This is a genomic window from Elizabethkingia sp. YR214, assembly GCF_003058195.1.
Classification (GTDB): Bacteria; Bacteroidota; Bacteroidia; order Flavobacteriales; family Weeksellaceae; genus Elizabethkingia.
Genome location: NZ_QBUH01000001.1, coordinates 1 through 57,671 on the forward strand (window position 1 = coordinate 1; position 57,671 = coordinate 57,671).

The 57,671-nt window shown below is 36.9% G+C and carries 46 protein-coding genes, 1 pseudogene and 1 riboswitch (1 of these 48 running past the window's edge); of the genes and pseudogenes, 16 read left to right on the plus strand and 31 right to left on the minus strand.

Annotation, left to right across the window (positions count from 1 at the left end):
- Positions 1–425: 425 nt before the first annotated feature.
- From C8J95_RS00005 to C8J95_RS00015, 3 genes are read right to left on the minus strand one after another with little or no spacing between them, the layout of a single operon-like run.
- Positions 426–1,343 (minus strand): metallophosphoesterase, encoded by a 918-nt coding sequence (locus C8J95_RS00005; RefSeq protein WP_107807104.1) that lies wholly within the window; start codon positions 1,341–1,343, stop codon positions 426–428.
- Positions 1,344–1,395: 52 nt separating this feature from the next.
- On the minus strand, positions 1,396–3,189 hold the full coding sequence (locus C8J95_RS00010) for a RagB/SusD family nutrient uptake outer membrane protein (protein ID WP_107807105.1): 1,794 nt from the start codon (positions 3,187–3,189) through the stop codon (positions 1,396–1,398).
- 27 nt (positions 3,190–3,216) lie between these two features.
- Positions 3,217–6,210: a TonB-dependent receptor gene (locus tag C8J95_RS00015; RefSeq protein ID WP_107807106.1), complete on the minus strand. Its 2,994-nt coding sequence runs from the start codon at positions 6,208–6,210 to the stop codon at positions 3,217–3,219.
- Between the two features lie 282 nt (positions 6,211–6,492).
- Here C8J95_RS00015 and C8J95_RS00020 point away from each other — a divergent pair, with 282 nt between their 5' ends.
- Positions 6,493–7,068, plus strand: a complete 576-nt coding sequence (locus tag C8J95_RS00020; RefSeq protein ID WP_107807107.1) for an XRE family transcriptional regulator — start codon at positions 6,493–6,495, stop codon at positions 7,066–7,068.
- Here C8J95_RS00020 and C8J95_RS00025 read toward each other — a convergent pair.
- The 3 genes from C8J95_RS00025 to C8J95_RS00035 are packed head-to-tail and all read right to left on the minus strand — an operon-like array spanning position 7,055 to position 10,197.
- The gene (locus tag C8J95_RS00025; protein WP_107807108.1) at positions 7,055–7,741 is read right to left on the minus strand and encodes a phosphonatase-like hydrolase; all 687 of its coding nucleotides are present in this window, start codon (positions 7,739–7,741) and stop codon (positions 7,055–7,057) included. The genes C8J95_RS00020 and C8J95_RS00025 overlap by 14 nt on opposite strands.
- Positions 7,742–7,756: 15 nt before the next feature.
- The gene (locus C8J95_RS00030) at positions 7,757–8,914 is read right to left on the minus strand and encodes a TIGR03364 family FAD-dependent oxidoreductase (protein ID WP_107807109.1); all 1,158 of its coding nucleotides are present in this window, start codon (positions 8,912–8,914) and stop codon (positions 7,757–7,759) included.
- Positions 8,890–10,197, minus strand: a complete 1,308-nt coding sequence (locus tag C8J95_RS00035; RefSeq protein ID WP_107807110.1) for a DUF5690 family protein — start codon at positions 10,195–10,197, stop codon at positions 8,890–8,892. Before C8J95_RS00035 ends, C8J95_RS00030 begins: the two co-directional genes overlap by 25 nt.
- Before the next feature lie 337 nt (positions 10,198–10,534).
- Here C8J95_RS00035 and C8J95_RS00040 point away from each other — a divergent pair, with 337 nt between their 5' ends.
- The 10 genes from C8J95_RS00040 to C8J95_RS00085 all read left to right on the plus strand — a co-directional run bounded on the left by C8J95_RS00040 (position 10,535) and on the right by C8J95_RS00085 (position 22,075).
- On the plus strand, positions 10,535–12,223 hold the full coding sequence (locus C8J95_RS00040) for a tetratricopeptide repeat-containing sensor histidine kinase (RefSeq protein WP_107807111.1): 1,689 nt from the start codon (positions 10,535–10,537) through the stop codon (positions 12,221–12,223).
- Between the two features lie 12 nt (positions 12,224–12,235).
- Complete coding sequence (locus C8J95_RS00045; protein WP_107807112.1) at positions 12,236–12,901, plus strand: response regulator transcription factor; 666 nt, start codon at positions 12,236–12,238, stop codon at positions 12,899–12,901.
- Between the two features lie 473 nt (positions 12,902–13,374).
- Positions 13,375–14,502 (plus strand): alpha/beta hydrolase-fold protein, encoded by a 1,128-nt coding sequence (locus C8J95_RS00050; RefSeq protein ID WP_107807113.1) that lies wholly within the window; start codon positions 13,375–13,377, stop codon positions 14,500–14,502.
- Entirely contained in the window at positions 14,495–15,871 is a 1,377-nt protein-coding gene (locus tag C8J95_RS00055) for a M17 family metallopeptidase (protein ID WP_107807114.1), read from the plus strand. Before C8J95_RS00050 ends, C8J95_RS00055 begins: the two co-directional genes overlap by 8 nt.
- Positions 15,872–15,887: 16 nt before the next feature.
- Complete coding sequence (locus C8J95_RS00060; protein ID WP_107807115.1) at positions 15,888–17,093, plus strand: acetyl-CoA carboxylase biotin carboxylase subunit family protein; 1,206 nt, start codon at positions 15,888–15,890, stop codon at positions 17,091–17,093.
- 17 nt (positions 17,094–17,110) lie between these two features.
- Entirely contained in the window at positions 17,111–17,824 is a 714-nt protein-coding gene (locus tag C8J95_RS00065; protein ID WP_107807116.1) for an alpha/beta fold hydrolase, read from the plus strand.
- A 45-nt stretch (positions 17,825–17,869) separates the two neighbouring features.
- A complete protein-coding gene (locus C8J95_RS00070) occupies positions 17,870–18,823 on the plus strand; it encodes a RimK family alpha-L-glutamate ligase (RefSeq protein WP_107807117.1) in 954 nt (317 codons plus the stop codon).
- A 47-nt stretch (positions 18,824–18,870) separates the two neighbouring features.
- Positions 18,871–19,971, plus strand: coding sequence for a carboxylate-amine ligase (locus C8J95_RS00075; RefSeq protein WP_107807118.1), 1,101 nt, complete (start codon positions 18,871–18,873; stop codon positions 19,969–19,971).
- Positions 19,972–20,032: 61 nt separating this feature from the next.
- The gene (locus C8J95_RS00080; RefSeq protein ID WP_107807119.1) at positions 20,033–20,866 is read left to right on the plus strand and encodes a type 1 glutamine amidotransferase; all 834 of its coding nucleotides are present in this window, start codon (positions 20,033–20,035) and stop codon (positions 20,864–20,866) included.
- 15 nt (positions 20,867–20,881) lie between these two features.
- Positions 20,882–22,075, plus strand: coding sequence for a hypothetical protein (locus tag C8J95_RS00085; RefSeq protein WP_107807120.1), 1,194 nt, complete (start codon positions 20,882–20,884; stop codon positions 22,073–22,075).
- Between the two features lie 149 nt (positions 22,076–22,224).
- Here the strand turns inward: C8J95_RS00085 and C8J95_RS00090 are convergent, their stop codons facing one another.
- The 10 genes from C8J95_RS00090 to C8J95_RS00135 form a co-directional block, all read right to left on the minus strand.
- A complete protein-coding gene (locus C8J95_RS00090; protein ID WP_107807121.1) occupies positions 22,225–23,004 on the minus strand; it encodes an SDR family oxidoreductase in 780 nt (259 codons plus the stop codon).
- A gap of 3 nt (positions 23,005–23,007) precedes the next feature.
- Positions 23,008–23,829, minus strand: coding sequence for an amidohydrolase (locus C8J95_RS00095; RefSeq protein WP_107807122.1), 822 nt, complete (start codon positions 23,827–23,829; stop codon positions 23,008–23,010).
- A gap of 3 nt (positions 23,830–23,832) precedes the next feature.
- Positions 23,833–24,162, minus strand: a complete 330-nt coding sequence (locus tag C8J95_RS00100; RefSeq protein WP_107807123.1) for an L-rhamnose mutarotase — start codon at positions 24,160–24,162, stop codon at positions 23,833–23,835.
- On the minus strand, positions 24,162–25,010 hold the full coding sequence (locus tag C8J95_RS00105; protein WP_107807124.1) for a fumarylacetoacetate hydrolase family protein: 849 nt from the start codon (positions 25,008–25,010) through the stop codon (positions 24,162–24,164). The genes C8J95_RS00100 and C8J95_RS00105 overlap by 1 nt, the downstream gene beginning before the upstream one ends.
- Before the next feature lie 15 nt (positions 25,011–25,025).
- Positions 25,026–25,790 carry an SDR family NAD(P)-dependent oxidoreductase gene (locus C8J95_RS00110; protein WP_107807125.1) on the minus strand — a complete coding sequence of 255 codons (765 nt, stop codon included), beginning with the start codon at positions 25,788–25,790 and terminating at the stop codon, positions 25,026–25,028.
- Positions 25,791–25,859: 69 nt separating this feature from the next.
- Positions 25,860–27,497: a UxaA family hydrolase gene (locus C8J95_RS00115; RefSeq protein ID WP_107807126.1), complete on the minus strand. Its 1,638-nt coding sequence runs from the start codon at positions 27,495–27,497 to the stop codon at positions 25,860–25,862.
- A 53-nt stretch (positions 27,498–27,550) separates the two neighbouring features.
- Complete coding sequence (gene fucP, locus C8J95_RS00120) at positions 27,551–28,831, minus strand: L-fucose:H+ symporter permease (RefSeq protein WP_107807127.1); 1,281 nt, start codon at positions 28,829–28,831, stop codon at positions 27,551–27,553.
- A gap of 101 nt (positions 28,832–28,932) precedes the next feature.
- Complete coding sequence (locus C8J95_RS00125; protein ID WP_107807128.1) at positions 28,933–29,520, minus strand: LUD domain-containing protein; 588 nt, start codon at positions 29,518–29,520, stop codon at positions 28,933–28,935.
- Complete coding sequence (locus C8J95_RS00130; protein WP_107807129.1) at positions 29,510–30,880, minus strand: lactate utilization protein B; 1,371 nt, start codon at positions 30,878–30,880, stop codon at positions 29,510–29,512. The genes C8J95_RS00125 and C8J95_RS00130 overlap by 11 nt, the downstream gene beginning before the upstream one ends.
- Before the next feature lie 9 nt (positions 30,881–30,889).
- Entirely contained in the window at positions 30,890–31,627 is a 738-nt protein-coding gene (locus C8J95_RS00135; protein ID WP_107807130.1) for a (Fe-S)-binding protein, read from the minus strand.
- Positions 31,628–31,782: 155 nt separating this feature from the next.
- On the opposite strand from C8J95_RS00135, the gene C8J95_RS00140 reads away from it, so the two are divergent.
- Genes C8J95_RS00140 through C8J95_RS00150 form a run of 3 tightly spaced genes read left to right on the plus strand, consistent with a single transcriptional unit; the run spans position 31,783 to position 34,347 of the window.
- Entirely contained in the window at positions 31,783–32,649 is an 867-nt protein-coding gene (locus C8J95_RS00140) for an AraC family transcriptional regulator (protein ID WP_034868994.1), read from the plus strand.
- A 36-nt stretch (positions 32,650–32,685) separates the two neighbouring features.
- The gene (locus C8J95_RS00145; protein WP_370446818.1) at positions 32,686–33,840 is read left to right on the plus strand and encodes a hypothetical protein; all 1,155 of its coding nucleotides are present in this window, start codon (positions 32,686–32,688) and stop codon (positions 33,838–33,840) included.
- Between the two features lie 15 nt (positions 33,841–33,855).
- Positions 33,856–34,347, plus strand: a complete 492-nt coding sequence (locus C8J95_RS00150; protein WP_107807131.1) for a hypothetical protein — start codon at positions 33,856–33,858, stop codon at positions 34,345–34,347.
- A gap of 89 nt (positions 34,348–34,436) precedes the next feature.
- Here the strand turns inward: C8J95_RS00150 and metF are convergent, their stop codons facing one another.
- The 7 genes from metF to C8J95_RS00185 all read right to left on the minus strand — a co-directional run bounded on the left by metF (position 34,437) and on the right by C8J95_RS00185 (position 44,783).
- Positions 34,437–35,396 (minus strand): methylenetetrahydrofolate reductase [NAD(P)H], encoded by a 960-nt coding sequence (gene metF, locus C8J95_RS00155; RefSeq protein WP_045183263.1) that lies wholly within the window; start codon positions 35,394–35,396, stop codon positions 34,437–34,439.
- A 62-nt stretch (positions 35,397–35,458) separates the two neighbouring features.
- On the minus strand, positions 35,459–38,116 hold the full coding sequence (gene metH, locus C8J95_RS00160) for a methionine synthase (RefSeq protein ID WP_107807132.1): 2,658 nt from the start codon (positions 38,114–38,116) through the stop codon (positions 35,459–35,461).
- Between the two features lie 66 nt (positions 38,117–38,182).
- On the minus strand, positions 38,183–39,208 hold the full coding sequence (locus C8J95_RS00165) for a homocysteine S-methyltransferase family protein (protein ID WP_107807133.1): 1,026 nt from the start codon (positions 39,206–39,208) through the stop codon (positions 38,183–38,185).
- A 124-nt stretch (positions 39,209–39,332) separates the two neighbouring features.
- On the minus strand, positions 39,333–40,496 hold the full coding sequence (locus C8J95_RS00170; protein WP_107807134.1) for a PLP-dependent aspartate aminotransferase family protein: 1,164 nt from the start codon (positions 40,494–40,496) through the stop codon (positions 39,333–39,335).
- Between the two features lie 135 nt (positions 40,497–40,631).
- The gene (gene thrA, locus C8J95_RS00175; RefSeq protein ID WP_107807135.1) at positions 40,632–43,058 is read right to left on the minus strand and encodes a bifunctional aspartate kinase/homoserine dehydrogenase I; all 2,427 of its coding nucleotides are present in this window, start codon (positions 43,056–43,058) and stop codon (positions 40,632–40,634) included.
- A 1-nt stretch (position 43,059) separates the two neighbouring features.
- Positions 43,060–44,025, minus strand: a complete 966-nt coding sequence (locus C8J95_RS19135) for an alpha/beta fold hydrolase (RefSeq protein WP_107807136.1) — start codon at positions 44,023–44,025, stop codon at positions 43,060–43,062.
- Between the two features lie 62 nt (positions 44,026–44,087).
- A riboswitch (SAM riboswitch) is annotated at positions 44,088–44,188 on the minus strand.
- A 172-nt stretch (positions 44,189–44,360) separates the two neighbouring features.
- Complete coding sequence (locus tag C8J95_RS00185; RefSeq protein WP_107807137.1) at positions 44,361–44,783, minus strand: OsmC family protein; 423 nt, start codon at positions 44,781–44,783, stop codon at positions 44,361–44,363.
- A 131-nt stretch (positions 44,784–44,914) separates the two neighbouring features.
- Between C8J95_RS00185 and C8J95_RS00190 the strand changes: the two genes are divergently transcribed.
- Positions 44,915–45,724, plus strand: a complete 810-nt coding sequence (locus C8J95_RS00190; protein WP_107807578.1) for a glucose 1-dehydrogenase — start codon at positions 44,915–44,917, stop codon at positions 45,722–45,724.
- Positions 45,725–45,822: 98 nt separating this feature from the next.
- A complete protein-coding gene (locus C8J95_RS00195) occupies positions 45,823–48,423 on the plus strand; it encodes a glucosidase (protein WP_107807138.1) in 2,601 nt (866 codons plus the stop codon).
- Between the two features lie 12 nt (positions 48,424–48,435).
- Here C8J95_RS00195 and C8J95_RS00200 read toward each other — a convergent pair whose 3' ends face one another.
- The 8 genes and pseudogenes from C8J95_RS00200 to C8J95_RS00235 form a co-directional block, all read right to left on the minus strand.
- Entirely contained in the window at positions 48,436–50,205 is a 1,770-nt protein-coding gene (locus C8J95_RS00200; protein WP_255412683.1) for a tetratricopeptide repeat protein, read from the minus strand.
- Positions 50,206–50,469: 264 nt separating this feature from the next.
- Positions 50,470–52,242: a DNA mismatch repair protein MutS gene (locus C8J95_RS00205; RefSeq protein ID WP_107807139.1), complete on the minus strand. Its 1,773-nt coding sequence runs from the start codon at positions 52,240–52,242 to the stop codon at positions 50,470–50,472.
- A gap of 78 nt (positions 52,243–52,320) precedes the next feature.
- Positions 52,321–53,646 (minus strand): DUF58 domain-containing protein, encoded by a 1,326-nt coding sequence (locus C8J95_RS00210; protein WP_107807140.1) that lies wholly within the window; start codon positions 53,644–53,646, stop codon positions 52,321–52,323.
- Positions 53,647–53,679: 33 nt separating this feature from the next.
- Positions 53,680–54,044, minus strand: a pseudogene (locus tag C8J95_RS19140) (four helix bundle protein).
- Between the two features lie 39 nt (positions 54,045–54,083).
- The gene (locus C8J95_RS00220) at positions 54,084–55,109 is read right to left on the minus strand and encodes a MoxR family ATPase (RefSeq protein ID WP_078402938.1); all 1,026 of its coding nucleotides are present in this window, start codon (positions 55,107–55,109) and stop codon (positions 54,084–54,086) included.
- A 4-nt stretch (positions 55,110–55,113) separates the two neighbouring features.
- A complete protein-coding gene (locus C8J95_RS00225) occupies positions 55,114–56,280 on the minus strand; it encodes a DUF4350 domain-containing protein (protein WP_107807141.1) in 1,167 nt (388 codons plus the stop codon).
- Complete coding sequence (locus C8J95_RS00230) at positions 56,277–56,966, minus strand: DUF4129 domain-containing protein (RefSeq protein ID WP_255412685.1); 690 nt, start codon at positions 56,964–56,966, stop codon at positions 56,277–56,279. The genes C8J95_RS00225 and C8J95_RS00230 overlap by 4 nt, the downstream gene beginning before the upstream one ends.
- Before the next feature lie 91 nt (positions 56,967–57,057).
- A protein-coding gene (locus C8J95_RS00235) for a hypothetical protein (RefSeq protein WP_255412686.1) crosses the window boundary here: on the minus strand, positions 57,058–57,671 show its 3' portion. 331 nt of this gene lie beyond the right edge of the window; the window shows 614 of its 945 coding nt (coding positions 332–945); its start codon lies beyond the right edge, outside the window — the gene reads right to left on this strand; its stop codon occupies positions 57,058–57,060.

Genomic DNA, 57,671 nt, shown 5'->3' on the forward strand with positions numbered 1-57,671 from the left:
GCGTGGGCAAAACTAATAAATTTTATTAACATGACCAAATCTTTTTTCTAAAAAATTTTAATCGATTTTATAGTCTCAATTATCTCCTGCTCCCCCAAACAACTCTCATTGTTTAGGACTGCAAAAGTAGAAAAACTTCTATAATACACCAAACTTCTAAACATATTTTTTAACATAATATACGTAACTACCTGAATACAGGTGAGAAAAATTTAACATAATATTCATATTGGAAGCAATAGCCTTCTTTACATACACTATATATATCGTAGCAGATGCTTTGAAAACGGGATTTTTGTTTTATGTACCTACAGAAAACGGCTCTTTCTGGCAGCTCAAATGCTATTTTTTAGCTTTGATCTCCTCTTTATATATGATAGAAAGCAAAAATCCGGCTTAACGCCGGATCTTATATTCTATATATATTAGTAGTGGTGAACGATATATTCATTCTCGAATGTACCATCATCATAAAACTTTAATATTGCATACCCAGGAGGTGTCTCCTGATAATAAAAAGGTTTAGCAGATCGTTTATCTCCTTCTCCCCACCAGAATCCGGACATTGCACCATTACAGAAATAGTACACATCATTGTACCAGGCTCTATCTAAAAGATGCTGATGACCACTAAGACATCCTTTTACTTTATCTTTATGTTTATAGAAAAGGTCTTTTAGTGCTACATGATCTTTATGCTGCCCTCCTTCAAAGGTTCCGGTAACAGTAAGTATTGGATAGTGGGACATAATAAGTGCATATTCTCCCTGAGGGATATTCTCCAATTCTTGTTTCAACCAGTTCATTTGTTCAGGGTCCAATGTTACTCCAGAATTATTACCATCTAACATAATAAAATGCCATTTCCCTTTTTTAGCGCTATAATAACGATTAGGCATTTTAAGTCTTTTAGCTGCATAAGGCACGCCATACATTTCATCTGATTTTCCGCCAGCCCACCAGATATCATGATTTCCTACACAACTGTACATATCATAATCTGCAACTTCTTTAATACAAGTATCCCAGGCATTCCACTGATCATAGACCTCCTGACGAGTAGAATTGTCTCTGTCAACAGCCATAATAGAATCTCCGGTATTAAGGAAGAAATCTACTTTTTTTGTTTTTACTTCTTTCAGGCATTTCACAAAGCGTTCCATAACCTTAGGATCTGCCGGCAAGTGTACATCTGTTATATGTGCTACCGTCAGCACAAGTTTCTTTTTCAGATTTACATCTTTGTCTTTCTGAGTCGCCGCTAAAAGATTGGTAGCTGTTCCACCTAACATAAGCGCAGAAGCTGCAAGCGGAACTTTTGCCAAAAACTTTCTTCTTTTCATGATATCTTATTCTGTTTCTTTAATATTAGTCTTCAAAACTCCGGAAGGTATTTTACCACCCCGGTGATTGTTTAAGTTTAGGGTTAAGAATTAATTGACTTGCCGGTATTGGAAGATAGTAATATTTAGGATCAATAAATGTTCTTGGCAGTCGTCTGTCTTTTTCGAACATAATATTACCTGAAGTACCTCCTGAAAGATAGAAAACACCATCGGAAATATAAAATTTGGTTAGTTTCGCTCTGATATCCGCAGGAACATTACTCAATGGATCTTCTTTTCCAGGAGCTTCAAGAATTGCAATATCTGGTTTCCCATCACCTGTCACATCCATTGCTCCAAGCGCCGGGGTATAAATACCTTTGGAAGCTTGTCCCAATAATGCTCCGGACTTCCAACGGAATAAATCATCCAATCGTTTGTCTTCACAAGCCAATTCAACACGACGTTCACGTCTGATCTCTAAAAGAACGCCTCTATTTCCACCGTTAATATTGGGATACTGCTTTGCAAGATAGTTATCTGGTGTTGCATTGGCTGTTAGCATAGAAAGATCTGGCATTTTCACTCTTCTACGCAAAAGATTTACGGTATTATCGAGATCACCCTGCGTTAAAGTTCCTAATTCTGCTTTCGCTTCTGCATTAACCAATAATACCTCAGCATACCTGTATATAGGAAGGTCTGTATAATTTAAATCCCATCCTCCTCTTAATGACGGATCTCTCGGATAGAATTTAATCTGAAGATATCCACCAAAAGCAGGCTGAAGCATATAAGGATCTCCATTCGGAATTGTTGCATACCCCGGAGGCATAATCGTTTCTGCCATACGCGGATCACGGTTGGTAAATACTTCAGTAAATGTTTTCTTATCATAATCTGTAACTGAAGTAAAAGGCGTTCCGTCGTTCATCAGGAATTCATCTGCAAGACTTCCATTCAGCGCCCACTGCCATCCCAGTACTGTGTGGGTATTATTACTTACTCCCTGGTCTTTATTATTTTTTTGTAAGAAAATAACTTCCTTATTACCAGCAAGGCTATTACTGGCAAACAAAGCCCGAAAATCTTCGGCTCCTTTTCCTGTATTATAGATACTGAATCCGCCATTGCTGATAATATCCTGAGAAGCAGTTACAGCACGGTTCAGGAATTTTGCAGACGTATTCTGCAGCCCTAATTCATCATGATATTTTCTAAATGTACCTTCATACAATGCAACTCTGGACAATAATGTAAGCGCGGCCCATTTCGTAATCATGGTATTATTCGTTTTTGCCGGCAACACATTAGCAGAAGCATATTCCAGGTCGCCCATCACGGAATCCATTACCAATGCTCTCGGATCTTTAGCTTTGTAAAGCATTGCCTCGTCATTACTACCAATAGTAGTGGAATACCATGGAACGTCTCCATACTTTTTCACCATATTGAAATAGAAGTTGGCTCTGAAAAATTTGGCTACTCCTTTGTAATGCCTGATTAATGATTGATCGCCTTTCGCTTTTCCTGAATTTTCAATCATATAGTTAATAGACCGAAGCTGTTTCCAGTCCCATCCGTCTATATTTGCTGGTGTAAGGGAACCCCTCAGAAGGTTGTCTGTGTTACTGGCACCGGTATAAACTGATATATTGTCTGAAAACACATCGGTATATGGTGCCGAAATATAACTGTAAAAACCATTGGTATAGGTTTCTAAATCCTGAGGATTATTAAAAAAATTATCTTTCGTAACTTCTGTTATCGGGTCTTTTTGCAGAAAATCGCTTTCACATGATATTAATGACAGCCCTGTAAATAACGTCAAAACTCCTGTGGATATATAGGTATTTAGTTTCATTTTTATATGCTTAAGATATTATAGATGTTAAAAGTTTAAGTTCATTCCAAAAGAATAGGTACGTTGGAAAGGGTAAGCTGCCTGCCCCAAGGTTTCAGGATCCAGTTTTACTTTCAGATGTGATATCTCGAATATATTCTCAGCACTGAAATAGAAACGAATCTTATTAAAATGAATTTTAGAAGTTTCTTTCAGTGGCAGAGAGTAACCTATAGTCACATTCTTTACACGAACATAAGAAGCATCCTGCATATAGCGTTTATTTGGAATACCTAGCTGCTGCATGTTATCTTCTGCCGTATAAGCTCTTACTGCAGGGAAGTATCCATTAGGATTATCCGGTGTCCAATGATCTAGGTTTTGTTGTGTTACGTTAGTCCACGGCTGTGCATAAACACCCCAGAAATAAATTGTTCCTGCGCCAGGATACCAGTCTCTTTTCCCAACCCCTTGTAAGAAGATACGTAAGTCTATTCCTTTCCATTCTCCGGATAAGTCTAAACTAAATGGAAAACGGGCAGTTGTATTTCCGACTACGTATAGATCCCCAGGATTATTTACCGTCTTATCGCCCATGTCTACTTTACCATCACCGTTACGATCTCTGAATTTTGGATCTCCCGGGTAGAATCTGTAAGATTGATCATCGGTACCCATTGCGGTCTGATTAGGGTGATTTTTAATATCTGCCTCATCTTTAAAGAAGCCTTCTATTTCAGCTCCCCAAATCTCTCCAATTTCCTGGCCTACATAATATCCAGAAAGTAATTTTGCTGGATTATCAAATCTGGTAATATATGATCGGCTATCTGCAAGTGTAAATGCCACATTATAACGGAAAGGAGAACCTGCTAATTTAAACTGGTCATTCCAACCTAATCTAAACTCCCAACCTTTTGTTTTAAGGTCTCCTGCATTCACTTTAGGTTCAGATGCACCAAAAACATTAGGAAGGATTTTCCCCGGAATCAACATGTCTTTAGTATAACGGGTATACTTATCAAAGTTTAATTGTAGTCGATTATTAAAGAAGGCTAAATCTGCTCCGAAGTTTACTGTTGAAACTTTTTCCCATGTAAAATTATCAGATACAGCGTTAGGTGCATAAACTGCAATAGGACGGCCATCCCCCAGAATTTGCCCTACAGTGCCTGTAGTCATCGTTGGGATATATGGATAGGCTATTGTATTCTTATCTTTATCTATCAGATCCTGATTACCAAGAGCCCCATAAGATCCTCTGAATTTTAGCAAGTTAAGACCGATTGTGTTTTTCACTCCTGCAAAGAAGTTCTCGTCCGACAATACCCAGCCTGCAGATGCCGATGGGAAGAAGCCCCAACGGTGACCTTTCGGGAATCTGGAAGAACCATCATAACGGCCATTTAATTCCAACAGGTATTTATTCTTAAAATTATAAGCTGCTCTATAATATATCCCCTGCAATGCCCATTCTATAATCCTTTCGGTTTCTTCCATTGTCCCTGTACTCAACCCAATAGAAGGCAATGAAGTGGAAATGATATTATTTCTTTTTGCTGAAGAGTAGCCATATCTGTTATATTCCTGGTTAAAACCTCCTAATAACTGGATATAGTGGCTTCCAAAGTTTTTATGAAAATCGGTATATACATTATATACATAATACCTTCCGGTCATATTCTCGTTTCTGGCCCATGATGTTGTAGAACCTGTATAAGAGATAGGCTGCATTGGTCCTGTTTTGTAAGACACGGGAATATCATAGGAACGGGTAATTGATGATGTATTTCTGAAAGTTGCTTCAGCTTTTAAATCCCATACCTTTTTAATAATAGAAGCATTCGCTGCAAATGAGATCTGGGTTTGTCTATATTCATTTTTAGAGCGTCCGCCATCCTGCAATCTTCCCAAAATACTAGCTCCATCCTTTGTCCAGGTTCCATCAGGGTTTTTAGGTACACTTAGAGATGGCGTACGGTTTACATTCCAAAAGAAAAGATCATCTATAAATACCGGAGAATCATAATCCGAGAATGTAAAGGCTGTATTGGTAGATAAATCTAACCATGGATTGATATTAAGATCTACTTTACCTCTCATGTTATATCTGTTATAGATATCGTTACCATATCGAAGCATTCCGTCCTGGCGATAATATTCTCCTGAAAGTAAATAACCAACTTTGTCCAACTTTCTGGAAATACTTATGTTATTGGTAAAAGTAGGTGCTGTATCGTTATATGCTTCTTTCAACCAGTTAGTAGATCCGTAATATGCCCAGGAATTAGGGTCTGAAGGACTCAGAATTACACGGGGAAGATTTGGATTATTGGCAATCTGTCTGGCATATTCTCTTTCATTTTCCGGAAAGAGGTTATATAAAGGGGTTGCTGCATCATGCTTATACTGCATAACAGTCAAAGGATCTATTACCAATTCCGGCAGCTTTCCTACAGTTCTGTATGCTGTATTGGTATTTACAGATACATTCAGCTGACCTCCTTTTGCACTTTTAGTTGTAATCAATACTACCCCAAATGCTGCTCTTGCTCCATATATTGCAGCTGATGCCGCATCTTTTAGTACAGAAACGCTTTCTATGTCCGCAGGATTTAGCCTTGATAGATCCTCACCACTATAAGGTACATTATCTACCAAAATTAAAGGATTACCTCCATTTACACTGGTGAACCCTCTTACATTAAAGTTTGCTGCCGAAGTAGCCCTACCATTATCTATGGTAATATTAAGGTTAGGAATAAGGCCTTGCAAACCTGCCCCGATATTGGTGATAGGTCTGTTTTCCAGCTTCTTTGCTGAAACCATATCTACGGCGCCGGTAAGATTAACTTTTTTCTGTTTTCCAAAACCGACAACAACTACCTCATCTATATCTTTAGATCTGGATAATGTATCCGCTTTTTTGGAGTTTTCTTTCTTTAAAGGTACTTGCTGGGCGATAGCAGTGTAGGAAGTACACAGGAAAAACGCAATAGCGACCTTCAAAGAGCCTTGGGCAATAATTGAGCTTCTTCTCATGGTTTAAGTTTAATTATTAGAATTATTGTTTATTAAATTTTTATATAAATAAGCACTACTAACAGCAATTACCTCCGGCAAATGAAGACGCAATTAAGTCACTTTCTAAGCAATTTTGTAATACAATATTGACATACTTTAGTATTAAATTATCATCCTCGCAGCTCTCTGAAAAAACCTTTTTTTCCGTTTATTTTTTCTGGTTTTATTTGCACAGTGATTCACAGAAAACAATCAAAATTTATATCTTTAAAGCCCCAATATTTTTTGGAGAGCTGAAATATGGAAGATTACATTATTACTATTGGAAAGAGAATCAAACAAATACGAAAGGATAAAAAGCTTACAATTAATGACATTGCACAAAGAGCTGACGTAAGCAACGGTCTTATTTCCCGCGTGGAAAATGGACGCACTATTCCCTCCCTACCCGTATTATTTTCTCTGATTTCTGCTCTGGAAACAGATATTGCTTTATTCTTCAAAGATCTTCCTGTGCAATCCAAAAACCCTTTCCTTGTCTTTAGGAAAGAAGAAATGACGCTGATTGAAAAGGAAGAAAATGCTGAAGGTTTTATATATCAGCATATATTCAGTAAGCAATTTCCTTTTGTAGGCTTCGAATGTGTACTATTAGAAGTACATCCAAATTCAAAAAGGGAAAAGGTGGTTACCGATGCATTTGAATTTAAGTTTATAATCTCGGGAGAGTGTACTTATATCATTGGTGAAGAAGAAGTTCTGCTGAAGCAGGGAGATTCTATATTTTTTGATGGAAGAATTCCACATGTCCCTGTAAACAGAGGAAACCTCTCCTCCACTATGCTCGTTGTTTATTTCTATATTAACCCAGAATAATATGACCCAGCTCCGCCAGCGAATCCAGAATATAATCCGGATTGGCAGCTTGTAACTGCTCTCGGGTCTGTGCTCCGCTTAATACACCTATTGTAATTCCACAACCGGCATTCTTTCCTTCTTCTATATCGATTTCGGAATCTCCGGCCTTCAATACAAACTGACTATCATCTATCGCTAAATCTTTCATTGCTTTATAAATCATATCCGGGTGCGGGCGCCCATTTAGTACATCGTCTGCAGTAATCACAGCATCTATATCACGGCCATTTTCCCAACCTACCTGCTGAAGAAGTTTATTAGCGGTTTTTGAGTCATAGCCGGTATTAAGCGCTATTTTTATTCCTTTGGATCTTAAACTGTCAAACAATTCAAGTACACCGTTTACAGGTTTTACCTGCACTTCATCATATGCCAGCTCCAGAGCCTTCTGGAAATGTGTAAATATTATTTCTGCCTGCTGTTCTGTATTTTGCTCCTCTGTACAGTTTTCTAGTACATCTTTTATGGCTTGTTGTTTTTCTTTTCCTGCTCCATATTGTAATACCTCTTCCAGGCTTACATTATATCCATATTCATTTATTGCCTTCTGTACTGTTTTATACACCAGATTATCTTCATCTATTGTTGTTCCTGCCATATCGAAAACAACCAGTTTTATTTTCTTCTCCATTCTCTATCGCTTATATTACATTAAAAGTTTATTGATATTTCCTTTAGAATAACCTGCACTTCCGGTCATTCCTTTACCACCGATACCTGTGATAATATGAATTTGTCCGTCAATTGAATGCTCAAACACATCGTGGGTTTTACATTGTGAATAAACTCCGAACCATTGTCTCTGAATTTCATAAGTAGGAAGATCTACTATTTTTCGGGCTTCTGCCAGCATAAAAGCATTGATGTCTTCTTTAATATCATATCCAAGATCATCCATGTCCTTTACATCTGCATACTCATGAGAATCTCCTATTATAACTGATCCGTCTGCAGCTTGCTTGAAAAGGATGTGCACACCCCATTTCTTCTCGGGTGTATCTTTCTCTTCTCTTGATTTTATCTCATTAAAAGATGGACACTCGTGGAAGCTTTCATATCTGCGGATACTAAGTCCCGTTAGTACTGATCCGGGCAAAGTATAATCAGATGGCTGTGGCGCCGTCTGCAACATTTGCAGCTTGGTAACCTCCAGATCACTTTGTGCAAATAACTCCGGATACAGTGTTTTGAACTCGCTACCATTGCAAATGATAACATTCTGTGCTAAAAGCTTATTCCCTAAAGAAGTCAGAACTTCAGCTTCTCCACTTTGCACTGAGCAATGAATTACCTGTTGATATGTTAACAACTTTAATCCTTTCTCCTGTACCAGATAAGCCTGTAGCCTATGGATCATTGTGCGAGGCTCTACCGTAACTTCCTCCGGAAAGAACAACCCGGCTTTTATATAATCCGTACGAAGTCCCGGATATTTGGCCAAACATTCTTCTTTTGTAAGAAGCACCGACGTATAGTCATTGTTTTTATTGATCTGATACAACTCTTCTATCAAGGCTACTTCTTCATCATTGGAGGCAAAGTAGGCCGAACCATTCTGACGAACTGTAATGTCAAATTTACTTTGCAGCTCTTTGTAAATCTGCAAACTTTCTCTTCCATAGTTTTGCCATTTAGTATCCATTCCGGAAGGAACTACCTGTCCAAAATTACGGGTTGTAGCGCTTTGAGGAGCTTTATCTTTCTCCAGTACTGCTACTTTAAGTCCTTTTTCCAAAGCATGATATGCATGGAAGGTTCCCAGAACTCCGCCCCCGATTACTATAAGGTCAAATTCGTTTTCCATTTTTTTTCTTTATGTATATTTTCAGAGTTATTAAATTTACGATTGAGGTAGAAATATGAATACAATACAGCTAATAAGGCTATTGCTGACAATATATAGGTGCCTGAGCAGAAGAAATCTAACCAGGAGACTCCTCCGACGCTAAAGTTTTTGTACAACAGAACCAGCATACTTCCTAAATAACCGAAGGAATCGGCCAGGTAGATAAGGAATCCTGCATTTCCTTTAATTTTAAAAGCAGCTATAAACCGATCAAAAAACAATGCATTGAAAGGTACATAGCATATATATAATCCAAAACCTGTTGCCACCATCCAGATAAAAGCTCCGATATGATGGTACTGAAACAACAAAGTGGAAGCTGCTAATGTTACGATGCCCAGTAACAGCAAATAATGATAGATATATAATGCTTTAATATTATTCTTGATAAAATAGAGTGCTCCGAAAATAAGAAGTACAATAAGCGAGACAACGATTTCGGATTTACTATATACACTTACATCTCCTGTATAACCAATACTATCCCAAAGCTCTCTTGCGAAATTATCCCGAAAGTCTCTAAAAGCCGTAAGTAAAGTATAAAACAGAATAAGAAAACTAAAAGGCAGTGCAAACTGACGAAACACTTTCTTTCTCTCTGAACGGTTCATTGGTACACGTTCAGATTTTTCGGCAATATCCTCTGCTGTAGGCGCCGGGATTTTTTCCAGTAAAAAAATAAAAACCAGCAAGGGTAAAAGGAATAATGCTCCCGTTACTACAGGCATCCAAAATTCTGAAATACCCCAATACTGCATGACCCACATTCCGACAGACTTTACAACACCACTGGAAACTATAAAGCTTGTACAGAGAATAATACCTAATATCTCGGTTGTTTTCCGACCTTCCAGATATGAAAATACTATTCCCCAAATCATTCCCAAAGGCAAACCATTCAGGAACATAAATACTACATTATACGGAGCCGGAACGATTGCAAAAAGGAACAATGCCAGCTCTGCCATCAGAATTAATCCCAGAAAATAGAATTTGCGCTTATTGGGAGTGAGTTCCGATATTACTTTAATTCCGATAAACTTAGATGTTGCATATCCCAGAACCTGCAATAGAATAAGGACGATTTTATAATCTACACCCCAAACCTGCAAATGATCGTAGCGGGCAACTGTAAATGGCTTTCGGAAAGCATACATGCAAAAGTATGCTCCGAAAGCTGCTATTGAACTATATAAAAGAAAAGTAAATTGTTTTGTTTTATTCTCCTGTGATGATTTCATGACTATGATACGTTAGCACATTTCATAAAAATGAAGTCCTCTATACTATTGGATTTATGACTCAAAACAATAGCTTTAAAGAAATGGTTATTAGCTTTCATTTTTACTATTTGTAAATTTTATGTGTCAAAATTGATCAAATATTTACAAATAATAATTTTCTACGTATTATAAAATTGTTAATCCAATATTAAATTTTCTTATTTCAAGGAACATACAATTGCAGAATATCTACAAAAAAGAAGTAGCCGGACTTTATTCAGAAATTCATCTTTATTCTTTAAATTTGTCACTCATACCCCTTTTTTTTAGCAAAAGCCATTTAGCCATTTAAATTTTGAAGCACTGTTTATTTTTCTTAATTACAGCTATTTTTATTACATCGTGTACTAAAACAACTAGTACCAAGGGAACAACAGCACCACACTCCATCCCCAATGCAGATTATGATAAAGCATGGAAGTTTATTGACAAAGGCGATGACAAAAATGGTTTTATCTATCTGGACAAAGCAAAAGATGCCTATATAAAAGCCGGTGATAGTTTTTCTGCAGGAAAAAGCTTTGTAAACATGGCTATTATTCAGGAGCGGGTAAGCGATAATATGGGGAGTATAGAAACCAGCATTACTGCATTAAAGTTTCTAAACGAAAAGAATCCAAATCATCACAGCTTCCTTTCCAGTAATTATAATAACATGGGTGTTGCCTCCAATAGTTTAAAAAACTATGCTGATGCTGAGAAATATTACAAGAAAGCCTATCAGTTTTCTCAGGACAGGATTGAAAAGATTATGATTATGAATAATCTGGCAAACTGCTATCATAATCAGAAAAAATATGGAAAAGCAGTTTCAGTATTCAAAAAAATAAAAGACAACCTTCAGGCAAAAGACGATATCTATTATAAAGTATCCTCTAACCTGGCTAAAACCTTATGGTATGAAGATCCTAAGCACAACCCAACTTCTGCTTATCTGGAAGCTAAAAAATATTATGCAAAGGAAAAAGATGACTGGGGTCTGGATGCATCCTATGCGTATTTATCAGAATATTATCTTCATAACAACAAAGACTCTGCAATCTTTTACTCTGACAAGATGTATAATATCGCAAACAAACTAAAATCTCCCGTTGACAGACTGGAAGCCCTGCAGAATATGATTATACTGGAAAAGGGAGATCAGTCCAAGAAGCACTTTACAGAATATTATAAGCTTTCAGACAGTATACAGGAAAGTAATAATACCTACAAAAATCAATTTGCAGCTATCCGATTTGAAAGTGATAAAAACCGCATAGCAAAACTGAATCTGGAAAAAAACCTGGTACATAACCAATATAAAATAATTCGTCAGCAGGTCTTCATTTATTCTGTATCGGGTGTGCTTATACTTCTGCTGATTACCGGAATACTATGGTACAAACGAAGGAAAGCCAAACTCGAGCTTCTGGCACAGGATAAAATAAAAGAAGAACGGCTTATCCTTTCTAAAAAGGTACATGACGTGGTTGCCAACGGGCTTTATCAGGTAATGTCCAGAATAGAGTATAATGATGACTTTAGTAAAGATGAGATCCTGGATAAACTGGAGATGATGTATCAAAAATCCAGAGATATCTCCTATAATCCTTTATCTTCTTCTGAAAAGAAGTTTAAAGATCGTATCTCTGAGTTATGTTTATCTTTCCAAAATAGCTCTCGAAGAATATTCGTCGTCGGAAACGAAGATACTATATGGAATCCCCTGAAAACAGACATTCAGGAAGAAGTATTTCTCATACTGCAGGAATTTTTAGTAAATACAAAGAAACACAGCCAAGCCAACAGAGTTGTTATAAAATTCAGTTCTGAAGAAGGAAAATTTCATCTCAGATATTCTGATAATGGAACCGGACTGGATGAAAAAGCTTCTCACAATAATGGATTACAAAGTATACAACAACGGACAACTCATATAAAAGGAATATTATATATATTACCAAATGAAGGAAAAGGATTTCTGGCAGAGATATCCATACCTTAATTACAACAGATTATGTTTAGAAAAATACTTATCGCTGAAGACCATGAAAGTGCAAATCTTTCTGTACAGAAAACACTAGAGGACTACCCTGCTTCAGCTACAGATTTTGTATATTATTGTGATGAAGCTCTGGACAGAATTGAAAAATCGGTTCAGTTGAAGAATCCCTATGAGTTACTCATCACAGATTTGTCTTTTGAAGAAGATCAGAATATACAAAGGATAAAATCTGGGTTTGAGCTTATCACCCTGGCTAAAAGTGTTGCACCTAATTTAGCTGTTATTGTATTTTCTGCAGAAAAGAGGGCCGGAATTATAGATTCTCTGTTCAAGGATTATGGAGTAGATGCCTATATTCACAAAGGCAGGACAGATGTAAAAGAACTAAAGCTGGCCATAGATACTATATATAACGGAAAGAAATACCTATCAACAGATTCTCAGCAATCTTTGAAAGAGATTAATTCTTTTGAATTTTCTTCATTTGATGTAAAAGTTATTTCTCTCCTGGCAGAAGGCATTCTGCAAAAGAATATTCCTATATATCTGCAGCAGGAAAACATCTCTCCCAGCAGCCTTAGCAGTGTAGAAAAACGTTTAAATATATTGAAAGATCAGCTTCAGGTAAACAACAACGAACAGCTTGTTGCTTTCTGTAAAGATCTGGGAATTATATAAAAAACTGCTCCATTACGGTTTCCCGTAAGGTCATACAAAATTTCATTCCTATTTTTGCGGCTGAATACAAATGCAGAAAATTTAATTCTAAATTCATTTCCTATAGAGCCTGTTGTTAATTTTTTAACGACGGGCTTTTTTATTTTCAGAAATATTCTCTTTCCTGAAAGTTTATCCATTTGAAATATCTAACCAACTTATTATCAGCTTTCAGAAGATAAAAACATCAAAGTTGTTTATCCATGCACATTACAGCGGTTTTCTATTCCTATTCCTCAGTTTTAATTTAATGTAAACTCAATCTGTAAAAACAACGCTAAAAAGTGAAATAATATCCATTTACCCCGATAACCATTACTATTCTCTAAACAAACACCCATTTAAAATAAAAATAAACTACAAAGTATTGCATAATTACATTTTTTATTTAACTTTAATAGAATTAAACAATTCAGCACAAAAACACAATTCTGATGAAGTTTTATTTAAAAACAGATAAAAACGATGAAAGAACGATATTCATCACCGGGAATTTTAACAACTGGAATCCACGGGATAAAAGCTATAGCCTGCAAAAGACTAAAGACGGATACTTTATAGAAATAAGTGATGATAAATTGCCTTCCGAAGTAGAATATAAATTTACCAAAGGAGGCTGGGAAAATGTAGAGATGGATAGTGAAGGGCATTTCACTGCCAACAGAAAAGTAAAAAAACAAGCGAAAAAGGCAGAAGATATTGTTGAAGACTGGCGCCTGAATTGGGCTCCGTTCAAAGAACAATATTTCCCAAAGATAGAACTGATCTCTGAAAATTTCTATATACCACAACTGAATAAAACCCGAAAAGTATGGGCCCTTCTTCCTTATGACTATGAAACCTCTCAGAAAAGTTATCCTGTACTCTATCTGCAGGATGCACAAAATTTATTTAATGAAGAAAGCGCCTATGGCAACTGGGAAATAGATAAGAAACTTTCTCTCCTAGCGGAATATGGAATTGGTGATATTATAATTATAGCTGTAGAACATGGAAGTCAGGATCGTATTCAGGAATATGTATTCGAAGATGAAAACAAATTCGCAGTAAAAGCTGAAGGCAAGAAGTATATCCGTTTTATTACAGACACACTGAAACCATATGTAGACCAAAACTTCCGAACTCTGCCTGATAGAGAACATACAGGAATTGGAGGAAGTTCATTAGGTGCACTTATCAGTATCTATGGCGGCTTTTTATATCCTGAAGTCTACTCCAAACTGATGCTGTTCTCACCATCATTATGGTTAAATCCTAATAATAATTTCCCGATGCTTAGCTTTCACCAGCCTTATCATACCAAGGTATATATCTATGGTGGCGAACTGGAGGGCTCTGATATGGTGAAACGAATTAATCTGTTTAAAATAGCTATGAAGCGGTGGGAAGAGAGTAAGTCTATAGAGTTCGATATCAGAACCAGCATACACCCGGAAGGGAAACATCAGGAGTTCTACTGGTCTCAGGAATTTCCAAGAGCATTAGAATGGTTGTTCTTCGATAAGCTGGAAAATCCTAAGGAAAGAAAGAGAAAATACAATAAAGCAAAACAAAATGTCTGACACTACCCAACATATTTATATTTACTCAGAATCTTCATGGAAAGAAACTCGACATCTCTTTCCAGATTCTTTGCATTCATTTTTTTCAGGGAAAAAGAATGAAAGTTTCGTGTTGGCATCAGATAATGAAACTTCCTTGCTAGTAGGTATTGGAGATTCGTATACAGAAAACAACCTTACAGATATTGGTCAGAAGTTTTCTTACGATTACAGGGAAAAATTATCCGCAAAAATTACATTCTTACATGCTGATATTTTAGGTCCCCAGGAAATAGAAAGCCTTTTATTAGGGTTTTATCTAGGAACCTACCTGTATCCTTTTCAGGCGACACACCCGCTATGGGATCCTGAATTCCGATGGGGAAATATTGAGCAGTTTGATGAAAAATATACCAGAATAAAGGCTATTTGTAAAGGTCAGTTTATTTGTATGGATTGGCTGAACAAACCTGCTAACTTTAAAAGGGCACCACAGCTAAGTAATTTTATACAAGACAAAGCTCAGGAATACAACTTCACACTAACTACATATAACCGCAAACAATGTGAAGAATTGGGGCTTGGAGCATTTCTTGCAGTTAACCAAGGCAGCCACCAGGAGGCCGCTTTCACTATTCTGGAATATAAATCTGAAACTAAAGATGCTCCGACAATAGGACTGGTAGGCAAATGTGTACTTTTTGATACTGGCGGAATTTCTATAAAGCCTGCCACTAATCTACACTATATGAAAAGTGATATGGGTGGTGCTACAGCTGTTCTGGGTGCGTTGATAGCCACTGCAGAAATGAAATTACCGGTAAATATTACGGCCGTACTTCCTATAACTGACAATGCCGTTTCCAACAATGCTTACCTGCCGAGTGATGTGATTACTGCCTATAATGGCAAAACAATAGAAGTGATAGATACTGATGCCGAGGGCCGCATGACTCTTGCAGACGGGCTTAGCTATCTTTCAAAAAATTATAAAACTGATTATCTGATAGATTTGGCAACTCTTACAGGAAGTGCTGTACGCATGTTCGGAACAACTTGTGGAGCTCTTTTTTCAAACGATAGAAGTCTGCAAGTGCAGCTAGAGGAATCCGGACAGAAAACAGGACAGCGTCTCTGGAATCTTCCATTATGGGAAGATTGGGAGGACGAGATTAAATCGGATGTAGCCAATTTTAAAAATATTTCACTGAAACCTGTAGGCGATTGTATAGTTGCCGCTACTTTTTTAAAGCATTTCATCAACGAGCATCCTAAATGGGCACACTTGGATATTGCAGCCATGTGTTTCGGGAATGTAATTTATGCAAAAGAGAAGGCAGCCACTGGTTATGGTGTAAGACTCCTAATAGACTTTATAGAAAAATTGTAAAAACTAAAAACACAAGATGAAAACATTCGTTTGCCTTTCCAGCTATTATAAAGGCTATGATTTTATGGATGAATGCAAAAAGCTGGGCAATAAAGTCATCCTGATTACTTCCGAAAGCCTGAAAGAAAAAAACTGGCCATGGCATGCCATAGACGAGGTTTATTACATGCCGGAAACCCTGCCTTCGGTTTGGAATTCCGACCATATGATACAGGGCTTTGCCTATCTTATGAAGATCCACAATATAGATACCGTTATCGCTTTAGATGATTTCGATGTGGAAAAGGCTGCACTAATCCGGGAAACCTTCCGTATACAGGGAATGGGACAAACGACCTATCGATACTTCAGAGACAAACTGGCCATGCGCCAGATGGCAAAGGACAGCGGAATTAAAATTCCTCCTTTTGCTCCTGTTTTTAATGATAGCATTATTGCGAAGTTTATTGAAGAAAATCCTGCACCCTGGGTTCTTAAACCTCGATCTGAAGCATCTGCCAGTGGCATAAAGAAAATACGTTCGGCAGAAGAGCTTTGGAAAGTAATGGAAACACTTGGTGAAGACCGCATTCATTTTCTGTTAGAAGTATTCAAGCCCGGAGATGTTTTTCATGTGGACTGTTTAGTTTACAACAAAGAAATTAAATTTATTTCCTGCTCCAAATACCTTTCTCCACCTATGGCGGTATCGCATGATGGTGGTATCTTCCGAACCAAGACACTTGCAGAAAATTCAGAAGACTTTAAAAGCTTAGCAGAAATAAACCAGCAGGTTCTTTCCAAATTTGGGATTGTACATGGTGCTACCCATTCGGAATTTATCAAAAGTAATGAAGATGGAAAGTTTTACTTTCTGGAAACATCTTCCCGTGTAGGCGGAGCACATATTCCGGACATGGTGGAAGCATCTACCAATATCAATCTTTGGCGGGAATGGGTGAAAATTGAAACAGATGTTCTCAATAAGAACAAATATGATCTTAGTTACGATAGAAATTATTTTTCCGGGCTTATTATCGCTCTGGCAAAAGACAAACATCCTGACATTGCTGATTTCCAAAGAGAGGAACTGGTAAAGTCTTTAAATCTGGAACATCATATCAGCCTTCTGTATAAATCGGATTCTGCTGATAAAATAACCGAAGCATTGGATGATGCAGCAGAAAAAATCTATGCACATCATCTTAGCATTCTTCCTCCACAGGCAAAACCAACATCCTAAACACTAAAAACACAAATATGCCACAGGTAGAATACACAGACTACTACTCCCATGTTTTAGGGAGAAAAATCAATATCCAGGTGACGGGGCATTTCGGACATCCTATTATTATGTTCCCAACGTCGCAAGGAAGCCTTACTCAAAACTCAGATTTTCATCTTAACGGATCTATAGATCATTTCACTGAGAGTGGAAAAGTAAAGCTGTTTAATCTGGAAACATTGGATAAAGAGAACTTCTACAACGACAATATTTCTCCTCAGGAAAGAATATGGCGTTACGAGAACTATGTCCAGTTTCTTATCCGGGAATATATTCCGTTTATCCAGAAAACTCATCAGGTACATCGTGTAGCTATTGCCGGTTGTAGCTTTGGTGCCTATCATGCCACCAATTTTGCATTCCGCTATCCAGATGTAATCTCCCACCTTATAGCGATGTCCGGAGCTTTCTCTATCCGAAATTTTATGGATGGCTTTAGCAACGATACCGTTTATTTCAATTGTCCTGAGGAATTTATGCGGGACGATGCTTCCTGGAAATTCGGGCATATGCATATTGTCCTCAGCACCTCCGATCAGGATGTTTGTCTGGATAAAAATATCCGAATGTCCAACATTCTACGCTCAAAGGGAATTGACCACTGGTACGATGAGGCTAAATGGATTAACCATGACTGGCCTTTGTGGAGAATGGTTTTTCCAAAATTTATAAGCGCTTATTTTTCATAAAGAACAACTCTTAACTAAAATATTTAATACAGAAAACATACAATTATGGCAAAAAAAGTCGGAATACTATTTGGGATGGAAGATACTTTCCCTTGGGCATTTATAGATAAAGTAAACGAACTGGGAAAAGGTGAGATTATTGCTGAACCGGTTAAGATTGATGTGCTGGAGCAGGGTGTAGATTATGGCTATGCTGTAATTATAGACCGAATTTCTCAGGATGTTCCTTTCTATCGTGCTTATCTAAAAAATGCAGCACTTAATGGTACTTATGTTATCAACAATCCCTTTTGGTGGAGTGCAGATGAGAAGTTCTTTAACAATGCATTAATGACCAAGCTGGGAATTCCTTTGCCAAAAACAGTTTTGCTGCCATCCAATGACAGGCCAACCAATACAAGCGAAACATCGTTCAGGAACCTTACCTTTCCACATAACTGGGAATATATTTTCAATTATGTAGGTTTTCCTGCCTATATGAAGCCTCATGATGGTGGTGGCTGGAGAAATGTTTATCGTGTAGAAAGCCCTGAAGACTTGTGGAATAAACTTTCGGAAACGGAGCAACTGGTCATGATGGTACAGGAAGAAATTATTTTTGAAGACTATTATCGCGTATACTGTCTGGGCAAAAAATATGTTCATATTATGCCTTACGAGCCAAGAAATCCACATCATTTGAGATATGCTGCAAAATCTCAATATTCAGGAAAGCAATTAGAAGACTTACTAAAAACCATTCACAACTATACTATTAAAATGAATGAGGCTTTAGGTTACGATTTTAACACTGTAGAGTTTGCTGTAAGAGACGGTATTCCTTACGCTATCGATTTCTGCAACCCGGCACCAGATGCCGACAGAAATTCTGTAGGAGAGGAAAATTTCGACTGGATTGTAGAGCATGCTGCTAAACTGGCTATTGAAAAAGCTAATGAATATGTTCCGGGCAAGCCGAATATTTCGTGGGGAACCTTTGTAAAAGATTCTGTAAAATAGATCCGCTATATGCGGGCTTCTCAAACTAAAAATTAAAGACACACAAAATGCACAAATTCACAATAGGTATAGAAGAGGAGTACCAGATTATCGATGCGGAAAGCCGGGATTTGGTTTCACACGTTTCCAAAATTATAGAAAGTGGAAAGGCAATATTGAGTGAAAATCTCAAGCATGAAATGCATGAGTCCATGGTAGAAATGGAAACAGGTATTTGTCAGAATATTCAACAGGCGCGTGAGGAGCTTACCAGCCTGCGACGTCAGCTGGTAAAAATAGCACACGATCAGGGGCTTCGTGTTTCCGGAGGAGGAACCCATCCTTTCTCTCATTGGAAAGACAATATCATTACCAAAGCCGAGCGTTATAATAAAATTGTAAACGATATGGGTGATGTTGCCAGATCTAACCTGATCTTTGGTCTTCACGTACATATTGGTATTCCGGACAGAGAAGAAGGAATCCGCATTCAGAATGTAATGCGTTACTTCCTGCCCCACGTTTATGCACTTTCTACCAACTCTCCTTTTTGGGTAGGCAGACTTACGGGCTTTAAATCTTATCGTCAAGAAGTTTTTGCCAAGTTTCCTAGAACAGGTATTCCAAGTTATTTTAGCAGTGTTGCAGAGTTCGACGCTTATGTTAACCTGATGATAAAAACCGGTACTATAGATAATGCTAAAAAGATATGGTGGGATCTTCGGGTTCATCCTTTTTATCCGACGATAGAGTTCAGGATTTGTGATATGCCTTTTACGATAGATGAGACAACCTGCCTTGCGGCAATTATGCAGTCTTTAGTTGCCAAAATCTATAAAATGCACAGGCAGAATATCAGTTTCCGTTCTTACCGCAGATTACTACTGAGTGAAAATAAATGGCGGGCTTCTAAAGACGGGATACACGCAGACCTTATAGACTTTGGTAAGGAGGCCAGCGTACCTTACGCAATTCTATTGGAAGAATTACTGGAATTTATAGATGATGTTGTTGATGAACTGGGATGTCGCAAAGAAGTAGAATATGCCCGTGAAATTATAAAAATGGGTACCGGTGCCGATAGACAGCTAAAGGTTTTTCACGAGACAGGTGACATCAAGAAGGTCGTAGACTATATGATTCGTGAAACCGAAAAATCCGTACTCTAACATCATAGAACACTGAAAAACAAATTTTTACTTTATTACATTTGTAGAAAATATACAGATTATGAACCACGAAATAAGAATCGCAATACTCGACATGAACAACAATCATCCTAACCAAGGGATGAGAAATATAAAGGATATATCGGAAACTTTTAAAACAAATTCCGGATATCAGGTTAGTATTGAGATTTTTGATATTCGTCATCAATACGAAATGCCTAAAATTGAAGATTTTGATATCTTCATTTCCTCCGGTGGTCCCGGAAATCCCCATAAGGAAGGTTTTGTGTGGGAAGAAAATTACAATCGTTTCCTCAATGCTATATGGAAGCATAACAAAGAACATGAATCCAAAAAATATATGTTCCTTATTTGTCATTCATTCCAACTAGCCTGCATTTATTGGGATTTGGCAGAAGTTACCCAAAGAAAATCTTATTCTTTCGGAGTCATGCCGATCCATAAAACAGACGCTGGCGAAAAGGATTTTTTACTGAAAAATCTTCCCGAACCTTTTTATGCTGTAGATTCCAGAGCCTATCAGGTTATCCAGCCCAAAACGGAACACCTGGAGAAACATGGTATGCAGATTCTGGCACTGGAAAAAGAGCGCCCGTATGTTGATCTGGAAAGGGCTGTAATGGCTATTCGGTTTTCCGATGAAATATTTGGAACGCAATTTCACCCCGAAGCAGATCCAGAAGGATTCTTGGAATCCCTGAAAGTTGAAAAATATAAGAACAGTATTATAGAGGATTACGGATTGGATAAATATCAGGAAACTATTGACCGTATTGACGATGAAGACAAAGTAGTACTCACAAGAAAAGAAATCCTGCCAGTATTTTTGGAATTTGCCGCACAGCAGATTTCCAAAACTGTTTCCCTGGCCTAAAAACACAAATATGATATGATTCCGAATCTCAGAAAGCAGTTTAATGATGCTTTCTCACCAGAGAAATATCAAAAACTAAAAGATACCTGTCAACAACATTCATCTACAGAAATTGGATTCAGACTTTCAGAAAGTCCAATTTTTGTTGATAAAGTTTTTCAGGAAAAACTATTTAATGCAGCCGAGTCTATTATTCAGCAAATAGATTCTTTTTCTGCCGAAGAACTAAACAAAGCTATTCCTTCTCAGGCTTTGGTTCCCGGTGATGATTCCCATTATCATTTTCTGGCAATTGATTTCGGAATATGCAGAAATGAATCCGGAGGACTGGAACCTCAGCTAATCGAACTACAGGCTTTTCCTTCCCTTTTTGGCTTTCAACGCCAGTATGAGGAAGATTTAAGATCCGTATATCCTTTTCTGGATACTTTCAAAAGACGTATCCCGATAAATGATTACATCGAGAAACTAAGGAATATTATTATTGGAAACGAAAATCCGGAGAATGTAATTCTGCTGGAAATATTCCCTGAACAGCAAAAAACGGCTGTAGACTTTAGTGTAACTGAAAATTTTCTAGGCATAAAAACCATTTGCCTGGCCAAGCTTATAAAAGAAGGCCGACAGCTTTTCTACGAAGACAATGGGAGAAAGATCAAAATAAACCGCATTTACAATCGGGTAATTTTTGATGAACTGGATAATATTCCAGATCTGAAAACTGATTTTCATTTTACAGATGATGTAGATGTAACCTGGGTAACACATCCCAACTGGTTCTTCAAAATTTCTAAGTTTATCCTTCCAAAGCTAAACCATACTTATGTTCCGAAAAGTTATTTTCTGAATGAAGCTCCGGATAATTTAGGCTATAGTCAGTATGTATTGAAGCCCCTTTTTTCCTTTGCAGGAAGCGGTGTAAACATATATCCTGTACAGGAGGATATCGACAGAATTACTGACAAAGAAAATTACATTTTGCAAAAAAAGGTAGATTATGCTCCGATATTTGGGGATATCAATGGTGAATTTTCCAAAGCAGAAATCCGCTTATTGTTCGGTAAAGCAGAAGGAAGTAACAAATTAGAGTTCCTGGTAAATCTTGTAAGAATGACCAAAGCGGAAATGGTGAATGTAAATTTCAATAAGAAAGATGCAATTTGGATTGGCAGTACCATGGCCTTTTTCGAAAGTGATCTTCAGAAATAATTAAGTTAATAATCACTCACATACTTACAAACCTTATGGGCAATCAGTACCTATAAGGTTCTATATTGTAAGTAAAAAACAAGAGAGTGCCTCCCGACGGAAACACTCTCTTTTGAAAAGTTAAAATAATAATATGTGTGATGAAGTATTTATAAAGCTCTATCAAGGTGTACATAGCCACCATCAACATGAATAAGCTGTCCGGTCGTATGACTGGACTTTTCTGACAAAAGAAATACAACCATGTTGGCTATTTCCTCTGTCGTTGTCATTCTCTTTTCAAAAGGAATTTTATCTGTTATAGATTTCAGTTTAGCCTCAGGATTGTCAAAAGTCTTGATCCACTTTTCATATAATGGTGTATAAGCTTCAGCAACAATTACAGCATTTACCCTGATACTATAAGGCAATAATTCTACAGCCCAATCTCTGGTCAATCCACTTCTGCCGCCATTGGATGCTGCATAAGCTGAGGTTCCGCCCTGACCAGTTTCAGAAGTTTTGCTTCCTATATTTACAATAGATCCTTTACTTTCTTTCAAGGCAGGAAGCGCATAGTGAGCCAGAAGATAATAATGAACAAGATTCTTGTGTAATGACTGCATAAAAGCCTCATAACTTCCATTCTCCAACCCTACTCCATCATTAACTCCTGCATTGTTTACCAACCCGTCAATTCTTCCGAACTTTGTAATAATCTCATCTATAGCTTTTCTGCATTCCTCAGGCTGAGTCAACTCAGCAACTACAGCATGAGCGGTCAGATTTTTTTCGGCTAAATCATCAATAAGTTTCTGATTGTCTTCAGCACTTCTTCCGATAATAACTGGGATAGCCTTTTCCTGAGCCAATACTCGTACAATGCCTTCTCCTATTCCTTTGGCTCCACCACTTACGATGATAATTTTATTTTCAAGTTGTAAATTCATATCCTATAAATTATAAAAATCAGCAGCATTTCCGCTCAGTATCTGATGCTGTTCCTCTTTGCTAAATTTTTGTATATAATCTTTTACCAGTTGCATCCACTCTTCATAATTAGTATTCAGAAGCATTACCGGCCAGTCACTCCCAAACATTATTCTGGATGTTCCGAAATATTCGAAAATTACATCTAAATAAGGCTCCAAAGTTTCTTTTGTCCACTTTCCTTTCTCAGCTTCTGTAACCAGTCCGGATAATTTGCAATATACATTTTCGCATTTTGCCAATGCTGCAATATTCTTTTTCCAAAAAGCTATCTCTGGTCTTCTTAAATCCGGTTTGCCCATATGATCCAAAACCAACTTTTGCTCTGGAAGTTTTTCAGCAAACTCAATGACTTCTCCCATTTGCGAATAATAAACCAGAATGTCATAGGTATAATTATACGCTTTCAGCTTTCTTATATTATCCACAAACTGTGGATAAGCTAAAAAGCCTTCCGGTTCTGCCTGCACAATATGTCGCCAGCCTTTTAGTTTAGAATATTTTCTAAATGTATGTAGCTGCTCTTCGAAATTATCACTCAGGAAATCTATCCAACCTACAACTCCCAGTATTTTAGGATTATTTTCTGCAAGATCCAGCAAAAATCTGGTTTCCGTAAGGCTCTGATCTGCCTGTACAGCAACAATACCCTCAACGCTGTTACTTACCAGCAATTCTTCGAGATCAGAAGGCAGAAAGTCCTTACGGATAACTTCCATGCTATCATCGATCCAGCTATCGCGGACCTTATCGTATTGCCAGAAATGAACGTGAGTGTCTATCATTTTTTACAGACTAAATATTTTGTCCATTAACACCCATTTTTCGCCAGGCTTAGATTTGGGTAGTGCCTGCTGATAATCCCACATCAACTTTTCCCATTCCTGAACTTTCGGGTTTTCTGCATCTGCTTCAGCCTTTGCGTCGAAGGAAAAATCGTCCCCAACCTCCATTATCATGAAAAGTCGGTTATCTGTACGGTAGATTTCCATATTCTGTATTCCGGAAGTTTTGATGCTTTCCAGAATTTCAGGCCATACCTGCTTGTGGTATTCTTCATATTGACGAATTAACTCGTCGTCGTCTTTAAGATCTAAAGCTAGTGCATATTTTCTCATTAGGAATAAGCTTTTACATTTTGTTTACTTGTTCCCAGTCCTTCTATTCCTAATTCTACAACATCTCCCGGATTCAGATACCATGCTTCTGGTTTCTGTCCCATTCCTACTCCTGCAGGTGTTCCGGTTGAGATTACATCTCCCGGAAGTAAGGTCATAAACTGACTGATATAACTTACTATATAAGCTACATCAAAGATAAAGTTTGAAGTATTACCATCCTGAACCTTTTTGTCATTTACTTTCAGCCAAAGTCTCAGGTTATTTACATCTTTTATTTCATCTTTTGTGGCGATAAAAGGACCTAGTGGTGCAAATGTATCTGCACTTTTCCCTTTTACCCATTGCCCGTTTCTTTCGATCTGGAAAGCTCTTTCGCTGTAATCATTGTGCAAAGCATAGCCTGCAACATGATCCAATGCATTTTCCATTTCTACATAGCTGGCCTTTTTTCCTATTATTATAGCCAGTTCAACCTCCCAGTCTGTTTTAGTGCTGTTTTTGGGAATTATCAGATCGTCGTTAGGACCAACTAAGGCTGTAGTAGATTTAAAAAACAAAATAGGTTCAGATGGTATAGGCATATTAGTTTCTTCGGCGTGGTCTTTATAATTAAGTCCTACGCAAACAATTTTTGAAGGTCTTGCCAGTGGTGCGCCTAATCTTACATCCTGATTAACTTCGGTAAGTCCGCCGGCAGCAATTTTTTCTTTTAACTCTTCAATAGCATTCCCGGAGAAAAACTTTTCATCATAATCATTCACCAGGTGAGAAACATCGTAGTATTTCTCATCAATAATAACACCTGGTTTTTCTTGTCCTTCTGCTCCGTATCTTATTAGTTTCATTGTCTTTGTTTAAAATTAGTTATTTAATGTTGTAAAACCTCCGTCAATCGGGTAATCGCATCCTGTAATAAAAGAAGCTTCGTCACTGCATAAATACAATGCCAACGCTGCAATTTCTTTTGGATTTGCCATTCTTCCTATTGGTTGAGTTTTGGAAAGGTTCTGAAACATTTCCTCTATTCTGTCAGGATAATTCTTTTGTAAAAATCCATCTACAAAAGGTGTATGTACTCTGGCCGGAGAAATAGAATTACAACGGATATTATCATGGATGTAGTCTTTGGCTACACTCATCGTCATCGCTTTTACAGCTCCTTTTGCAGTACTATAAGCAAACCTGTCCGGGATACCTACCAATGCTGCAATAGATGCAAGATTAAGAATAACCGCATTTCCGGATTCTTTTAATTGTGGAATGGCTGCATGCAAACAGTTGTAAACTCCTTTGATATTTACATTTACTATTTTATCAAAATCTTCTTCTGAGGTATTATCTGCTTTACCAACATGGGCAATACCAGCATTGTTTACCAATATATTAATAGCACCTATACTTGTAAACAAATCTTTTATCTGTTGGTGATTGGATACATCACAAACATGAACATAGGCTTTCCCGCCCTTTGCTTCTATTTCGGATAAAGCTTCTGCTCCGTTGGCTTCACTAATCTCCAGGATATGAACTTCTGCTCCCTGCTCGGCAAATAATTCAGAAATAGCTTTTCCTATACCACTTCCTCCTCCTGTAATTACTGCTCTTTTATTTTTTAATGAAAACATTCTATATCTTTTTTAAGCGCAAAATGCGCATCGTTTTTTCTAATTCTAGCTTCTAATCTAACTTCATACTTATAAGCTTACCCCTCTTTTCCAGGGGATAAAATCATCTTGATTCAGTAAAACAGCTTTTGGTGTAATCCTTCCGCTTGCTACTTCTATACAATAATCGAGAATATCTTCGCCCATTTCTGCAATAGTCTTGCTTCCTTCTATAATTGGCCCTGTATCGATATCTATAATATCGGACATTCTGATCGCCAATGATGTATTGGTTGCTACTTTTATGGTAGGACAAACCGGATTCCCCGTTGGTGTTCCCAATCCTGTCGTAAATAATATTAAGGTAGCTCCTGAAGCTGCTTTTCCTGTAGTTGCTTCTACATCATTTCCGGGAGTACAAACTAAACTAAGTCCGGGTTTTGTTGCTTTCTCTGTATAATCCAACACATCGGCTACCGGAGAAAGACCTCCTTTTCTGGCTGCTCCAACAGATTTTATAGCATCAGTAATAAGGCCATCTTTTATATTTCCCGGTGAAGGATTCATATAAAAGCCTGAACCTACCTTATGCGCTAATGTATCATATTCAGTCATGAGTTTGATAAATTTCTCTGCAGTTTCTTTATCCACAGAGCGGTCTATCATTTCTTGCTCAGCTCCACATAATTCCGGAAACTCAGCTAGTAACACTTTTCCACCTAATCCTACTAACAAATCGGCGGTATATCCTACAGACGGATTTGCAGAGATTCCACTGAATCCATCACTTCCACCACATTTCACACCCAATACCAATTTATCCAGGCCTGCCGGCTTTCTTTCTATTTTATTAATTTCCGTAAGCCCGACAAAAGTGTCATGAATAGCCTGTCTAATTAAAGCTTCTTCACTTTGTGTCTTTTGCTGTTCGAATACCAGAAGAGGTTTATCGAAATTAGGATTTCTCTCTTTTAAATCTTTTTTAAAGTTATCTACCTGAAGATGCTGACAACCGAGGCTAAGCAAAGTAATTCCGGCAACATTCGGATGGTCTGCATAAGATGCTAATAACTTACTAAGCGTTGCAGAATCTTGTCTGGTCCCGCCACAGCCACCACTATGATTCAGGAATTTGATACCATCTACATTTTTGAAAACACGGTTCTTTACTTCCACAACCGGATTTAAAGATATATTTTCCAGATCTTCCCCTTTCTGATAAGCTTCCAGTAAATGATGGGTATAATCTTTATATTTATCTCCTACAGCATATCCCAGCTCGTTGTGCAAGGCTTCTTTAATGATATCCAGGTTTCTGTTTTCACAGAATACTGTAGGAATAAACAACCAATAATTGGCTGTACCTACCTCACCATTACTGCGATGATAACCATCAAAAGTTTTATTTTCAAACTTTGAGGTATCAGGTGCCTGCCACGCATATTCCACATCGCGGTATGCATAAGGTTCTGCAGCATGCTTGGTATTTTCTACATTCATCCTTGCTCCTTTCTTCACATCGAACTGTGTTTTTCCAACCAGAACGCCGTACATCATTACCTCACTTCCCTGTGGAAGATCCTGCATGAAGAATTTATGCTTTGCGGGAATTTTCTCTAAGGTCTCATATTCCAGTCCTTCAAAAAAGACCTTCTCACCCTGTTCAATATCCTGTAGTGCCACTAAGACATTGTCCTTTGGGTTAATTCTCAATATTTTATTTTTCATGATTATGTTCTCTGATTATTAACGAAGTTTTATCAGCAGCTAAAGCTGTCTGACTATGCTTCGGTTGGTTTCCAGCCATATTTACCAAAAGCAAATACAACAATGAAACATATAAATGGTACGATGTAGCCATACTGTATACTATGGGTAACATCCGAAATATAGCCCAATCCTAATGGCAATATTGCCCCTCCTACAATGGACATTACAATAAGAGAAGATGCTATCTTGGTATCTTTACCCAGATCTGCAATTCCCAGTGAAAAAATTGTAGGAAACATTATTGACATAAAGAAGGCTACTCCAATCAGTGCATAAATGGTAATATCACCTTTTCCGAATACTGCTACCAAAGTAAGAAGCATGCTCAGAACTGCATAGATCATTAAAAGTTTATTTGGCTTTACATATTTCATAAAGAAGGTTCCGACAAATCTCCCCACCATAAAGGCCAGACCTGCTAATCCTGAATAGAATGCTGCGTTTTTTTCCGTAATTCCTGCCGATACAACAACAAAACGTATAAAAAAGCTTAGTACACACACCTGCGCTCCTACATAAAAGAATTGTGCAACAACTGCCCAGCGAAGATGTTTATGTCTCCATGCATGAGAAATTTTAGATTTATCACCATCATCTTCATGCTTAATGTCTGGCAATTTGGTAAAGACAAACAAAAGCATTACAATGACAATAATAATTCCCAAAACAAGATATGGGCCTTTTACACTTGCTGCTTCCTGAGCAATATAAGCACTGAGATCCTGTGGGGACAATGCTTTTAGTTGTGCATCAGTCAGAGATTGTTCGCTCAGAATATATTTTCCCCCAACGATTGGCGCTATAAAAGCAGCCAGTCCGTTGAAAGATTGTGAAAAGTTTAATCTGCGTGTTGCTGTTTCTTCAGGACCTAAAATAGTTACATAGGGATTAGCTGCTGTTTCCAGAAATGCCAACCCACAGGCTATAACAAATAATGCTCCTAAAAAGAAAATGTACTTCTGGGTATTGGCTGCCGGAATAAAAAGGAATGCTCCTATTGCAAACAGACAGAGTCCGAATATGATTCCGCTTTTATAGCCATACTTACGCATAACATTCCCGGCAGGTATTGCCATAAGAAAATAGGCAATAAATATAGAAAAATCCACAAGGGAAGATTCTAAATCTGTCAGTTGAAAGGCCTTTCTCAGGTGCGGAATCAGCACCGGATCCAGGTTATGAACAAAGCCCCAGAAGAAGAAGAGACTCGTAACGAGAATCAGTGGGAAAAGATAGCCTCTCCTTCTTTCTGATAAAGCTTTTGTTGATTGCTCTGTTGTTATGTTTTGCATGGTCTATAAAGTAAAGGTCTTCGTGGTTATTAGTTTTTCGTTTTTCACTTAAATTTTCATGGTTATTAGTTTGTTAGTTTTTATTTAAGCTTTCATGGTTATTAGTTATTCATTATAAATATGTGGTGGCTGCGTGCACCGTGTGCACCAATCACCAGTGATTGTTCTATATCCGCCGTTTTAGACGGTCCTGAAATAAAAGATGAAAATCCGCCTTCTATCTCTATTATTTTATATGCATCATGCATCAGAGCTACTATTTTATCAGCTGCTAATATCACAAATAAATGTTGAGTGATAAAAGGTAATGCTCTATATTTCATTTGCTTTTCTGTAATCCAGATTGCTGCATTCTCCGCTACTCCTATACTCCCTTCGATAAGAGTCACTTCTACATTTTCCAGTTCATGCGGATCTGTTATTTCATCGCTGTCACTGTACAAATCTTCTTTTAGTGCACTGATATTAGAGATTATCCTTTTATCAGATGCTATATTCTCTCTGAGGTATGCTAAAACCTCGTCTGTATTCTCTACAAATGTAACCTGCGAACCATTATTACGGGCTGTTTGTACAAAAGACTCCAGAAGGTTTCCGGTTCCCGGTATAAATGATAAGTCTTCAGGCAATTCGTTTCCTGCAGGCTTTACTCTTTCAATTCTGGATAAAATTTCTTCTCTACTTCCCATTCTCAATATTCTTTTTATACCATTCTTTAAAGCTTTCCTCTGGCATTTCAGGCATCTCTCGATGCTTATACCATGGATTCATACCACTTTTAAGAAGGAATGGTGTGTAACGATATCCAAATTTCACTTTCTTTCTAAGCTTCTCATACTTTTTTGCATTGGAAAGTGACCTTGCCATTAGCTTCATAGAGAAGTTTTTTACCGGCTCTCCTAATCCTGAAGCAATAACCTCTTGTCTTAGTTCATACAACTGATTATGCAAATCAATCTGTACCGGACATACATTGGTACATGAGCCACATAATGTAGATGCAAAAGGTAGATCCTTGTACTCTTCAATATTTCGTGCCGGACTTAGTACTGAGCCTATCGGCCCTGCAACTGCTGTATGATAGCTATGTCCGCCACTCCGTCTGTATACAGGACATGTATTAAAACAGGCGCCGCAACGTATACACTTCAGCGAATTTCGGAATTTTTCTCTGCCTAACTGCTCGGATCGGCCGTTGTCCACAATTACCAAATGTATTTCCTGCCCATCTCTTGGTTTTCTGAAATGGCTGGAATATGTAGTGATAGGCTGTCCTGTAGCACTTCTTGTAAGAAGACGAAGAAAAACACCCAGATGTTCACGCTTTGGAACTATTTTTTCCAATCCCATACAGGCAATATGCACATTTGCCAGATGCGCCCCCATATCCGCATTTCCTTCATTGGTACATACCACAAACTCACCGGTTTCTGCAACAGCAAAGTTAACTCCCGTTAAAGCTGCCTGGCTTTGCAAAAATTTCTTTCTAAGATCCTGGCGTGCTATTTCTGTTAGCTGCTGCGGATCAGAAAGACCTTTTGGGGTATTAAGATGCTCATGGAAAATCTCACCTATTTCTTCTTTCTTCTTATGGATGCATGGCAGTACAATATGACTCGGCGGTTCTTTAGCCAACTGAACAATACGTTCTCCCAAATCGGTATCTGTTACTTCTATTCCGTTTTTCTCCAGATAATCATTCAGGTGACATTCTTCTGTAAGCATAGACTTACTTTTCACCATCTTTTTTACCTGATGTTTCTCCAGAACAGAGAGCACAATAGCATTATGCTCTGCTGCATCTTTAGCCCAGTGTACTTTAATACCATTTTCTAAAGCATTCTTCTCGAACTCTATTAAATAGGTATCGAGATTGGAAAGTACGTTCAGTTTTATTTTAGATGCAGTATCTCTCAGCTTCTCCCAGTCAGGAATAGGTTTACTCTGTCGGTCACGTTTCTCGCGGACAAACCACAACGTCTTGTTGTGCCAGTCTACACGGTCTTCATCCCGGTTAAATTGTTCTGCTAAAGCGGCGTGATTCTTCATTTTTACTTATTAATTATTCAAAATCTCCGCTATGTGCATCACTTTCACAGTGCTTTTTTCTCTTTTCAGAATTCCTTCCAGGTGCATAAGGCAAGACATATCACAAGCTGCAATATATTCTGCACCGTGTTTTATATGATCCTCTACTCTGTCTTTACCCATTTTGGATGATACAGCTTCTTCAGCAACACAAAATGTTCCGCCAAAACCACAGCACTCATCCTGTTTATCTAGTTCTATAAGCTCTATTCCTTTCACCTGATTTAATAATTGTTCAGGTTTTGAAAAATAAGGAGCTGTTAATTCGCTCATACCGGAAAGCTTTAGACCTCTTTGCCCATGACAACTTTGGTGAAAGCCTACTTTATGAGGAAAAGAAACTTCAAGATTTTCAACTTTCAATATATCTGTCAAAAATTCTGTCAGCTCATAAATATTCTCACGAATACGTATTGCTGTATCTTCATTCTCCTTTCCCTCTCCCTTCAGATGCTCTTTAATATGTAAAACACAACTTCCTGAAGGAGCTACAATAGCATCATAATCTTTGAACTGTTGAATAAAATTCCTGTCAGTATCGCATGTAAGATGCTGATAACCTGAATTGGCCATTGGCTGACCGCAGCAGGTCTGACCTGTCGGATAACTAACATCTACACCAAGCTTTTTTAATAAAGAATAAGTTGCTATCCCAACTTTAGGATACAATATATCTATATAACATGGTACGAATAATCCAACTTTCATAACAATTCAATAAAGAATCAAATATTTTTTTAAACTTTATTAACACAAATTAAGGTTTTATTTAGAAAATAAAATTTCAGTATTTTATCCAATTATTAAGCTATATTATCCAAAAAGGTTTAATTTTATGTTTTAGATACTGATATAACTAAATAATGAAGCCACAGTTCCTGAAAATCTCCTCGGATACACTCCATTCCTTCAATGCCAGAAAGGATATAATGCCCGATGTAAACAACAAATGGCACTACCATATGGTATTGGAGCTTATCTATTTCCGAAAAGGTTCGGGGACCCAGTATGTGGGCAATAGTATTGAGCGTTTTAAAGAAGGAGATGTTGCTCTTATTGGTAAAAACCTTCCGCATTACTGGCTATTCGATGCAAAATACTTTGAAAACCCTAAAAGAAATAAGGTTGAAATTTTTGTAATACATTTTGGAGAACATTTCTGGGGTGAAGATTTTTTAAAGCTTCCCGAGAATCAGACATTGAAAAAGACCCTGGCACTTAGCTCCAGAGGATTCCAGATTAAGGGGGAGGCTAAAGAGAAACTTACACAGCTCATCCCGGAAATTGTAGAAAGCGACGGAACTCTGAAAATCATACGTCTATTAGAAGCCTTACACAGCATTAGTGAATCTGCTGAATACGAATTTTTAACTTCAGCCAATTTTAAATATCATTTTGACGAGGATGAGAGGCATCGGATTTTGGATATTTATAATTACACTTTATCTAACTATACTCAAAAAATAACGTTGGAAGACGTATCTGAAATAGCTAACCTTAGCCCTAACTCATTTTGTAAATTCTTTAAATCCCGTACGGGGAAAACTTATACACAATTTGTTAATGAAATCCGGATTGGTGATGCTTGTCAGAAACTTATCGAAAATCAAATGTCTGTAAAGGAGGTTTGCTTTGCGAGTGGCTTCAATAATTTTACCAGCTTTCATGAGTGTTTCAAGAACATCACAGGCAAAAGTCCTCTAAAATATCAACAGCTTTACAGAAAATAATATTTTCCGTAACTTCTCTAACAAAACACAAATGTTATGCTGAAGATGATTGAGGTTACTGATAGAATAACACGAAAAAAGTTTCTTGAATTTCCTGTAAGGCTCTATCGGCTAGATAAAAATTTTATCCGGAATATGGACAAAGATGTTGAAGACATCTTCAATCCTGTAAAGAATAAGTTTTTTGGCTCCGGAGAAGCTTCCAGATGGCTATGCACTAACGAAAAACAAGAAACAATAGGTCGCGTAGCAGTATTCTATACTCGTAAGTATAGGCAAGATCAGCCAACAGGTGGAATTGGCTTTTTTGATTGCATTAATGATCAAATAACAGCTAATTTCATTTTCGACTTTTGTAGAGAATGGCTACAGCAGAGAGGCATGGAGGCTATGGACGGGCCTATCAATTTTGGCGAAAGAGACCAGTTCTGGGGATTACTAACTGAGGGATTTACAAAGCCTCTTTACAGAATGAATTACAACTTCCCTTACTATCAGAAGCTTTTTGAGAGTTACGGTTTTCAGCCATATTTTCAACAATTATGTTTTTCCCGAAAAACGACAAGTGAAGTGGACTCCAGCTTTATAAATGCGCATACACGTCTTAGCCAAAATCCGGATATTCATGCAGAAAGAATGCAGATAAAACACCTTGATCGCTATGCTGAGGATTTTACCCATATTTATAATGCTGCATGGGCAAATCACGGTGAAGGAAAACAGTTGGATGTAAAACAGGTAAAAATAATGTTTCATATTATAAAGCCTGTAATCAATGAACATATCTCCTGGTTTATATATGAAAAAGGAAGTCCGATTGGCATGTGGATAAATCTTCCGGATCTGAATGAATGGTTCCGATACCTAAACGGAAAATTTGGAATATGGGAAAAAATAAAGTTTTTGTTTATCCAGAAATTTGTCCCAAATAAAAAGATGGTAGGGCTGGTTTTTGGTGTTGTTCCTGAATGGCAAAAAAGGGGTATAGATGGCTATATGATATGGGAAGGGACACAGCATCTAAGAAAACACACTCATTTTGAGGAAATAGAAATGCAGTGGATAGGTGATTTTAATCCTAAAATGATTAAAATTGCAGAAAACTTAGATACAACTATCACAAGAAAACTTACAACTTATCGTTATTTATTCGACAGAAATAAAATATTTAAGAAACATCCAACGTTATAACGAAAATATATTACAATGAACTCAATTTTTATACTTTTGATCGTCTTCATTATTGCCTTTTTAGGCTTTATCGGACTTATTTTTCTAATTGCTTTTCTGGCTTCTCAAAGCAGAAAGAAAAAACAGGAAGCTGTACTTGCTACATTACCGGAAGGTGCCAAGCTTAAAGCTATTGTACGTTATAATAAGGGTAAGCAACAAACGAAAATATTAAAAATGAAAGCCTTTCAGGGAAGTGGTGTTCTTTATGTTCTGGATAACAAGATTATTTTTCAGGACACCCTGAATCATAATCCATATAGCTTTGATCTGAAAACGGCAGCAGTTAACTGGGTTGGAATTAATGCAGCGAACGGAGCTCTTAACTGGTTTAAAGTTTCGGATGAACAGACAGAATACTACTTTAATGTAGAAAGCGGAATGTTTATCTGGCATACATCTTCAGGAAAACCTACAACAGAACAAATTTGCAATAATCTAAAGTCTTTGCAATTAGAGGCTGTTTAGCCATTTCGTATAAAATTACATAAACCTTGTCAAGGTATAGATACCAAAAAGGCGGACTATAGTCCGCCTTTTATTTTTCTAAAGTATCCTTAGAAGAATTCGCTTACAATTTTCTGGATATTGTCACTTTTACCCATGGTATAGAAATGTAGTGCAGGAACGCCAAAATCTAATAACTCTTTGCATTGCTGAACGCACCATTCAATTCCGACTTGTTTTACAGCTTCATTATTCTTGCATTGTGACACAGCATTTACCAAATCTTCAGGAATATCTATTTTGAATACCTGAGGAAGCAGTTGTAAGTGTTTTTTTACAGCAAGAGGTTTTATACCCGGAATAATAGGGACATCTATTCCGGCTTCACGGGCTAGTTTTACAAATTCAAAGTATTTCTGATTATCCAAAAACATTTGAGTTACTACATAATCTGCTCCTAACTCAACTTTTTGTTTCAGCATTTTAAGATCATATTGCATAGAAGGCGCTTCCAGATGCTTTTCAGGATAACCCGCTACACCAATACAGAAACTATTGTTGAGATCATTACCTGAGATTTCTCCATGAAGAAACTTTCCTTTTCCAAGATCATTAATCTGGGTAACAAGGTCGGAAGCATAACGGTTTCCGCCTTTAGTTGGCTCAAAATACTTTTCGCCTTTCATAGCATCCCCACGTAGTGCCATTATATTATCAATTCCCAGATAAAGACAGTCTACCAAAAGGTATTCTGTTTCTTCTTTAGTAAAGCCACCACATAATACATGCGGAACAGTATCTACATTATATTTATACTGAATGGAAGCACAAATCCCTAATGTACCGGGTCTCATTCTGGAAATTTTACGTTCCATAAGCCCATTGCCTTTTTCAAGGTAAATATATTCTTCCCGGGAGGTCGTTACATCTATAAAAGATGGTTTAAACTCCATTAATGGGTCTATATTTTTGTACAAATCTCCAATTCCGTGACCTTTCTGAGGCGGAATTATTTCGTAAGAGAGAAGTGTTTTTCCTTTACTTTGAGCAATATGTTCGGTAACTTTCATAGTTTTTAATGTAATAATCTAAGGATGTAATTGTTTTAACAATATGTGATTTGATGAAATTTCTAGGCGAGATTAGGACTCAACCATTTCTTTGCAACATCATAATCGATGCCTTTGCGTTCTGTATAATCCCGAAGCTGGTCTTCTTTTATTTTACCCAGTCCAAAATATTTACTCATAGGATGGGCAAAATAATAACCACTAACACTGGCTGCCGGCCACATTGCCAGACTCTCTGTTAGTTTTACACCAATATTTTCTTCAACATTCAGAACATCCCAGATCATATTTTTTTCCAGATGATCCGGACAGGCCGGATATCCCGGTGCAGGCCGCGTTCCTTTATATTCTTCCTTGATCATCTGTTCGTTGTTCAGATTTTCATCGGAAGCATAACCCCAGTATTCTTTACGTATTTTATAGTGTAAAAATTCTGCATAGGCTTCAGCAAAACGATCGGCTAAGGCTTTCACCATAATGGAATTATAGTCATCATTTTCTTCGTTATATTTTGCAGCTACTTCATCCGCTCCAAAACCAGCAGTTACACAGAAACATCCTACATAGTCCTGAATTTCGGTTTCTTTTGGTGCTATAAAATCTGCTAAAGCCAGATATTCTTTTCCGTCGGATTTTTTAGCCTGTTGACGCAGCGTAATAAATTTGCCAATATCTTCACCTTGCTCATTTTGCAGAAAAATATCGTCTTCTACAGCATTAGCCGGGAATAGTCCAAAAATAGCTTTAGCTGTTAAACTTTTATCTTCAATCAGCTTTTTCAGAATTTTCTGAGCATCGTGAAAAAGTTCCGTTGCTTGCGCCCCCACTACTTCATCTTTCAAAATATCCGGATATCTTCCGTGAAGATCCCAGCTTCTGAAAAACGGTGACCAATCAATATAATCCAATAAGTCTTCCAATGGCTGATTTTCGATAATAGTAATTCCCGGTTTAGCAGGCTTAACAATATCTTCGGACTTAAAGTCTATTTTGTATTTATTTTCTCTTGCAAATTCCAGTGCTACATATTCTTTGTGCTCGCCTCTGTTTAAGAATTTCTCTCTAAAATCTTCATACTCAGTTTTCAAATCCAGTGTATAAACATTAGATTTTTCTTTATTCAGCAAACTGGAAACCACATTTACGGCACGGGAAGCATCATTTACATGTACTACAGCATTAGAATATGACGGATCAATTTTCACGGCAGTATGAGCTTTGGATGTTGTAGCACCACCTATAAGGAGTGGGAAATCCAGATTCTTACGTTCCAACTCGCTGGCAACGTGAACCATTTCATCCAAACTCGGTGTAATAAGACCACTAAGACCAATAATATCTACCTTTTCGTCTATGGCTGTCTGAATAATTTTTTCAGCCGGAACCATTACACCAAGGTCTATAATCTCATAGTTGTTACAACCTAATACTACACTTACAATATTTTTCCCGATATCGTGTACATCTCCTTTTACAGTTGCCATCAACACTTTTCCGGCAGCCGGACGGCCTGTATCTTTTTCAGCTTCAATGTATGGTTGTAAATAAGCCACCGCTCTTTTCATTACACGGGCAGATTTTACTACCTGTGGTAAGAACATTTTCCCGCTGCCGAATAAGTCTCCAACAACTCCCATTCCGGTCATCAGATTAATCTCAATTACGTCCAACGGGCGCTTAGCTTCTTGACGGGCTTCTTCTATATCTTCTTCAATAAATCGGTCTATACCTTTTACCAAAGCATGAGTAATACGATCCTGAAGAGGCTGTTCTCTCCATGCAAGATCTTCAGTCTTTTCCTTTCTGACAGATTTTACTCTTTCGGAAAAATCCAGAAGTCTTTCTGTTGCATCGTCCCTGCGATCCAACATTACATCTTCTATCAGCTCCAGTAGATCTTTTGGAATCTCATCATAAACTTCCAACATCGTAGGATTCACAATTCCCATATTCATTCCTGCTTTAATAGCATGATAAAGGAATACGGAGTGCATTGCTTCTCTCACCCCATCATTCCCTCTGAAAGAGAAAGACACATTGGAAACACCTCCACTTACAGATACGTAAGGAAGATTGGTTCTTACCCAGCGGGTAGCTTCTATAAAATCGATAGCATTTCGTCTATGTTCATCCATACCGGTTGCTACCGGAAATATATTGAGGTCGAAAATAATATCTTCCGCCGGAAAGTCTATTTGATTGACAAGAATATCGTATGATCTTTTAGCAATTTCTATACGGCGCTCATAATTATCTGCCTGTCCTACCTCATCAAATGCCATTACAATAACAGCTGCACCGTAACGCTTTATTTTTTTTGCCTGATCGATGAAATTGGCTTCACCTTCTTTCAAGCTGATTGAGTTCACCACGGGTTTTCCCTGAACAACCTGCAGGCCTGCTTCCAGAATTTCCCATTTAGAACTATCTACCATAATAGGAATCCTTGCAATATCCGGTTCGGAAGCGATAAGATTCAGGAACTTCACCATAGCATATTTACCATCCAGAAGACCGTCGTCCATATTAACATCCAGTACCTGAGCACCCCCTTCTACCTGATGACGGGCAATATCTAAAGCCTCAGCATATTTTTCTTCTTTGATTAATCTCAGAAATTTTTTAGATCCGGCAACATTCGTCCTTTCCCCTATGTTTATAAAGTTACTTTCTGGCGTAATAATCAAAGGCTCCAGCCCTGACAGCTTCAGATATTTCATTCGTATATTTTTTAGTTTTCCAATTTAAAAATTCAATAATTTATCAACGTTTAACTTGTTAGTAGATTACCGGATTGATATATTGTTATATTTATTAACTTCTCTAGGCTTATAGTTTTTAGCCAAATCTGCAATAGCTTTAATATGTTCCGGTGTTGTTCCGCAACATCCTCCTATAATGTTGATTAGTCCTTTGTCTACAAACTCTTTAATTTGTTCCGCCATATCCTCCGGTGTTTCATCATATTGCCCGAATGCGTTTGGTAAACCGGCATTTGGATAAGCAGAAACTGCAAATTCTGTATTGTGTGATAATACTTCAAGATAAGGTGTTAGCTGCTGAGCTCCTAAAGCACAGTTGAAACCGACACTTAGTAAATTAAGATGCGAAACAGAAATAAGGAAAGCTTCGGCAGTTTGACCTGAAAGAGTTCTTCCGGAAGCATCCGTAATTGTTCCGCTTACCATAATAGGTACACGGATATTTCTTTCATCCTGGATCTCGTCGATAGCAAAAAGTGCTGCTTTAGCATTCAGGGTATCGAATATGGTTTCTACCAATAAGATATCAGAACCTCCATCCAATAAAGCTTTAGCCTGTTGTTTGTAAGCCTCTTTAAGTTCGTCAAAGGTAATAGCACGATATCCTGGATCATTCACATCAGGAGAAAGACTTGCCGTTTTATTAGTAGGACCTATAGCTCCTGCAACAAATCGAGGCTTATCCGGTGTCTTTGCGGTATACTCATCTGCAACTTTTCTGGCAATTTTCGCTGATTCATAGTTAAGCTCTGTTACCAATTCTTCCATTCCATAATCTGCCATTGCAATTGTAGTTCCGGAGAATGTATTGGTCTCAATAATATCTGCACCAGCTTCAAAGTATTGCCGGTGTACATCTTCAATGGCTTGTGGCTGCGTTAAAGAAAGCAGGTCATTATTCCCTTTTAAAGGACTTGGCCAGTCTTTGAAGCGATCTCCTCTGAAGTCTTCTTCTTCAAATTTGTGTCGCTGTAGCATTGTTCCCATAGCACCATCCAGAATAAGGATCCGCTCGTTCAATGCTTTATATAATGCTTTTATATTACTCATATTGGTTTATTTTTGCTCTTCGATAGTTCGTAAGGTTCACAACAAGCCAAGCTCAGAGTGGTTCTTCTAATGCTTAAAGATTGTCAGTCCGAACTGGGTCGAAGCCTGAAAAAATTTCAGCAGACTAAGCTTCCAAGGCTTGTTTTAGATCCGCAATAATATCATTTACATTTTCCAATCCTACAGAACATCTTACCAATCCCGGGGTAATAGCTACTTCCAGTCGTTCCTCTTCTGTAAGTTTGCTATGTGTCGTAGATGCCGGGTGCACAATAATAGTTCTGGTATCTCCTAAGTTTGGTGATAGTGAGCATAGCTTTATATTATCCATAAAAGCTCTTCCTTTTTCAAGTCCACCTTTTACTTCAAAAGCAATAATATTTCCGCCTAATTTCATTTGCTTTTTAGCAATTTCATGACTAGGATGTGACTTAAGGAAAGGATATTTCACTGTTACGACATTCGGGTGTGATTCCAAAAACTCTGCAACTTTCAGTGCATTTTCGCAATGTCTTTCTACACGAATCGCCAATGTCTCCAAACTTTTGGATAACACCCATGCATTAAATGGAGAAAGAGAAGGTCCTGTATTTCTTGCAAAAAGATAAATTTCGCGAACAAGATCTGCTTTTCCGACAACTACCCCACCTAATACACGTCCTTGTCCGTCGATTAGTTTGGTTGCAGAATGCACCACTAAGTCGGCACCGTATTTTATAGGCTGCTGCAAATAAGGTGTTGCAAAACAGTTATCCACTATAAAGATCAGATTATGTTTTTTAGCAATTTGACCTAATACTTCCAGATCAAGAATTTCTATAGCCGGATTTGTTGGTGTTTCCGCATAAAGAATTTTTGTTTCCGGTGTTATATATTTCTCAATATCATTTACCTCATCAGCTTTGAAATAAGTAGTATTGATATTCCATTTCGGAAAATACTTTGTAAAAAGTGTATGAGTAGATCCAAATATGGACTGACAGCTTAATACATGATCTCCGCTATCTAAAAGAGGAGCCAAAGTACTGTAAACGGCTGCCATCCCGGATGAAAAGGCATAACCAGCCTCTCCTCCTTCCAGCTTCACCATTTTATCGGTAAATTCATTCACCGTAGGGTTGCTGTAACGGCTGTAAATATTCTTTTCTTTTTCTTCAGCGAAAGAAGCTCTCATATCTTCTGCATCCTGAAATATAAAACTGGATGTCAGAAATAACGGAGTTGAATGTTCGTCGTACTGCGTTCTTTCTGTTTGAGTTCTTATCGCCTGAGTTTCAAAATTTTCCATTAGGTTTTTACTTTTATAAAAACAATATAACAATCTAATAATTTACCACTGTAACAGTAATCTTAAGTTTAGATTATCCGAGTTACGAATTGGCACATTGCCATATTGCTACACTGTTATACTATATATAATATTTTATTTATTCTCACTTACTCTTAAAATATCACCAAAGACACCTCGTGCAGTTACTTCTGCTCCCGCTCCGGCTCCCATAATTACAATAGGATTTTCACCATAAGATTCTGTATAGATTTCGAAAATAGAATCCGATCCTTTTACCTGGCCTAAACTTGCAGATTTTGGTACGGAAACTAATTTCACTTCCAGTTGTCCTTTTTCTTTCTGTAAATCCCCTTTCAGTTCTCCCACATAACGCAATACATGATCTTTCGGAAGAGATTTTTTCAGCTGTTCGTATTCCGTATTGAGTTCTTCCAAACGGGAAAGGAACTCATCTTTCGCAATACTCTGAAGATTTTCAGGAATAAGATTCTGAATATTAATATCTGGGAATTCATTTACCAGATCAAGTTCACGAGCCAATATCAATAATTTTCTTGCAACATCATTTCCAGAAAGATCTTCACGTGGATCCGGTTCTGTATAACCTTTATCCATTGCTTCTTTTATGACCGTACTAAAGGAATCTTCTCTTACAGAGAAATTATTGAAAATATAACTAAGAGATCCTGAGAATACGCCTTTTACACGGGTAATATTTTCTCCAGAAAGGTGCAAAAGTTTAATTGTATCTATCAATGGCAAACCTGCACCTACATTCGTTTCATACAGATATTTCTTATTTTTATCTTTCAGTACCTTACGCAGATTTTTATAACGGTCAATCGGCAAGGTATTGAAAATCTTGTTAGAAGATACTAAGTCGAACCCATTTTCAGCCAGTAGCTCGTAGTTTTCCACAAATACACTACTGGCAGTATTGTCTACCGCAATTAAGTTCTCTAAATGATTTTCTTTAGCGTACTTTAATAATGTTTCGATATTTGCCGGAGCTGCACTTGTCTGCAATTGTGTTTCCCAGTCTTTCCCAATCCCTTTTTTATCAAGGATTAAATTTTTGGAATTGCTGATAGCAAATATTTTAATGTGTGTATTCTTACGGTTTACAATATCATGAGTAGAATTCAGGATTTGATTAATCAACGCACGCCCTACTGTCCCGTGTCCGATAATAGCTAAATGAATTTGTTTCGGATTTTCGAACAATTCACCATGAATAATATTCAGAGCCTTGCTTGTATCTTCTTTGCTTATTACAATACTAACATTAGCACCGGATACCGTATTACTTATTAATAAAGGTTCTACATGATTTTTGATCAATGCGTTGTATGACTGATTAAAATGAGACATTTTCTGTCCGATAATAGAAATCACACTTAACCCATCAATACTGTGGATACTCTGTACATCTTTGGTATCATAGTCTCTTGCAAATTCTTTACGGAGTGCCTCCAATGCTCTTGGTGCATCTTTCTCATCTACCACTACCCCCATTCCTCTCTCGGAAGATCCCTGAGAAATAATTCCGGCACTAACTCCGGCACGGTGTAATGCACTGAAAAATCTTGCATCAATTCCTACTTTCCCCAATAATCCTCTTCCTTCGAATACTACAAGTGATTTGTTTTCCTGCAGCATTAGAGATTTTACAGAAGTATTGTTCTTATCATTGGAAATAAGAGTACCTGTCTGATCTATTCCTTTGAAGGTATTTAATATCTTAAGCGGAATGTTTTTATCTATAAGAGGTAAGATCGTTTTATCGTGAAGAACATTCATTCCGAAGTTTACCATCTCGTTTGCTTCCTGGAATGACAGATTTTCTATATGGCGGGCATCTTCTACCAGCTCAGGATTTACAGAGAAAACACCATCTACATGTGTATAGTTTTCTAAGATCTCAGCATTGATAAATTTAGCCACTAAAGCCGCTGAATAGTTGCTTCCGTTTCTTCCTAATGTTGTAGTCTCTCCTTCTTCGGTTACACCAATAAAACCTGTTACAACCGGAATAGCTCCGTTGCTATAAAACTCTTCGAACGCAGCTTGTGCATTTTTCTCAGAAATTTCGTCTTTAGGAATAGCATTACCAAAACGATCATCAGTAATCAAGAAGCTTCGGGCATCTACAAACTTAGCAGAAAGTCCTTCATTGATAAGAACCTGCACCAATGTTTTAGCAGAGATAACTTCACCAAAACTTAGTACCTCATCTTTGGTTTTCAAAGAATAATCTTTTAACAACTTAACACCTGCAAAGAAGTTTTTCAGATTATGGAAATCAGTATCCAGAATATCCTGTTGTTGCGGAATTGCTTTTAACTGATTTTCCTTAAAGTTAATCCAGTCTTCTTCTTCCCACTGTCCGTTTCTGGCATTTTCCAATAACGCAATCAGCTCATCTGTCGCATTCCCTCTTGCAGAAACTACTACGCAAATATCTTCTTCATTCGCTTTTTTGTGCTTGATAATTTCCAATGTCTTTTCCAGACCTAATCCGTTTGCCAGAGACTTTCCTCCAAATTTTAAAACCTTCATGTTACTTCTTAAATATATTGTGTAAGATGTTATTCAATTGTTCGTATTCCATCAAAAAAGCATCGTGCCCATGAATCGAGTTTATGATGAAATGCTTGATGTTATTTTTTATTTTACTCAGCTCAGTATATGTTTGGTGATCTTCCGATGCAGGAAAGAATAGATCACTGTCTACTGAAACGATAAATATATTTGCTTTTATAGCCGCTAATCGCTCGAAAGACTTACTGTTTACCTTAACGGTTTCAATAGTCGAAAGAAGTTGATTCATCATACTATAAGCGGATAATGTAAATCTTTCATTAAGCCTCTCTCCATGAAAATTAAGCCAGTCTTCAGACTTTCTAAGTTCCTTATCTTCATGGATTTTATTACCAAATCTTTCGTTTAGTGATTGCGGCGTTCTGTAGCAAAGCATCGCATGAATACGTGCTTTCTGCAGTGGCTTATCGGATTGTGTAAGTAAAAAATCCTGAACCAAACATTGTGCATATAACCAATCTGAAGTTTTCCAGTCTGTAGCCACAGGGATGAAATTCTGAGCCAAAGCATTATTTAGCCCCAACATTTCCCAACCAATTCCACCACCAAGAGAACCACCGATAATAGCAAAAAGCTCATTAATATTCAGTACTTCCAATCCTTGCAGGAATAATCGTGCAATATCTTTAGTTACAAAATCTTTCGGATTGTCTATCAGAAAACCATCATATCCGTTACCGGGAATATTAAATGCCAGAATTGTATAAGTATTTGTATCTACAGGTTTCCCTTCGCCAATAGCTTCTTTCCACCAACCTAACTCTCCGGTTACTGCAGAATTTCCGGTTAGTGCATGATTAACCAGTACAACAGGAGCCTTATACAAATCCTGTCCGAAAACCTCATAGGTTAACGGAATATCGTATACCTTCCCCGATTGGGTGGTAAAGTTTTTAATATTAATGGTTTTAAGATAATCTTTCAATTTTATATTTTTTGATCCTATAAAATTGAAAATGCCCAGAAAAGGCTGAAAGAAATTCAGTAACGTTATCTATCCCAAATGGTAGAATGTAGCACCTTCTTCGACAAGCGAAGGGTTGCTAAGGCGTCATAGGGTCTATTCCCTCGGCCTTTCCTGATAACATTTTCAATCGTGTTAAAGAACTAATCTTGGCTGCAAAGATACAAACAATATGGATTTTTGCAAAAAAAAGATAAAAATACTTGTTAATTGTCCATAATAAGTAATGGGCAATAAGTAATTCTAAAAGTATAAATCACCTATTGCCCATTATTGTTTTATTACAAAATGTATTTCTATTTTGTTGAAGTTCCGTTTACCAAAACTTCCCAGGTAACTTTAATTTGTGGATCAAGCGATTTAGAAACCGAGCAATATTTTTCAAATGAAAGTTCAGCAGCCCTGTTTGCTTTTTTACCATCAATCTCTCCCTCCAGTCTGAATATTACATGAATGTTACGGAAAGGCTTAGCATCCTCTACCTGTACACGTTCTCCCTCTACATCAGCTGAAAAAGAGGTGATCTCCTGTCTTTGTTTCTTCAGAATAGAAACCATATCTATACTACTGCATCCGGCCAATGCCATCAGTACCGACTCCATTGGACTAACTCCCTGTGGATCGTCTTCAGACGTATTATCTAAAATAATTTTATGCCCTCTCTGATTGGTTAATTCAAACAGATAATTATCATCAATTCTATTCAGTTCTATTTTCATTATTTAAGATTTTTTAAAATTCTTTTGATGAACAAATTTATACATTTGTTATGGTATTTGGTATCCAAATTTTGCATACAGTTTGTAAAATTGTATCTCAGACCACACCAACAAACACAAATTATAAAAATATGGAACAGAAGCTCCAAAATCAAATTGCTATTATTACGGGTGCCAGCAGTGGTATCGGTAGTGGCATCGCCAAATGTATTGCAACCTCGGGTGCTACAGTTATTATCAATCACTCTTCTCAATCATCTAAACCTGCTGCCGAGGCAATTTTAAAAGAAATTACCGATGATGGTGGCTCCGGAATAACTTATCAGTGCGATGTAAGTAAGGAAGATGAAGTTATAAAAATGTTTCAGGATGTTATTGCACAATATGGAACTGTGGATATCCTGATCAACAATGCCGGGGTGCAGAAAGATGCGAAGTTTACTGATATGACTTTGCATCAATGGCAACAAGTTATAGACATTAATCTTACCGGACAATTTCTTTGTGCCCGTGAAGCCATCAGAGAATTTTTAAGAAGAGATATAGATCATGCAAAATCTGTAGCAAGAGGAAAAATAATCCACATCAGCAGCGTTCACGAAATTATTCCCTGGGCCGGACATGCTAATTATGCAGCCAGCAAAGGTGCTATAAGAATGCTGATGCAAACCCTAGCTCAGGAATATGGAGCTGATAAAATACGGGTAAACAGCATATGCCCCGGAGCAATCCAGACTCCTATTAACACCAATGCATGGAATACTCCGGAAGCTTATAATTCACTGATGAACCTGATACCATACAACAGAATCGGGAAACCTGAAGATATTGGAAAACTAGCCGTTTTTCTGGCTAGTGATGACTCGGATTACATCACTGGTGCCAGTATTTTTATAGACGGTGGTATGACTACGTTTGAGAGTTTTTCAACCGGAGGATAACTTTAAGTACGGGTAAGTATTATGAAGTTAGGAAAAGTATTAATAACTTTATAATTAGTGACTTGAACTAACTACTATGATGAACTATAAATAAAAACATGACACAAGAATATAACCGATTAAAAAATCCTGACTGGAAAATATGGGGCCCTTATGTAAGCAACAGACAATGGGGAACGGTACGGGAAGATTATAGTGCAAATGGTGATGCCTGGAATTATACGGGTCATGACTCTGCTGAGGCATTAACATTCCGCTGGGGAGAAGAAGGTATTGCAGGGATAAGTGATCAGGATCAGACTTTATGTTTTGCCTTAGGCTTCTGGAATCATCGGGATAAAATGATAAAAGAACGTTTCTTTGGACTAAGTAACAGCCAGGGAAATCATGGTGAAGATATAAAAGAACTTTTCTATTATCTGGAAAGCAGCCCTACGCACAGTTACATGAAGATGCTTTACAAATATCCGCAGAATGCATTCCCTTATGAGGATCTTATTACAACTAACAGAAATAGAGGAAAAGCAGAACGGGAATACGAGATTATAGATACAGGTATCTTTGATAATAATGAATATTTTGACATTACAATAGAATATGCTAAAGCCGATATTCATGATATTCTGATTCAAATCACTGTTGAGAATAAAGGACCTAAAGAAGCTCCACTGAGCATTTTTCCGACATTATGGTTCCGGAATACGTGGTGCTGGGGATATGACGATTACAAACCTGAGCTTTCAGTAGATTTTAATGGAATTAAAGTTGATCATCAGGAAATACTGATTAGAAAATTATTTACAGAAATACCTTGCGAAAGCATGTTTTGTAATAACGAAAGTAATACAGAAAGGCTTTATCAGTGGAATGATTCTGAGCCTTTTGCCAAAGACGGAATCAACCAGTATATTCTGACAAACAATACAGTAACTATTAATCCTGAGAAAAAAGGAACAAAGGCAGCTTTAAAGATTGAAACTTCTCTGCTTCCGGGTGAAAAGAAAACCTATCGTTTCCGGTTAGGTACCGAACAGGAAAATCCTTTTGCAGATTTTGATCAGATATTCGGAGACAGGGTAACAGAAAATGATGATTATTATAACCAGCTCCAAAAAGATGTAACCGACGAGGATAAGCGCAGAGTTCAGCGGCAAGCCTTTGCCGGATTGATGTGGAACAAGCAGTTCTATCATTACAATGTTTCCAAATGGCTAAAAGGCGATCCTAATGAAATCCACCCACCAGAATCCCGTTATTATATACGGAATGAAGACTGGCAAACTCTAAATAATAAAGATATTATTTCCATGCCCGATAAGTGGGAATATCCTTGGTATGCAACCTGGGATCTGGCTTTTCATTGCGTGGGACTAAGTCTTGTGGATTCTTATTTTGCAAAAGAACAGCTTTTACTGCTTACCCGCGAATGGTATATGCATCCCAATGGACAGCTGCCGGCGTATGAATGGAATTTCAGTGATGTAAATCCGCCAGTACATGCATGGGCAACTTTCAGGGTATTTAAAATTGATGAAAAGAAACACGGCAAACCAGATCTGTACTTTCTGGAATCTGTATTCCAGAAATTATTATTGAACTTCACCTGGTGGGTTAACCGTAAGGATATGAACGGGAATAACATTTTCGGAGGAGGTTTCCTTGGGCTGGATAATATTGGTGCTTTCGACCGGAACACTGTATTCCCTAACGGAGAGCATCTGGAACAGGCTGACGGTACAAGCTGGATGGCGATGTTTTCTCTTAATATGCTGCGTATTTCATTGGAATTAGCACTATACAATCCTGTATATGAAGATATGGCTACAAAATTCTTTGAGCATTTCCTTTATATTGCGGAAGCAATGAACAGCCTTGGGGATGATAAACAGGGATTATGGAATGAAGAGGATGGCTTCTTCTATGATGTTTTACAACTTTCTGACGGAACAAGTTTCGATCTTCGTTTGCGCAGTATTGTAGGGCTTATCCCTATGTTTGCGGTAGAAGTAATTGAACACCACTATCTGGAAAAGCTTCCCAATTTTGCCAAGAGAATGGATTGGGTCTTATCTCATAAACCTGAACTGGCAGCATTAGTTTCGCACTTTGATGTTGAAGGACAGGGACGCAAGCATTTGCTAAGTATCTTGCGTGGACATCGTCTGAAAAAGATTCTGGAAAGAATGGTTGACCCTGAAGAATTCCTGAGTGACTACGGAATCCGAGCACTATCTAAAGTTTATGAAAAAGAACCTTTTCAGTTGAATGCGGGTGGAAATGATTACACCGTAAAATATCTACCTGCAGAAAGCGACAGCGATATGTTTGGGGGCAACAGTAACTGGCGTGGCCCTATTTGGTTTCCGATAAACTTTCTGATTATAGAAAGTCTGCAACGCTTTCATTTTTATTTTGGTGATGATTATAAAATCGAATATCCTAAAGGCAGCAATGAAATGCATCATCTGAATGAAATTGCAGAGGACGTGAGTAAAAGACTTTGCAAAATTTTCCTTCGTGATGAAAACGGTAGAAGAGCTTTTAATGGTGACTATGAAAAGTTACAAAGCGATCCTGAATTCAGGGATTATATTCTTTTTTACGAATATTTCCATGGTGATACCGGACGTGGCGTAGGTGCATCGCACCAGACCGGCTGGACTGCATTAGTTGCTAAATTACTACAGCCAAGAACCTAATAACTCAACTCATTATAACTGCAGGTTTTGTATAAAAGCCTGCAGATCTTCTTCTTTGGCCAAACCTATTTTCTGTTTTAGCCTGTATTTAGTCATTCTTACTGTTTTAGGATCTGCTTTCAGAGCACTTGCAATCTGCAGGTTATCCATATTCAGGTAAATATAGGCGGCATATCTAAGATCCTGATTGGTCAGTTTACTCTTAGACACTTCATTCAGACGTTTGAAAAAATTAGGATGAACTTCTTGTACAATGTTTTGTATTGCACTAAAGTTGGTATCGGAAGATTGCTCTTCCTTCAGAATACGATCCAGATTAAAGTCTTTTATATCTTTAGCCTTTTCCTTCAACTCATTGATAAAGGTATTTTTTTGGTTTAGTTGAAGTGATGTTGCCAATGCCTGTTTCTGCAGCTGCTCCTGTTGTATCGCCCATAATTCCTGCTCTACTTTCATACGGGCTTTTTCTTCCTGCTCAAGCTGTAAAAGAAGCTCAGTTTCGTTTCTTTCAGCTACCAACAGGTTTTGTTTATATCTAAGGGTATAAATCAGAAAGATTATAGTGGCTATAGAAAGAAGAATAATTCCCAGATAAAGAAATTTCCGTTTATTAAACATTTTATTCTTTTCTTCCAATTGCTGTATCTGTTGGTTCTTTTGTTGTGCCTGATAAAAGACGTCCAATGTTTTGGCTGTATTCTGAGACTGTTCTTCACTATAATTTTTAATCAGATTTTTGGCATCCCTTTCATACACAAGAGCCTTTTCCGGTTGGCCTATCTTTTCATGCAGTCGCGAAAGATTTTCAAGGATCTCCATTTTATCACTCAGGAATATTTCTTTATCATTCTTTGACAAAGAATAAGCTTTTAAATAATATTCTTTTGCCAATTCATTTTTACCCATTGCCTCATATACATAGCCAATATTATTATAGGCAAATGTTGTAAACTGCTCAAAATTGTCATCATCTTTGTTCAGTGTTAGTACTTTATTGTACAATTCCAAACACTTATTATAGTCCACAGGTTTTACAGTATTAACCATTACACCATAATTCAGATAATAAGCAATTAATGATCTTTTCTGGGCAGCTGGTTCTTTTACCAGCAAAGCATATTGGTAGGATTTCTGATAACTTTCCTGTGCGGAGGCAAGAAATTTCTTTTCATTTGATAACTCATATCTTTTCCGATAATAATACCCAAGGTTATTATAGGTTGAGTTAATTAATAAATTATTTTTAGATTTTAATGCATATTGGTTTGCTTTGGTATAGTCATCTTCACCATACTTATTGAGCATCTTTTTTGTGGAATAATTATATTTAAGAAAATACAATGTTGCAAGGATGAAATTCTCATGGGGATATTTACTAAAAGTAATAATGCTTTCATTAACTGACTTTACAAATAACTCGTCCTTATCCAGCTTCTGATAATATTTAGCATAGCCCTGATCCACATAAGCTTTGTCTATAGCGTTCTTAGTTTTTGAAGCTATATCCTGAGCTTTCTCCAAAGCTTCTGTTCTTTTTACTACATCTTTTAGCAAAGCATAATAGTCCGCCAAATAGACGTAACCAATAACTTTTCTGGAGTCATTATCCGATTTTAAGAACTCTGTTTCTATAACTTCTTTTGCCTTGGCTTTCTCATTACCATATAAAAGGGTATAAACAAGTTGTTGATTAACATCCTTATCACTTTGGGCAAAATATAAGCAGGACATTAATAATAAAATGACAGATAATACAACTTTATTCATTTTTTGCAAACTCATAAAATCTTTATATACAAAAATACATATATATAAACATATAATAATTAGGTTTTTACAAAAAATGTAGACATTTTGTATACGTGAAAAAAAATTTATGTAGGCGCATTGTAATGCGAAGCAACGCAACCATTAGAAAAAATAACTGGAAATTTGTAATCAGAAACATACATGATAAAAAGAAACAAAAACACACTAGTTGAAAGAGAATGGACATTGTTGCCCATTCTTTTTCTTTTTATCACAAAAAGGGAAAAGAAAGCTTGTCTAATCTATAATGTTATAGGCCTTCATTAACCTCAGTGCATTCATTGTTTGGGTAACACCGGATTTTAGTTTGTAGTCAGATATAAGCTCTCCATTTTTTTCATCCAATTCGAAACAAAGATTGGAAATATTTTCCGGATAAGTTTCAGCCATATCTGTAAGTGGCAAATCATGGGTAGCAATAATACAAGTAAAGTCTGTATTAATATCCATTATCCTCTTCAGAAACAGTCGAGAGCCTTCCAACTTATCTGTAGAGTTTGTTCCCTTCAGAATTTCATCGAGAATAATATAAAGCGGAACCTTTTCTTCCAGCGTTTCCACTAAACTTTTTAACCTTTTTATTTCTGCATTAAAATAAGAGCTTCCATCTGATAAGGAATCGCTTGTTCTCATACTTGTAAATATATGCATCGGTCTAAAAACAAACTCTTCTGCTCCGACCGGACAACCATTCATTGCCAGCACAAGATTTACACCTATAGTTCGGAGAAAAGTACTTTTACCCGTCATATTGGCCCCTGTAACGATACAGATATTCTTAGTGTTTCCAATAGTAAAGTCATTACCAATTGCTTTTTCGGAGTCTAATAATGGGTGAACTATATCTTTACATTGTAATGAACTGATATCTTCTCTACAGACCGGATAATTGTATTGAGGATTTTTATAGGCAAAAATGCCAAAAGATATCAATGCTTCATACTCAGCGAAAGTCTCAAACCAGTTATCAATATGCTCATTAAGCAGGCTCATTAATTTTGCCAGCTCTACTGTATACCTCAGGTTCCATAGAAACAAAAGATTCGCAATTGATCCAAACAGAGGTGTATGTCCATTATCCAAATTTCTTTTTATACCGGATAATTTGTTAATACATGAAGAAGCCAACGGATGAGTAAGCTTTGTCTGAAGATTTTTATTTAATTCTGTATGAAAGGCTTCTTTCTCTATTAACTGAAAAATTTCTGAGAATCTGCTATACTGTTCTGATTTTAGACTAACAACGCTATAGGCTTTTTTAAGTTGCTTACTGTATTTACTATTGATAACAAGTAAGCTAATAATGGAAAATGCTAAAAATACCCCCAGAAAAACAGGTGAAAAATCCTTCAGAATAGCTAATGTTAGTAATAAAATATTAATTACAGGAATCACGATCAGTATTGTACTAACAAGCTTCCATGGAAAGTCCACAGACAGTTTATTTGTTAGCAGACTTTTATCTTGTAATTCAAGCGACTTGGCATTTGCCAGAAAACGTATACTCCATTCCGGTTTCTGAGACAATTCTTGAACAGCTTCCTGTCTTTGCTCAATTTCTTTGCATTGCGTAAGTGGATTGGACAGATAATCTCTTAGTGTATCTGCTCCTAAACAAGTTGATGTCTTATCTATTTTAGTAAACAGGGAGCGTTCACCGAAAATATCCAAATCTTTATTATAGGAGTGGTAATTGTTTATATCTGATCCTTCAATTTGGGTATTCGTAGAAAACTCTTCAGTTATTTGTTTGCAAACCTCAATAACCCTTTTACTATAATTGATTTTTTGCTGATAGTGAGCTGATATAAATAATAATACTAAAAAAAGTATAAATGACAGACAGGTTAAAAACAGATACAAAGTCTCTTTATCCTGAAAATACTTAATCATTGAAAAAACAGAGGCGAGAAATGTCAGAACCCTAAATATGCTAATTAAATTTTTGACCTTTTCAGAGGACTTTATATTAGTCTGCTCTTGCTCGATTGAGTTCTTTATTTCTTTCATAAATCTATTTCATCATTAATAAATAAAAACATGCTTCCATGAAAAGGAAACAAATAATGGGTATTTGAATTAATATAACTAGAGTATTCCCCTGGCTTTAATTTCCAGATATTTGTTGATAACTTCTATACTCAAATTTTCAGGAAGAGTATAGACCGAATAAATACCATATTTCTGAAGCTCCTGACGAATCAGTTTTTTCTCATACTCAAATTTTTCCGCAATAATCTGATCATAAACGTCCTGAGTTTTCTGTGCATTTTTATGATCCATCATCTTCATTACCTCAGCATTCTTAAAGAATACAACTACCAGCAAGTGGCTTTTAGCAATTCCTCTGAGATATGGAAGCTGACGTTTCAGCGCATCCAACGTCTCAAAGTTGGTAAAGAGAAGTATCAAGCTTCGTTGCGTCACTTTTCTTTTCAGATCGGTATAAAGCCTGCTATAATCTGATTCGTAGAAATTAGTATTAATATTATAGAGTGCTTCGGCTATTTTCTTTATCTGTCCCGCTTTTAATTCTGCAGCAACAGTATTTTCCATTTTTTTGGAGAAAGTCATTACCCCGGCACGGTCTTGTTTTTTGAGAATTATATGCGCTAAAGCCATAGATGCATTAATGGAATAATCCAGCAATGACAAACCATTAAATGGCATCTTCATCGTCCGTCCCTTATCTATCAGCATATATACCCTTTGTGCTCTTTCCTCCTGGTACTGATTAATCATCAACCGGTTTTGCTTTCCGGTCGCTTTCCAGTTTATACTACGGATATCGTCACCGGTTACATACTCACGAATTTGTTCAAATTCCATGGTATGACCAATTTTACGGATCTTTTTTATTCCCCCTAACAAAAATTCATTCTGCATAGCCATGAGCTCATATTTTCTGAGGTGAATAAATGATGGATAACTTGGTACCATTTGTCCATCCTGAGTTTTATATCTTTTTGCAACAAGCCCCAATGGAGAACGGACATATATATTAAGATTTCCAAACTGATATTCACCTCTTTCTTTTGGCACAAGAGGGTATTCAAAAAGGGTATTCCCGTAAGGTTTTATATCCTTATGAATTTCAAAATTACGAAGCTGAAACTGAAATGGTATCTCATCGATAACCTTTACTTTTATACTAAACGGATAATTGTTCCTAAGGTCAATCTTAGTAAGGTTTTCATCTCCATTCGATAATTTCTCTGGCAGAATCCTGTTACTTTTTACTCCGTTTTTCTCTCTGAATAGAATAAAAATATCAATACAGGTCATCAACACCAATAACAATAATCCAGCATGTGCCACCCACATTACAAACGGGAGGAAAAATGCAAAAACATATACTACTGCTATAATACCAAGCAGTAGAAAAAAAAGATTATTGATATATAGTTTTTTCATAAAATCAATCTATCAGTTATTAGTTACCAGACATTAGTCTTCAGTTGGCTTAGCTAATGAAGAAATTAAACCATTTAACATTTTTGATATTTCTACAATTTGATTAATAAGTTCAGTATAAATATTTTGATTAATAAATTTTAAATTATAAGATATAATAATTTGTGTTTCTACTTCGGCAGCGCTTCCTCTAGCAATCTTTAATACTGCATAAAATCTATATTACTACGCCTTGTACATCCTTCTGCAATATTTGAAGGGATAGAAACAGTCGCTCTTCTTAATTGATTGATCAATCCAAAACGTTCTGATTCAGGAAAAGAATCAGTTATCTTATAAATAATAGTTACAAAATTTATTGCTTTTTGCCAAACTAGTAATTCTTTAAAATTCTTCATATTACTGATTACTAACTTCTAGCTACTACCAACTAAAAGTTACCTCGGAATTTCTATGGATTCCAGTATTTGTTTAATTACCTCTTCTACACCCAGTCCTTCCATTTCACGCTCCGGAGTAACAATTACTCTATGCCTCAATACTGCTACTGCAGCTTCTTTTATATCATCAGGAGTTACAAAGTCACGACCGTTAATCGCTGCGAAACCTTTAGATGCCGTTAACAATGCTAAAGATGCCCGAGGCGAAGCCCCTAAATACAGGAAAGGATTCTCTCTTGTGTTCACGACAATTCTGGCAATATATTCCAGAAGATTTTCTTCAACAATGATATCTTTTATAAGAGTCTGATATCTTTTTAATTCTTCAGCTGTTAATACGGGTTGAACTTGTTCAGTTTTATCGTCAACTTTTAGTTGGTGCTGATTCTTGATAATCTGAACTTCCTGCTCCGGCGTCGGATATCCAACATTAACTTTGAATAAAAATCGGTCTAATTGCGCTTCTGGTAATCTATAGGTACCTTCCTGCTCTATTGGGTTCTGAGTGGCAATAACCAGAAAAGGTTCTTCCATTATATATTTTCGCCCATCCATAGTGATCTGCCTCTCTTCCATTACTTCGAAAAGTGCGGCCTGAGTTTTTGCAGGAGAACGGTTAATCTCATCAATTAAAATAAAATTAGAAAATATAGGCCCTTTCTTGAATTCAAACTCTGTTGTTTTTGCATTAAACACTGCTGTTCCCAAAATATCAGAGGGCATAAGATCTGGTGTAAACTGGATCCTGCTAAAATCTACAGCAATTGTTTTGGCCAATAGCTTAGCTGTAATTGTTTTGGCAACTCCTGGCACACCTTCTATCAGAACATGCCCGTTAGACAGCAATGCTACCAGCAAATGCTCTATCATGGAATCCTGACCAACAATTACTTTATTAATTTCTGTTTTTACTTTATCCAGACTATTCTTCAGTGCCGTCATATCAATTCTGGATTGAAATTCCGGATTTTGTGATTCTGTCGGAGTACTTTCAGGTATTGGGGTATATTGATTTTCTTCCATATTCTTATTTGTATATTTTGTCTAATATTTCGTTTAATTTAATCAGATCCTGCTCTGTTATATTTGAAGAGGGATTATTACTTCTTTGCATTAGTATAACCGCTTGCTCTATTAATTCTTTAGGTTTCCCTGTTTTCAGTTGTAATCTGTTAACAAAGACATCGTCTATGGCAGAAGTATCTATCAGGAGATCTGTACGTACTTTATTTAGAAAATAGGTAACTTTCTTCTGCATCATATCTTTTGCATCTCCTTCATTCAGATAAAGATTGCCTATACTTCTTACAAATTCCACTGAGGTATTCTCCAATGGCTTTATTATGGGAATAATACGCTGTTTTCTTTTAGCATGGAATATTATGAATACCAAGAATCCAACTAAAAATATATACCAGGCATAGCGTAATGGCGGATTTCTTAAAATAAAGCGTAATGGTGATATAGATTGCAAATTTTGATTTTCCATAAACCATAAGGTATCCCTGTCTCTCGGCAGATATGAAAACATTTCCTCTACATATTTTTCATTTCCTTTTTGTAAAAGGTAATAATTAGTCAAAACCAGTGGCTCTATGTGAATAAAAATATTTCCTTTACCTGTTTTTACTTTTACAAAGTTTGCATAGGAATGATTACGGCCTTTCAATAGATTACTTCCCAGAATCTCCGTCGTTTTTATATCAATCAACGGAATCACATTTCCATTTGGAAGCCTGTTGAGCATTATACTTCCTTTGCGGTTTTTATCTGTAAACGTCAGATAATTTATCGTGTCCGAGCTTAGCAATCTTGTTGTGAGATTTAAAGTATCCACTAAATCATATGGTATATTTTCGGAAATAACCATCACATCATTTCCTCTTTTAGCTTGCTTCAGTATCTTTATCCAAGATTGTTTATCCAGTTCTCTTTCAATAATCAATATATTGTGTAGACGCTGAAGAGAATCCTTACTATAGTAACGATAAGGTGATTCACCAATTTTTTTCAACTTCTTGTTGAATAATTGGTTAGCCTCATTATTAAACACATATAAATCGAAAGGCTTTTTATCTATCACAGAATAGGTTTTTCGCCAGTCAATCAATGGTTTTTTATTCACCTGCAATACTGCCAGAAGTCCTACAACTACAGCAAAAATAATGAGATATAACTTTAGTGTCCTATTCATATTTTTTGTTGTGTCTGTTGATATTGTTTTCTGAAAATGGCATATTCATTTTCGGTAATGCTACGCTCTCCATACCATATATTATCGAATACAAAAGAGAGCTTCTGAAAATCGGATTGCAAAGCATTACCATTAAGCATGCGGATATAATCTCTGTTTGTCTTTTCAGGATCCCACTCCAACATATTCTTATCAGTCATAAGCTTTAGCAGGTAAAGGAACTGGTATCTTATAGCAGATCGGTATTCCTTTTTCTCTTCATAGCTTTTAATTAAAGCCGGAATATCAAGTTCATGAATATTTTCTGTTATTGTTCTGTCCTCAGGATTCAGCTTTTTACTTTTCTTACTAAACACCCAGTTACCATTTCTTGCAAGAACGAACTTTACAATAAGATACAATGCAAAACCGAGAAGAACTATGGCTACAATTCTTAACAAAATATATAAAGCATCATTAGCTCCTTGTAAACTTTTACTTTGGAACAAATCATCAAATAGCTCAGCCAGCCATTTCTTGAATTTTTGCCATAAAGATTCTTTTGGCTTATTTACCGAGTAATCAAAATCGCTTCCGCTGTACTTTTCTCTAAGCTTTGCATCAAATGTTCCCGAATAAACTGCATTTTCAGTAGCATACCCTTTTTGGAGCAAAGAATCTGTTTTTAACTGTTTCTTATTTTTCATGCTCACTGGCGGCAATTCAGCAGTAACAATAGTATCTACCTTCTGCGCATGTACAGAAAGTGTAAAAAGAAAAATAATATATACAATCCTATTATTCACCAGACCCAATAGTATCGATTTCGGAAAAAGTAACACTGCGGTGTAAATCTGTTCTACTGTCATAATACATGAAGCCAGCATTTACATAGATCAGATTATTGAGTACAATAGTACATGCAATTGATACGGCATACACAATGGCAATAAGTGTCATAAAAAAGGATGAATCCGACCCAAGTGCATCTGGAGTAGTTTTTACAGTCGTAATAATATATCCATATAAAAACATCATCGGAATAAAGGCAAAAATACTTGTAACCACATTAATCAGCAAATAAACGATAAAGGTGGAGCCTATATATTTCCAGAAGCTTTTGGAAAACTGCATACGAAATGCTATACCAATGGATGCAAAAAAACCATCATTGGTATTATACATATTGAAGAGGGTGAAGTTTATAATATTAACCATTACCGGGATACAAGCCATAATCAGCAAGAAACCGATAAGAATAATCATTAGAAAAGACGAAATAATAAATGCAAAAATAAATAATGGTGTCAGGATAAAAATAGAACCCATGAAGAAGATAAAAAATTTCTTCAGATTTTTTTTCATATCCTCTATCATTTCATTCATAGTCACTTTAGAATTACCCGTCTCAG

Bases quoted from the DNA above. Each gene is read 5' to 3' on its own strand.
- C8J95_RS00145 (WP_370446818.1), top strand. From the start codon at position 32,686: ATGCTGAAGATGATTGAGGTTACTGATAGAATAACACGAAAAAAGTTT.
- C8J95_RS00115 (WP_107807126.1), bottom strand. From the start codon at position 27,497: ATGAAAAATAAAATATTGAGAATTAACCCAAAGGACAATGTCTTAGTG.
- C8J95_RS00195 (WP_107807138.1), top strand. From the start codon at position 45,823: ATGACACAAGAATATAACCGATTAAAAAATCCTGACTGGAAAATATGG.
- C8J95_RS00190 (WP_107807578.1), top strand. From the start codon at position 44,915: ATGGAACAGAAGCTCCAAAATCAAATTGCTATTATTACGGGTGCCAGC.
- C8J95_RS00210 (WP_107807140.1), bottom strand. From the start codon at position 53,646: ATGAAAAAACTATATATCAATAATCTTTTTTTTCTACTGCTTGGTATT.
- C8J95_RS00100 (WP_107807123.1), bottom strand. From the start codon at position 24,162: ATGAGAAAATATGCACTAGCTTTAGATCTTAAAGACGACGACGAGTTA.
- metF (WP_045183263.1), bottom strand. From the start codon at position 35,396: ATGAAAGTTACCGAACATATTGCTCAAAGTAAAGGAAAAACACTTCTC.
- C8J95_RS00110 (WP_107807125.1), bottom strand. From the start codon at position 25,790: ATGTTTTCATTAAAAAATAAAAGAGCAGTAATTACAGGAGGAGGAAGT.
- C8J95_RS00170 (WP_107807134.1), bottom strand. From the start codon at position 40,496: ATGGAAAATTTTGAAACTCAGGCGATAAGAACTCAAACAGAAAGAACG.
- C8J95_RS00065 (WP_107807116.1), top strand. From the start codon at position 17,111: ATGCCACAGGTAGAATACACAGACTACTACTCCCATGTTTTAGGGAGA.
- C8J95_RS00020 (WP_107807107.1), top strand. From the start codon at position 6,493: ATGGAAGATTACATTATTACTATTGGAAAGAGAATCAAACAAATACGA.
- C8J95_RS00075 (WP_107807118.1), top strand. From the start codon at position 18,871: ATGCACAAATTCACAATAGGTATAGAAGAGGAGTACCAGATTATCGAT.
- C8J95_RS00045 (WP_107807112.1), top strand. From the start codon at position 12,236: ATGTTTAGAAAAATACTTATCGCTGAAGACCATGAAAGTGCAAATCTT.
- C8J95_RS00035 (WP_107807110.1), bottom strand. From the start codon at position 10,197: ATGAAATCATCACAGGAGAATAAAACAAAACAATTTACTTTTCTTTTA.
- C8J95_RS00010 (WP_107807105.1), bottom strand. From the start codon at position 3,189: ATGAAACTAAATACCTATATATCCACAGGAGTTTTGACGTTATTTACA.
- C8J95_RS00025 (WP_107807108.1), bottom strand. From the start codon at position 7,741: ATGGAGAAGAAAATAAAACTGGTTGTTTTCGATATGGCAGGAACAACA.
- C8J95_RS00135 (WP_107807130.1), bottom strand. From the start codon at position 31,627: ATGAAAGTTGGATTATTCGTACCATGTTATATAGATATATTGTATCCT.
- C8J95_RS00185 (WP_107807137.1), bottom strand. From the start codon at position 44,783: ATGAAAATAGAACTGAATAGAATTGATGATAATTATCTGTTTGAATTA.
- C8J95_RS00125 (WP_107807128.1), bottom strand. From the start codon at position 29,520: ATGGGAAGTAGAGAAGAAATTTTATCCAGAATTGAAAGAGTAAAGCCT.
- metH (WP_107807132.1), bottom strand. From the start codon at position 38,116: ATGAAATATCTGAAGCTGTCAGGGCTGGAGCCTTTGATTATTACGCCA.
- C8J95_RS00230 (WP_255412685.1), bottom strand. From the start codon at position 56,966: ATGAAAAATAAGAAACAGTTAAAAACAGATTCTTTGCTCCAAAAAGGG.
- C8J95_RS00090 (WP_107807121.1), bottom strand. From the start codon at position 23,004: ATGAATTTACAACTTGAAAATAAAATTATCATCGTAAGTGGTGGAGCC.
- C8J95_RS00165 (WP_107807133.1), bottom strand. From the start codon at position 39,208: ATGAGTAATATAAAAGCATTATATAAAGCATTGAACGAGCGGATCCTT.
- C8J95_RS00085 (WP_107807120.1), top strand. From the start codon at position 20,882: ATGATTCCGAATCTCAGAAAGCAGTTTAATGATGCTTTCTCACCAGAG.
- C8J95_RS00220 (WP_078402938.1), bottom strand. From the start codon at position 55,109: ATGGAAGAAAATCAATATACCCCAATACCTGAAAGTACTCCGACAGAA.
- C8J95_RS00060 (WP_107807115.1), top strand. From the start codon at position 15,888: ATGAAAACATTCGTTTGCCTTTCCAGCTATTATAAAGGCTATGATTTT.
- C8J95_RS00095 (WP_107807122.1), bottom strand. From the start codon at position 23,829: ATGATAGACACTCACGTTCATTTCTGGCAATACGATAAGGTCCGCGAT.
- fucP (WP_107807127.1), bottom strand. From the start codon at position 28,831: ATGCAAAACATAACAACAGAGCAATCAACAAAAGCTTTATCAGAAAGA.
- C8J95_RS00200 (WP_255412683.1), bottom strand. From the start codon at position 50,205: ATGAGTTTGCAAAAAATGAATAAAGTTGTATTATCTGTCATTTTATTA.
- C8J95_RS00050 (WP_107807113.1), top strand. From the start codon at position 13,375: ATGAAGTTTTATTTAAAAACAGATAAAAACGATGAAAGAACGATATTC.
- C8J95_RS00150 (WP_107807131.1), top strand. From the start codon at position 33,856: ATGAACTCAATTTTTATACTTTTGATCGTCTTCATTATTGCCTTTTTA.
- C8J95_RS00030 (WP_107807109.1), bottom strand. From the start codon at position 8,914: ATGGAAAACGAATTTGACCTTATAGTAATCGGGGGCGGAGTTCTGGGA.
- C8J95_RS00070 (WP_107807117.1), top strand. From the start codon at position 17,870: ATGGCAAAAAAAGTCGGAATACTATTTGGGATGGAAGATACTTTCCCT.
- C8J95_RS00105 (WP_107807124.1), bottom strand. From the start codon at position 25,010: ATGAAACTAATAAGATACGGAGCAGAAGGACAAGAAAAACCAGGTGTT.
- C8J95_RS00140 (WP_034868994.1), top strand. From the start codon at position 31,783: ATGAAGCCACAGTTCCTGAAAATCTCCTCGGATACACTCCATTCCTTC.
- C8J95_RS00205 (WP_107807139.1), bottom strand. From the start codon at position 52,242: ATGAAAGAAATAAAGAACTCAATCGAGCAAGAGCAGACTAATATAAAG.
- C8J95_RS00015 (WP_107807106.1), bottom strand. From the start codon at position 6,210: ATGAGAAGAAGCTCAATTATTGCCCAAGGCTCTTTGAAGGTCGCTATT.
- C8J95_RS00225 (WP_107807141.1), bottom strand. From the start codon at position 56,280: ATGAATAGGACACTAAAGTTATATCTCATTATTTTTGCTGTAGTTGTA.
- C8J95_RS00130 (WP_107807129.1), bottom strand. From the start codon at position 30,880: ATGAAGAATCACGCCGCTTTAGCAGAACAATTTAACCGGGATGAAGAC.
- C8J95_RS00055 (WP_107807114.1), top strand. From the start codon at position 14,495: ATGTCTGACACTACCCAACATATTTATATTTACTCAGAATCTTCATGG.
- thrA (WP_107807135.1), bottom strand. From the start codon at position 43,058: ATGAAGGTTTTAAAATTTGGAGGAAAGTCTCTGGCAAACGGATTAGGT.
- C8J95_RS00080 (WP_107807119.1), top strand. From the start codon at position 20,033: ATGAACCACGAAATAAGAATCGCAATACTCGACATGAACAACAATCAT.
- C8J95_RS00005 (WP_107807104.1), bottom strand. From the start codon at position 1,343: ATGAAAAGAAGAAAGTTTTTGGCAAAAGTTCCGCTTGCAGCTTCTGCG.